Genomic DNA, 47,097 nt, shown 5'->3' on the forward strand with positions numbered 1-47,097 from the left:
GATCCGGATCGACTTGTACCCCAGCTCCAGATGCTCCCGCACCGAATCAAACAACGACGGCAAATCCGCGCCCGACGCGTGCCCGTACGCCCGCAACCCGTTCCGCGACGCCCCGCCCAGCAACTGGTACACCGGCATCCCGGCCACCTTGCCCTTAATGTCCCACAACGCCATATCCACCGCCGCGATCGCCGCCATCGTCACCGGACCCCGGCGCCAGTACGCGGACCGGTACAGGAACTGCCACGTATCCTCGATCCGGTGCGGATCCTTCCCGATCAGCAACTGCGCCACATGCTCCTTCAAATACGCGGCGACCGCAAGCTCACGCCCGTTCAACGTCGCATCCCCAATACCCGTCACACCATCCTCCGTGGTGACCCGCAGCGTCACGAAGTTACGGGAGGGACTGGTCACAAACACATCGGCAGCAATGATTTTCACAACAGATCCAGGCTTTCTTAATCGATGGAGCGGTACTTGGTGGATTGGCAGGGGCTTAGCCGGTGGTTGCCGGCTGTTTGGCGGCCGCGGCATCCGCGGCGCCAGGTTCCGCGGCGGGGCGGCGACAACGGCCCAGTCCCCGAATCTCTCCGGGAACCGGGCAGATGTGCGTGCTTGCACAACTACCGCGGGACAGTCCGCGGCTCAAACGTCCCGCAGAGGCCCTCAACCAGGTCCACTGCGCCGGTGTCCCCGGCGAGGGCAGGATCCACCAAGGACAGGAGGGCACGGATCCGCTCCCTGCCCCGGAGTGAGTTGGCTGCGGCAACCTCGCCCGCGAGCGGATCCTGGACCGCGCCGCCGGCCGTGTAGTCCATCCACGCAGCGATCATCAGCGCGGCGGCTGCGCCCGAGCGTCCCGCGGCACGCTCCGCCTGCAAAACGGGGACGGCACGCATGCGCAGCTTGGTGCTGCCGTCCATTGCGATCTGTGCCAGGTGGTGGGCAATCCGGGCATTGCGGAACCGCGCCAGCAGGGCCGCGCGGTAAGCCGGGATCTGCAGGTCGACCCCGTCACCCTCCTGTTCCGTGAGGTTGGTTTCCGCCTCGTCCCAAAAGCTCTCCACGGCCTGCAGGCAGCGCGGGTCCGCCAAGGCCTCCGCGACGGTGGTATGGCCACGGAGCTGGCCGGCGTAGGCGAGGAGGGAGTGCGCCCCGTTCAGGAGCCAGAGTTTGCGGTTCTCATAGGGTTCGATGTGGCCCACGAAGACCGCGCCGGCATCTTCCCAGTGCGGACGCCCGGCGGGAAAGTCCCCGCTGAGCACCCAGTTGGCGAAGGGCTCGGCCACCACCGGAGAGGTGTCGCGATACCCGCAGGCGGCCTGGACGGCCGCGATGTCGGCGTCAGTGGTGCGCGGTGTAATCCGGTCCACCGAGGTGCTGACGAAGCTGACGTTGGCATCGATCCATCCGGCCAGGTCGGCATCCCAGGCCTCGGCCATGCCCGTGACGGCATGGTGTGCAATGGTGCCGTTGTTGGCGAGATTGTCGCAGCAGACCACAGCGAGCGGTCCCGCAGAAGCAGCCCGGCGGGCGGCGAGGGCGAACACGAGGCGGCCCAGCGGCGTCGTCGGTTGGCCCTTGCCGGAGGAGAGCACGGCAAGGTCGGCAGCTACGCCAGGCGCGGTGAGGTCCAGCCGGCCGCCGGAACCGATGCCGTAGGCGGCTTCCGTGATCGTCAGGGTGATGACGGCGGTACCGGGGGCGGCCACCAGATCCGCCAGGCGCTGCACGTCGGCGCCGTCCACGGCCTCCACAATGCTGCCGACGACGGTGTAGGAGTCGCCGTCGTCAGCACGTTCCACCAGGGTGAACAGGCCGTCCTGCTCAGCGAGGGCCAGAGCAGCATCGGGACGGCGGCCGGTGAAGGCTGCGATGCCCCAGTCCGGGGCATCGGACGCCTGCTGCGTGTACCAGGCCTGGTGGGAGCGGTGGAAGGCGCCCAGGCCAAGGTGGACAATCCGCACTGGAGCCTTGGGTAGCTGGTGCAGGCGGCGGTTCAACTGCGGAAGGTCCCCGGCGGCGGACCCTGGTTGTGGTGGCAGTTCAATGCTCACAGCTTGAAGACCCTCCTCGGCGAACCGTCAACGATGTCCACGATCAGTTCGCGGGCGCGCTCTTCGCTGATGCGGTGCTCGGCTACCAGGCGTGCCAGGAAGGCCGACTCGATCCGGCGTGACGTGTCGTGGCGTGCCGGGATGGAGCAGAAAGCCCTTGTGTCGTCGATGAATCCCGAGGAGCGCGAGAAACCGGCAGTTTCCGTGACGGCGGACCGGAACCGCAGCATCGCATCCGGCGCATCCAGGAACCACCACGGGGCGCCGATGTAGACGGACGGGTAGAACCCCGCCAGCGGCGCCAGCTCCCGCGAGAACACGGTCTCGTCCAGGGTGAACAGCACCAGGTGGAAGTCCTTGGCCGTGCCGAAGTCCTGGAGCAGGGGCCGGATGGCCTCGGTGTAGTTGATCGCGAACGGAATATCGTGGCCCGTGTCCGCGCCAAATGATTCGAACGTGGGCCCGTGGTGGTTGCGGTACGAACCCGGGTGGATGGTCATGACCAGCCCGTCTTCCACCGACATCCGTGCCATCTCGTAGATCATGTGGGCTTCGAAAGCGTCGCGGTCCTCCGGACGCGCGTTCCCCGCACGCGCCCGTTCGAACAGCCGTTCCGCGTCGGAGCGGTCCAGCTTAAGGGTGGCCGGCGTACGGACGCCGTGGTCGGCGGATACCGCCCCGTTTTCGACGAAGTGGCGCCGCCGAGATTCCAGCGCGCTGATGTAGCCGGCGTACCCCGAACCGCCTCCACCGGCAGCGATGAGCCGCTCCACATTGTCCTGCCAGGCCGGATGGGCAATGTTGAGGTACTGGTCCGGCCTGAAGGTGGGCAGGACACGGCTGGCGAAGGCCGGGTCCTTGGCCAGGGCCGCGTGACTGTCCAGTGTGTCCAGCGGATCGTCGGTGGTGGCGAGCACCTCGATGTTGAATTCCTTGAACAGCTGCCGGGGCCTGAAGCCTGGTTCGGCAAGCTTGGCCGAGATCGCGTCGTAGATCCTGTCGGCGTTTTCGGCGGTGGGCTCCTCATGCAAACCGAACACATGCTCGAATTCCTGCCGGATCCAGTACCCCGAGGCCGTGCCCTCAAATTGCGGCCACGCGGCACAAAAGTTGCGCCAGACCTGCCGGGAGCCTGCAGCGGAGCCGCCAAGGCCCAGCTGGTCCATTGGGACGCCGCCGGCATGGATCAAGCGGGTCACATAGTGGTCCGGGGTGACCAGGAGCGCTGCGGGATCCGGAAAGGGCAGGTTCTGTTCGATGACGGCGGCATCAACGTGTCCGTGCGGGGAGATGATCGGGAGGCCGGCCACGAGGCTGTAGAGCGAACGGGCAATCTCCCGAACGCCGGGGTCTGCGGGCAGGAGCCGGTCGGGGTGGGCTGCCATTGAATGTGCCATGGCGTCAACGCGCCCCGGCCCCTGCGGTGAGCCCGGCGAGGGCCGCTGTACGCCGCAGGTAGTCGAGATTGCCGGCAGTACGTTCGGCAAGGGGCACCTCCGTGGAGAAGTCTTCCACCGTGACCCACCCGTCATAGCCATGGGCCGCGAGCGCCTTGAAGTATTCGAGGACGCTTCCCTGTCCGGACTGCAGCGGTGCCCATTCGTTGCTGAACACGGCGGCACCTGATTCGTCCGTTGCGTCCTGGCGGACCCAGACGGCGTTCTTGACATGGATGTGTGCCAGGTATTCGCCCAGCAGTTCGAAGGCCGGAAGGTAGTCTTCCTGGCCTTCGATCAGCAGGTTGCCGAGGTCGTGGATGACCCCCACGTGCCGGGGGTCGAGGCCCTCCAGCAGGCGCCGCGCCGAGGACGCGGATGCGGTAATGGTGCGGTGGTGCAGTTCCACCAGTGCCTTGACGCCATGGTGGGCTGCCCGTTCAGCCACCCATTCGAAGTCACGGCGGGCTGCCTCAAACAGGGCAGGATAAGGAATCCCGCTCGGTCCTTCGTTACCCCACGCCGCCGTTCCCAGCGGAAGCGTGGTGACGCGGACCTGACCCGCGCCCAAGGCGGCCGTAGCTGCCAGCATGCGCTCGACGTCCTCGTGGTTGTCACAGCGCGCATAGCCGCCGATTCCGGAGAACTCCAGCCCGGCGTCACGGGTAATGGTTGCCACCCGCCCAAGGTTGTCTTCGAGTCCGGTGAGCGGGATCGTCGCTTTGTTGCCGGCCCAGAAACCTGGCTCGGGCGCCTCCGCCTGGTCCGTGATCCGCCACTCGATGCCGTCCCAGCCCTGGCCCGAAAGGTGGCTCACGGCTTCCTCGGGGGTCCAGTCCGGCGTGGAGGCTGTAAATACTGAAAATTTCATCGCTTCAGGCGCTTTCTGTCGCAGTGGAGCCCGTGCGGACCTCCAGGTCGTTGTACTTGCCGGCCAGGACGTCGTCGAAGAGGACCGCCTGGTTGAGCGTGGCGGAGACATAGACGGCACGCACGGCGGCCAGGGCATTGACTGCATCGCTCACCGTGACCCCCGGCTGGCGGCCCTCGGTGATGGCCCCGAGGATGTCGCGGTACTGGCGGATGTGTCCGGCCGGGTACACCGTGGGGTCCTTGGCCTCGTAATCCTCTGCCGGGTACTTGGCGAGTTCTTCCCGGGCCTGGTTGCCGCCGCCCTGAAGCCCCATGTCCGCGGAAGGGCCGCCGGCGTCCTTGGCGTGGAAGTAGTGCAGCTGGTCGTTGTCCACCACTGCGGAGCCTTCGGAGCCCATCAGCTGTACCCGCACTGTCAGGCCCGGGTATGCGGCGGTGGTGGCATGCAGTACTGCCAGGCCGCCGTTTTCGAACGTCACGGTAGCTACGGCGGTGTCCTCCACCTCGATGCGTTCGTGTGCCAGGCGGGCCGTGTGCGCGTGGATCTCAACCGGGCGGCCCATGAACCACAGCAGCAGGTCAACCGTGTGGACGCCCTGGTTCATCAAGGCGCCACCGCCGTCCATTGACCAGGTGCCGCGCCAGTCACCGGAATCGTAATAGCCCTGCCCGCGCCACCAGGCAACAGAAGCGATGGCGGACGTCAGCCGGCCGAACCGGCCTTTTGCCACGGCATCGGCAACGGCAACGCTGGCCTGGTCAAAGCGGTGCTGGCTGATGACGGAAGCGACTACCCCGCGGCGTGCGGCTTCATTCGCTGCCGCCTCGATCTCCTGGGCGCGGCTCAGGTCCACGTCGAGGGGCTTTTCGATGACAACGTGCTTGCCGGCAGCCAGGACTTCGAGGCCCTGCTGGATGTGCAGGCCGCTGGGGGTGGCCAGCGCCACCAGGTCGATGTCTGCGGCGGCGAAGGCGTCAGCAAGGGACGCGTGCACGGAGGGCCTGGGGCGTCCGCTCTTTTCGATGAAGTCCGCAAGGGCAACAGCGGCGTCCGGGACAGCATCCACCAGCGCCACAATGCTGGCGCCGGGGAACTCCTGCAGGGCAACCGCGTGGGTCCTGCCAATGACGCCGCAACCCGTGATGGCAACCTTCAACGTCTCACTCATACTGTCTGCACTCCTGCTTCCGCTGTGACTTTTGCAAAGGCCCGGGCAGCAATACCGAAGGCCGTGGGGCCGGAGAATCCGCCAAGGCCGTGGGCCCCGGCAAGATGCGGCTCCAGGGAGGCGAAGCCGGTGAAACCGTCAGCCTTCAGCGCTTCAACGGTGCGCAGCAGGTCGCCGTCGCCTTCCCCTGCGGGGACCACATGTCCGTTGGAGAACAGGGCGTCCTTGACCTGGAGGTATTCCAGGTGCGGGCGCAGCTTCGCATAGGCCTCATCAAAGGGCTTCACGCCCACCTGCACGAAGTTGGCTGCGTCCCACGCCACTTTCAGCGCCGGTGAATTCACGCTTTCGATGATGTCCAGCACGCGGTCCGGAACGTCCCCGAAGATGTCTTTTTCATTCTCGTGCAGCAGGACCACGCCCTCTTCCTCGGCAACAGCGGCGAGCGCCCTCATCCGCTCGATGACCGCGTCACGGATGCTGTCCACCGGAACGGATTCGCCGTAGTAGAAGGAGAAGATCCGGATGTACTTGGCACCCAGGACTTTGGCAGCATTGGCTGCCCGCCGCAGCCGCTCCACTTCATGTTCAACGGGGAGGCTGACGTCCACCTTGCCGATCGGCGAGGCAATCGCGGAAACCTGCATGCCCTTTTCCTTGAGCAGCCCCGCGAGTGCCGCGAGCTGGTCATCGGACAGGTCTACGATGTTGGTGCCCCACGCGCTGCGCACTTCGATGTAACTGGCACCGAGTGCCTGCAGCACCGCGATCTGCACCGCGGGGTCGTCGTCGATTTCGTCGCCGAATCCGGACAGGGCCCACGAGACCTGGGTGGCTGGAACCATGGTTACTTAACTCCTCCGGCGGTAAGTCCGCCCACTAGATAACGCTGGAAAATCAGGTAAAGAATGACCACGGGAGCGGCACATACGAGGGCCGCAGCCATCATCTGGCCGTAGAACGGGATGGCGCCGCCTTCCTGGGACGCACCGAAGATCTGCAGTGCCACAGCCGCGGTCTGGCTTTCGGGCCGGGTCATGACGGAAGCGAACAGGACGTCGTTCCAGCCGAGCAGGAAGGCGAAGATGCCGGAAACCACGATGCCGGGCCAGCTCAGCGGCAGGATGATCCTGAACAGGACACCCACGTTGCTGGCGCCGTCGATCCTGGCTGCTTCCTCAAGTTCCCGGGGAAGTCCGCGCAGGTAGGTCACCATGACCCAGGTGGAGAACGGCATGGCGAACGTCAGGTAGGTGACAAAGAGTCCCCACTGGGTTCCGATGACCTGGATTCCCAAGTAGGTGGCGGCCGAAGAGAACAGGACGAACACGGGCAGCACCATCAGGGTTCCCGGCACAGACTGCAGTGCAAGGAGGCCGCGCAGGATGGTGAGGCGGCCCCGGAAGCTGTAGCGGACCAGGACGAACGCGGTTGAGACGGACAACGCTGCCGAAACAACGGCTGTTGCGCCTGCCACGAGGACGCTGTTGGCAAGTCCGGTAGCCAGTCCCACGCTGGTCCAGATCTTCGAGTAGTTCTCCAGGGTGAAGCTTGACGGCCAGAACTCTCCGTTGGCCACGCCGATGTCCGAGTTAACGGACGCAAGGAAGATGTAGAAAACGGGGATCAGGACGAGGGCACCGAGGAACACGAGAATGATGGTGAGCAAAGGCCCCGGGAGCAGCCGCAGGACTTCGTGCTGTTTCTTCGATCCCGGACGTGGAATGTCCGCGGTGGCCTGACTCCGCCGGGTGGCAGTGGAGATGCTCATTTCTTGGCTCCAGGTGACTCGGCGTCGTCGAGCTTGACGGCGCGCAGGTAGACAAACAGCGGAATGGCGATCAAAACCAGGGAAACGAAAGCCATGGCAGCGCTCAGCCCGAAACGGAAGCTTTGGAAGCTGGTGACGTACGTAAGGATCGGGAGCACTTCCACGTCGGCCGGGGCCGGAACTCCAAAGAGGACATAGGGAAGCGTGAAGTTGTTGATGTGGTGCAGCATGCCGATCAGGAAAGCGAGGGAGAGCGGCCCCTTGAGGTAGGGGAAAATGACGTAGCGCAGTTTGTTCCACCACAGTGCGCCGTCCAGGGCTGAGGCCTCATGGACCTCATGGTCCACGGACTGCAGCCCGGAGAGTGCGAGCAGGTAGATGAAGGGCCAGGAGGCCCAAATCTGGACCAGGACCAGCGTCCAGAAGGTCTGCGGCCCGTTCAGCCACAGGCCGGCCTCGATGCCGACAGTCCCCAAGGCCTTGTCCACGATGCCGTCCGGCTGGAACATGGTGCGCCAGACGGTCGCCACCACGAACGACGGAAGCACGTAGGGGATCAGGAAGATGGACCGGATCACGGCCCGCCCCTTGAACGCGTTCTGTGTGGCGACGGCGGCAGCTATGCCCAGCGGAAGGGTCACGACCATTGCCAGCAGCGAGTAGCTGACGCTCAACCAGGTGGCGTGGAGGAGGGGTGAAGACGTCAGTGCTTCGACGAAGTTTTCGACGCCGATGAAGGGCGAACTGATCCACTTGCGGAGTGTGTACTGGTCCAGGTTGAGGGTGGACATGAAGATGCCCAGCAACAGCGGCACGACGATGATGATGATCATCAGTACCCCGCCCGGGATCAGCATCCACAGTGGGCGGTTTCGTTCGCTGAGGCCTTTGCGGCGCGGGCTCTTCTGCCCGCCCGGCTCTGCGCCGGCGGTGTCAGCGGCCGAGCGGGCCGCCCGGCTTGCGGCGGACTCCGCCGCAAGCCGGACTTCGTTGGATGCGTCAGTTGACATCACAATTTATCCTTTGGAGGCCCGGTCCAGGGAGGCCTGGCCCTTGCTCTGGGAGTCCTTGATCCGTGCTTCAAGGGCAGAACTGTCCACCTTGCCGGCGGCAAGGTCAGGGACGGACTGGACCGTGACGTTCAGCAGGCCCAGCTGGATGTCGCCCCAGGCTCCGGTGAACGGCGTCGCCTTGGACTTCGCGGCTGCGTCGGTGATGGGCTTGAGCTTCGCATTTCCGCCCAGCTCCTCCAGGGCCTCGGCGTTGGCCGGCAGGTCGCCGAAGATCTTCTGGTAGTTCAGCTGTTCCTCTTTTGAGGTGATGAGTTTGATGTACGCGAAGGCCAGGTCCTTCTGCTTCGAGTAGTCCGCTACCACGAGGTTGTCGCCGGACAGGATGCTCGCTGCGTCCTCGTTCTTGGAGCTGGACTCGCCCGGAGGCGTTGTGGGCATCAGTGCGTACTCGTACTTGCCCGCAACGGCCGACTTCTCAAGGGTGGGAAGGGAGCTTGAGGTGGTCATCATCAGGTAACCGGCCTTGCCGCTGGCAAAGGCCGCGACTGCGTTGCTGTTGCTCCAACCCACGGAAGCCGGGTCAACGATCTTGTCCTCTGTCAGCCAGCCGAAGTAGGTTTCGTAGGCCTTCTTGACGGTGGGGTCGTCGAGCTTGAGCTTGTTGCCGTCCACGATCGGGTTGCCGGCCTGGACGGACATCGCCCAGATGAACTTCCAGGGGTCGTAATTGTCCTTGTAGCCGGTGGCCAGGCCGTAGGTGCCGTCCTTGGTCATCTTCTTCGCCTGCTCCGCAAGCTCATCCCACGAAGTGGCCGGCTTTTCAATTCCGGCGGCGGCCAGCAGTTCCTTGTTGTACGCCATCACGAAGGGGCGGCTGACGAACGGAATGCCGGCCTGGTGCTCCTCGTCCGGCCCGGAGATCCCCAGGGCAGCCTTGTTGAACCGTTCCTTGCCTCCCACCTTCTTCCAGTCGTCGTCGGACAGGGTGACAAATGCCTTGGTGGCGAAGGCAGTCGGCGTGAAGGTGGTGCCCAGTCCGTAGATGTCCGGGCCCTGCCCCGATACCACTGAGGTCTGGATGCGGGTCAGTTCGTCGTTGGCCGAGGCAAAGGTCTCGAACTTCACGTCGGCGCCGGTTTCAGCCTTGAATTTTGCCGCGATGTCGCTCTGCCACTGCTTCTGCTGTTCCGGGTATTGGCTCAAGACACCGACGAGGACGTTGAGGGTCTTGCCCGTTCCGTCCACCTTTCCGTCCGCGCTGGTGGACGAATCAGTAGTGCCGGAGCCGCCGCCGCAGCCGGTCAATGCCAATGCCGCAGCCGTAACGATAGCCGCGAGCCCGGAAGACGATTTAAACCTCATTGTTTTCTCCTCTTGGACACCCACATGGCCACAACGTCAAGTGGCGCACATCACTGCAGGCGATTCGAAACCCAGTCTAGGGAGCGGCAACACATGCGGCAAGCGGTTGCCAAAAGTTGCCAAAAGATGTTTCCATTGAGGTACGGCCACTCCACCGCGGATGAAGGACCGGGCGCCTTCTCGGCACGAAAGGATTGGGCCAATGACTGCAACAACGCCGGGAGCTCGCACGGAGGGGGCACCGGAGGGCCGCGCGGGCGCGGAAAAACTCCCAACAATCCGGGACGTCGCCCAACTCGCGGGGGTGGCCACATCAACGGTTTCGCGGGCCCTCTCCAAGCCGGACCGGGTCAACCGCCACACCAGGGAACGCATCGAAGCAGCGGCCGCTCAGCTGAACTACGTGCCCAGCTCACAGGCACAGGGACTCAGTTCAGGGCGCACCAACGCCGTCGCCGTCCTGGTGCCGGACATTACCAACCCGTTCTACTTCGACATCATCCGGGGCACCCAGCACCAGCTCAAGGCTGCGGGGTATACGCAGTTACTGGTAGATACCGAGGAGTCCAATGAAATGGAGCTTGAAGCGCTCCACAAAATGCGGCGGTCTGCTGACGGGTTCATCCTTGCAGCCTCCCGTTTGACTGATGCGCAACTGGCCGAGGTCTCCGAGACCCAGCCGCTGGTGACAATCAACCGGGCGTCCACCAGCGCTCCAACGGTTGTCATCGACACGCCCTCCGCGATCATCCAGGCCCTGGAGCACCTGGCGTCCCTGGGCCACCACCGCGTCTGCTACGTCAGCGGCCCGCCAACATCCTGGTCCAACCGGGCACGGTGGAAGGTCTTCGAGGAGGAATCATCCAAACGCGGCATGGAAACCCACCGCATTGGCCCCTACACGCCCAAAACAACCTCGGGCGCAGCCGCGGCAGACGCGGCCGTGCGCACCGGCGCCACGGCGTGCATCGTGTTCAATGACCTTCTTGCCATCGGAATGCTCCAACGGCTTCGCGAGCGCGGAATCCGCGTACCGGAGGACATCAGCATCGTCGGCTCGGATGACATCTTCGGCGCAGATTTTTGCAACCCCCCGCTGACCACCATTTCCAGTCCCATCGAGCAGGCCGGCCGGGTGGCTGTATCCATGCTGCTTTCCCAGCTGAATCCTGTTCCAGGCCGCTCGAGCCGGCAGCTTGCCGTGATGCCCACGCACCTTACGGTGCGGGCCTCCACGGGGCCTGCTCGGGCTTGATCCCGGCTGCCTGCTACAGCCGGTCCGTCTTGTCCTCGCCCTTGTGGCCCGCGCCGCGCAGGTTTTCCTGCACCTTGCCGAAAAGGTCCTTGATGGTGGACTCAGCGTTCGTGATGACGTCCACGGGCACATAAACGTCGTGGGTAAGCGGCAGGTCGTATTCATCCTTCAGGTGCGTGCCGTTTCCGACCCCCGTCAGGGACAGGTAGACCATCGCCTCCGTGCGGGCGATTCCCGCGAGCTTTCCAAAGACGATGGTGAACTCGTTGGGCTGGAAGCTGATCGTCTGGCCAATGTGGCTGCGGCCAAGTTCACCAGCGGGAACAACCTTTTCTGACTGGCTTCCGGTGTAGTCCATGAACTTCTCCTCAACATCGCCAACAGTTACGCAGGCAGTCTAACCCGGCCCTGAAGAGGCGGTACATGGCCGCCGCTCAGGGCTGCACCTCCCCTGCCGCCACAGGCGCGGGAAGGCCCCGGATACAATTTGTACGACTGACTTCAGGCCGGAAGGGGACCATCCGTGGATGCGCTTCGTACCCGCGTCCCCTTCCACTTCCTCCGGTCTTCAGCCATGGCGACCGCCATCCTGACCCTTGCCGCCGGAGCACACCTGGCGGGCGGCGGCGCGTTGCCGGCCCCCACCGTCATGCTGGCAGTGCTGGCATTGACTGCACTCGGCAGCACCACAGCCACCCGCCTGCGGTTGGGTTTCCCCGCCGTCATGGCGCTCCTGGGTGCCGGGCAGCTGGCGCTGCATGAGGTCTTTGGTGCCTTCAGCATCCCCGCAGCCGCCGCCGAATCCAGCGCCAAGGCAGCTCACGGCAGCCACCTGGCCGGAACCGCTGCGCTGCCGCTGGACCACATCTCGGGGGCCGGGGCAGCGTCCGGCCCGCTGATGCTTGCGGCCCACATCCTGGCGACGCTGGGGTCCGCGCTCCTTCTCGCCAAGGGCGAGGGCGCACTGTGGGCGCTTGCTGCCTGGCTTCGGCCCCTCGTGGCGCTCCCCCGGCCGGCAGCGTGCGACGGCGGCGCCGCGCCTTTGTTTCCTTTCGCACCTTTCGCCGTGCCGCTGCGTCCCTGGCGCAACCTTCGGCAGGACAGCCGGCGCGGCCCGCCTTCCGCCGTCGCGCTTTCCTCCTGACCCCGCCGGATCCTTCCGGCGCGGACCCCGAAAACCTACGCACCCCGGCCGTTCCGGCGTGCGCCAGAAAGGCAACCCATGAACACCCCATTCCTTCGCCGTGCCCTGAAAACTTCCGCCGCAACCGGAGGTGCTGCCATGCTCCTGCTGGCGGCCGCGGGCGGTGCCGCCGCACATGTCGGCGTAACGCCGGACAAGACCTCGGCCAACTCCTACGCCCTGCTCACCTTCGCGGTCCCCCACGGCTGCGACGGATCGGGTACCACCAAGGTGGCCATCACGCTCCCTGCGGAGCTGAACGATGCCCAGCCCACCGTCAACCCCAACTGGACGGCGGAGAAGGTGACCGAGCAGCTCGCCGAGCCCAGGAAGCTCGCCGACGGCTCCTCAATCACCAAGCGGACCAGCCAGGTGGTCTACACAGCCAAAACACCCCTGGAACACCAGCTTCGGGACACTCTGGTCCTTTCCGTGAAACTCCCCGATGCGGCGGGAACAACGCTGTATTTCCCCACCCTCCAGACCTGCGAGGCGGGGCAGACCGACTGGTCCGAGATCGCGAAGGACGGCCAGGACCCGCACTCCCTGAAGGCTCCCGCGCCGTCGGTCACCATCACCGGGGCGGCCGGCGCCGGCGGCCCCGGGACGGAGCACGCCGCAGCAGTCGCCGGCGGCGGCGCAGCGGCAGGTGCAGATGGCGGTGCCGACGCGCGCAGCTGGGCGGGCCTGGCGGCGGGGGTCGGCGGGCTGGTGCTGGGCGGCGCGGCGTTCGTCCGGAGCGCTGCACGGCGCAAGTAGTCCGCCTTGATGCCCGGATCATCACGATCCGGGCATCAAAATGCCGTGCGGCCTCGTGGCGTCGTTGACGCGGGCTCCTGCTGCGGCGAAGGTGGTGCCATGAGGTCTCAGCGAATTTTCCAGGGGTTGGTCATTTCCACGGCTGCCGCGTCGGCGGCATTGATGCTTAGTGCCTGCAGTCCGGGCCAGTCGCAGGCACAGACGACTCCGCCGGCAGGCACCAGCTCAGCCAGCCCGGACGCAACGTCCGCTGCTCCCACGACGTCGGCACCGCCGTCGTCGTCCGGCACGCCCACCGGCTCAGAGACCGCGGCGCCGGGTACACCTGCCCGCTGCAAGGCGGCAGGGCTTACGGCTGCTACCGATGCGTCGGGGGGCGGGGCCGCCGGCAGTGTCTACATGAAGCTCAACCTCACCAACACCGGCGCAGAACCGTGCATCCTCCAGGGCTTTGCCGGCGTCTCCCTGGCAGCGGATGGCGCCGGTGCCCCCATCGGCGCGCCCGCCACCCGCGATGAAACCACCGCACCGGCCGACGTCCTCCTGGCACCCGGCCAGACCGGCTCCGCCGTGCTGCGCTACACCCAGGCCGGAAACTACCCGGACTGCGCCATGGTGGACGCCGCCGGCTACCGGATCTACCCGCCCGAGGACACCGACTCCCTGTTCCTGGCCCAGCCCACGCGCGCCTGCAGCAATGCCGGAATCACGCTGCTGACCATCGGGCCGTTCCAGCCGGCCTGACCTTCCCCCCGGAAACAGTCCAAGGAAAGCTGCAGGCGGTCCGGCGAGTGCCGGGCCGCCTGCAGCTGTCTGTGCTGTGTTGCTGACGTGCGTGGTTACTGACGTGCGTGGTGCTTACCTGGTGGCAGTGGTGGGGCGTCCCGCGCGGGCGGTACCCCGTGACAGGGCGACTCCCAGGCCAACCATTGCCACGCCAAGGACGAAGTGCAGCCAGTCGTCCGCGGTGTTCACCGGGACAAAGTTCGCAGCGGTGTCCTTGCCGATCAGCAGGCCGTAGATCCAGAGGACCAGGTAGATGGCACCGCCGCCCACCAGGTAATTCCTGGACTGCACGGCGCTGCGGGCCATCGCGATGCCGGCCGCGCCGAAGAGCACGTGGACGATGTTGTGCAGCACCGACACCTGGAAAATCCCCAGCAGCAGCGCTTCCGAACCATGTCCGGCGAAACCCAGGGCCTGGTAGTTGGTGGTGACGCCTGGAATGAACCCCAGGAGGCCCACTAAGAAGAAGACTGCACCGACCGCAAGGGCTGTCTTTTGAATGTTGGTCCGGTCCACCGCGCGACCGTCGGAACTCATGCTGGTCATGATCTCTCCTGTTTGCCGTTATGTTCACACCGTGGCTGCCGGGCCGCCGCCTGACCATAGACTTAAACCCCGACATCATAAGTATACTTAGTAAACAGATTGGGATTCATAACAGACCCATCACAAATGGCCCACCAGGACCTGGAGCAAAAGGCAGGCTGAGCAGGCATGACGTCGATTTGGTTGGATCGGGCGGACACTTTCACAACGGACCCGTTCGAAGCCGGAAGCAGCTATGACACCGTGGTGGCAGGCGCCGGACTCACCGGCCTCGTCACGGCACTCCTCCTGGCCCGCTCGGGGCAGAAAGTGCTCGTCCTGGAGGCCAGGTACCCCGGCGCAGTCACCACAGGAAACACCACCGCCAAAGTGTCCCTGCTCCAGGGGACCTTCCTGTCACAGCTCGCCCGCCAGTACTCGCAGAAGCAGGTGCAGGCATATGTGGACGGCAACCGCGAAGGCCAGGCCTGGCTCCTGCGCTACCTCGACGAGAACGGAGTGCCGTACCAGCGGAGGGACGCCTACACCTACGCCGCGTCCCCCCAGGGCACGGAAAAGCTCCGCGAAGAGGTCAGTGCCGGCACCACCGCCGGGCTGGACATGGAATACGTGCGCGACGCCGGACTGCCGTTTGCCGTTCACGGCGCCGTGCGCCTGGCGGACCAGGCACAGATCAACCCGATGGAGGTGCTGGACGTCCTGGTGTCCGACCTCCGCAGCCGGGGCGGATCGGTCGTGGGCGGCGTGCGGCTCCGGGACGTCACGGGCGCCGGACCCGCCACGGTCCACACAGCCCAGGGCAACGTCACCGCCAACCAGGTGGTGCTGGCCACCGGCATCCCGGTGCTGGACCGCGGCCTGTACTTCGCCAAGCTCACACCCAGCCGCTCCTACGCGGCGGCGCTGCAGCTGCAGGAGGACCAGGCGCCTCCACCGGGAATGTACCTCTCAGTGGAACAACCCACCCATTCGCTGCGGGACTATGAGGCGGACGGCCGGCGGCTGCTGCTGGTGGGCGGGCACGGACACCATGTGGGCAGGGCCAGGTCCGAGAAACACCACCTGGGCAGCCTCCTCGACTGGGCCGTGCGGCATTACCCCGGCGCGGTTGCCACCCATACCTGGTCCGCGCAGGATTACCTGCCAACCAACCTCATGCCCTTCTTCGGCAAGTTCCCCCGCGGCAAAGGCCATATCTACTTCGGTACCGGCTACAACAAGTGGGGCATGACCAACGCGGTGGCCGCCGCCGTCGGAATTTCCGCTGACATCCTGGGCGGGAACGTGCCATGGGCGAACACCATCCACCACCGCGTTACCGCACCCTCCGGCGCCCTGTCCGCCGTCGCCCTAAATGCGGGAGTAGCAGCCAAGCTGGCCTCCGGCTGGGGACAGGTGGCTGCCCAGGGCCTGCGGAGGGACAAAAGCCAGCCTGCTGAGCCCGCGCCGGTGGTTCCGGCCGAAGGCGAGGGCAAGGTTTACCGCGAGGGACCCAAACCAGTGGCCGTGTCCACCGTTGCCGGCACCACGTGCAGGCTGTCCGCCGTCTGCACCCACCTCGGCGGGATCCTGCACTGGAATGACAGCGAGCTGACGTGGGACTGCCCACTGCACGGCTCCCGTTTCAGCAGCGACGGAAAGCTCCTGGAAGGGCCCGCCACCAAGGACCTTCCGGCCGCAGGAAAGGCTTGAGCCAGGCATCGGGGAGGCCTGCGGCAAGGCCGGAGCACGGCCGGCATCAGTGTCGGTGGCTTGGGGCATGATGGAGGCATGATCCAGGAACAGGGCCCCCAAACTGGAAACACCAATGGCGGGACTGCCGGCGGGAATGCCGGCGGCGCCGCCGCCATGGCACAGTTCAGCCGGCCCACCAGGGACTGGTTCCTCGGCGCCTTCCCAGGGCCGACGCCCGCACAGGAGGGCGCGTGGCGGGCGATTTCCTCAGGTTCGCACGCCCTGGTGGTGGCTCCTACCGGTTCGGGTAAGACCCTTGCCGCTTTCCTCTGGGCGCTGGACCGGCTGCTCATCGCCTCCACCGAAGAAACGGAGGCTGCCGAGCGCCATGCCGCCGCATCCGGCGCTGCCGCTGCCACGGGCGAAAAGGCCCCCGCCAAAGGCAAGCGGATACGGGCCCCCAAGCGCAAGACCCGAGTCCTCTACATCTCGCCGCTGAAAGCCCTTGGCGTGGACGTCGAACGGAACCTCCGCTCGCCGCTGATCGGCATCACCCAGACCGCCAAGCGGCTCGGCCTGCCGGCACCGCTGACCACCGTGGGCGTGCGCTCGGGGGATACTACTGCCGCGGACCGCCGGACGCTGCTGACCAGCCCGCCGGACATCCTCATCACCACCCCGGAATCGCTGTTCCTGATGCTGACCTCCAGGGCACGGGAAACGCTGGCCGAAGTGGACACCGTCATCATCGATGAAGTCCACGCGGTGGCCGGGACTAAACGCGGCGCCCACCTGGCCGTCTCACTCGAACGGCTGGATGCCTTGCTGCCCAAGCCGGCGCAGCGCATCGGCCTGTCCGCCACGGTGGAACCCAAGGAGCTCGTGGCGCAGTTCCTCGCAGGGTCGGCACCGGTGGAAATCGTGGCCCCGCCCGCCAAGAAGAACTGGGACCTCACAGTCTCCGTTCCCGTGGAGGACATGTCCGACCTCCAGGGCGCTGCCGGCGCCTTTGACTCGGGCCCGGCCTCCGGACTGCAGCCGCAGGCATCCATCTGGCCGCATGTGGAAGAAAAGATCGTGGACCTGGTACTCGCCAACCAGTCCACGATCGTCTTTGCCAACTCCCGCCGGCTGTCCGAGCGGCTCACGGCACGGCTCAACGAGATTTACGCTGAGCGGCAGCTGGTGGCCGTGGGCGGCGGCTGGGATGATCCGGGCTCCCAACCGGCGTCAGGGATTCCCGCCTCCACGGCCACGCCCGCGCACATGATGGCGCAGGCGGGAAGCTCGGCGGGCGCGGATCCGGTGCTGGCGCGCGCGCACCACGGCTCGGTTTCCAAGGACCAGCGTGCGCTCATTGAGGACGACCTGAAGTCCGGGCGGCTGCGGTGCGTGGTGGCCACCTCGTCCCTGGAACTGGGCATCGACATGGGTGCCGTGGACCTGGTGGTGCAGGTGGAATCGCCGCCGTCCGTTGCCAGCGGCCTGCAGCGGGTGGGCCGCGCCGGCCACCAGGTGGGCGAAGTCTCCCAGGGTGTCCTCTTCCCAAAGCACCGTGCCGACCTCGTCCACACAGCCATCACCGTGGAGCGGATGCTGGCAGGCAAGATCGAGCGCCTCAGCATCCCCGCCAATCCCCTGGACATCCTGGCCCAGCAGACCGTCGCTGCCGCCGCCCTCGGCAGCATCGACGTTGAGGAATGGTTCGCCACCGTGCGGCGCTCCGCCCCTTTCGCGTCCCTCCCCCGCTCCGCCTTCGAAGCCACCCTTGACCTGCTGGCCGGCCGCTACCCGTCGGACGAATTCGCCGAGCTTCGTCCCAGGATCATCTGGGACCGCAACGAAGGCACCATCGAGGGCAGGCCGGGGGCTCAGCGCCTGGCCGTGACCTCCGGCGGAACCATCCCGGACCGTGGCCTCTTCGGCGTGTACATCATCGGCACCGAAGTGGAAGGTGCCGCATCCCCTTCCGCTGACGGCAAGCCGGCGCCCGCGCCAAAGGGAGGACGGCGCGTCGGCGAGCTGGACGAGGAAATGGTGTACGAGTCCCGGGTGGGGGACGTCTTTGCCCTGGGCGCGACGAGCTGGAAAATCGAGGACATCACGCACGACCGAGTGCTTGTCTCCCCGGCCTTTGGCCAGCCGGGCAAGCTTCCCTTCTGGAAGGGCGATTCCCTGGGCCGGCCCGTGGACCTGGGGCGCGCCCTCGGCGCGTTCGTCCGCGAACTGTCAGCCTCCGACGTCGGCCCTGCCACCGAGCGCTGCGAGGCAAGCGGCCTGGATGCCTTCGCGGCAAACAACCTGATCCAATACCTCAAAGAGCAGAAACTGGCCACCGAGGTTGTACCGAACGACACCACGCTGGTGGTGGAGCGGTTCCACGACGAGCTGGGCGACTGGCGGGTGATCCTGCACAGCCCCTTCGGCATGCCCGTGCACGCGCCCTGGGCCCTCGCCGTCGGGCAGCGGCTCCACCAGCGCTATGGGATGGACGGCTCCGCCATGGCCGCCGACGACGGGATCGTGCTTCGGGTGCCCATGATGGAGGATGAGCCGCCGGGAGCGGAGCTGTTCCTGTTCGACCCCGAGGAGCTGGAACAGATCGTCACCGCCGAGGTGGGCGGCAGCGCGCTCTTCGCGTCGCGGTTCCGGGAGTGTGCTGCCCGTGCCCTGTTGCTGCCGCGGCAGACTCCCGGCAAGCGGCAGCCACTGTGGCAGCAGCGGCAGCGCTCCGCGCAGCTGCTCGATGTTGCACGGAAGTACCCGACTTTCCCCATCGTGCTGGAAACCGTCCGTGAATGCCTGCAGGACGTTTACGACCTTCCCGCTTTGAAGGACATCGCGGCGTCGGTGGAGCGGCGCGAGCTGAGGATTGTCCAAACCACCACCTCCCAGCCCTCGCCGTTCGCCAAGTCCCTCCTGTTCGGGTACGTGGCACAGTTCCTCTACGAGGGCGACTCCCCGCTGGCTGAGCGCCGGGCTGCCGCACTCGCCCTCGACTCCACGCTCCTCAACGAGCTGCTGGGGCGGGTGGAACTGCGCGAACTGCTGGATCCCAAGGTCATCGAGGCCACCGAGCGCGAGCTCCAGCGGCTGGCCCAGGACCGGCGGGTGCGGGGAATGGAGGGCGTCGCCGACCTGCTGCGGCTCCTTGGCCCCCTGGCACCGGAGGAAGTAGCCGCCCGGCTGGAACCGGCCGCGGCGGTGGAATCTGCACCGGTGGTTGAGCCTGCCGGCGTGGTTGATCCTGCCGAAACCGGGCGCACCCACACGGAGCCCATCCACGCAGAGCCCACCAACACAGAGCCCACCAACACCGCGCACGCCCAACCCGCAGAAGCCGCTGCCCACCTCACCGCCCTGCAGCGGGCCAACCGCGCCATCAAGGTAAACATCGGCGGCGTGGAACGCTTTGCCGCCGTTGAAGACGCCGCGCGGCTCCGCGACGCCATTGGCGTTCCGCTGCCCATGGGCGTCCCGCTCGCCTTCATCGAGCCCGTGGCGGACCCCCTCGGCGACCTTGTTTCGCGCTACGCCCGCACGCATGGACCCTTCACCGCCGCCGAGGCCGCAGCGCGGCTGGGCCTGGGTGTGGCAGTCGTCAGCACGGCCTTGAAGCGCCTGGCCGCGGACGGGCGCGTGGTGGAGGGCGAGTTCCGGCCGCATGCCGCACAGCCGGAAGCCCCCCGGGACGTCGGGGTCGGCGGCGAAGCCGCTCCCGCCGATGGTGTGGAACCTGGTGTGGTGGAACCGGGCCCCCAGCCGGCAGGAGACGGCCCCTCGCCGCACGTGCCCCTCCATGCTGCCGTCAGCGAATGGTGCGACGCCGAGGTCCTGCGGAAGCTCCGCCGTCGTTCGCTGGCGGCCCTCCGCGCGGAAGTGGAACCAGTGGACGCGGCAGCCTACGGGCGCTTCCTCCCCGCCTGGCAGCATGTCCGCACGCCAGGCGGCGGCCGCGGCCAGCCCTCGCTGCGGGGCCTGGACGGCATCATCACGGCCGTTGACCAGCTCTCCGGAATTCCTGTTCCGGCATCCGCGTGGGAGCCGCTCATCCTCGCCAGCAGGGTGTCCAACTACCAGCCGGCCATGCTGGACGAGCTCATGGCCGCCGGGGAAATCCTTTGGTCCGGCGCAGGCGCCCTGCCCGGGAATGACGGCTGGATCAGCCTTCACCTCGCCGACTCCGCGGAACTGACCCTGAACCCCGCAGTCGAGTACGAACCCGGTGATGCCCAGCAGCGGCTGCTGAACCACCTGCGGAACAACGGCGGCGGCTACTTCTTCCGGCAACTGACGGACGTCGCCGGCGGCATGGACTCCGTGCTCAGCGACCAGGAAGTGGTCGCGGCGCTCTGGGACCTGGCCTGGGCAGGCCGGATCACCGGGGACACCTTCGCCCCGGTCCGCGCCCTGATTGCCGGTGGACATACAGCGCATCGGCAGGTGGCGCGGGCACCGCGGGCCAGGGCTCCGCGGCTCAGCAGGCTGGGCCGTTCCCACGGAAGCGGGCTCGTGGGCTCGCCGGGACTGGCGGGCGGTCGTTATGGCGCCTTGGCCGGGGCGGCCGCAACTCCCCCGATGGCTGCCGGCCGCTGGTCCGCCCTTCCGCAGCCGGAACTGGACGCCACCATCCACGCCCGCGCCACTGCCGAACTCCTGCTGGACCGCTACGGGGTGGTCACCAGGGGATCCGTGATGGCGGAACAGATCCTGGGCGGCTTCGGCCTGATGTACAAAGTCCTGGCCAGGCTGGAGGAGGCAGGGCGCTGCCGCCGCGGCTACTTCATTGAGCACCTGGGCGCGGCCCAATTCGCCGTTCCGGCCACTGTTGACCGGCTGCGCTCGTACTCAGAGGACAGCCAGCTCGCCAAGCCCGAGCCGGTTGCCCTTGCCCTGGCCGCCACGGACCCGGCCAACCCGTACGGTGCAGCCCTCCCCTGGCCCGCCCTCCAGGACGACGCCGGCACCGGGCACCGTCCGGGGCGGAAAGCCGGCGCCCTGGTGGTGCTGGTGGATGGGGCGCTGGTCCTGTACGTGGAGAGGGGCGGGAAGACCCTGCTGGCTTTCAGCGGCGATGATGCCGTGCTGGCGGCGGCAGGCGCAGCCCTGGTGGGCGTGGTGAACCGCGGGGCCGTGGACAAACTCATCATGGAGAAGGTCAACGGCCACGGCATCCTGGACACCCCGGTGGCTGCAGCCCTCAGCTCCGCCGGCGCCTACTCCACCCCGAAGGGACTGAGGATCCGTGCCTGAGGGCGACTCCGTCTGGCGTGCAGCCAACCAGCTGCACCAGGCACTGGCAGGCCAGACACTGCTTGGCTCCGATTTCCGCGTTCCGCGCTTCGCCACGCTGAACCTTGCCGGCTGGACCGTGGCCGAGGTAGTCGCGCGCGGCAAGCACCTGCTGATGCGCGTGGTGGGACCGGACGACAAGAGGCTCACCATCCATTCCCACCTGAAGATGGAAGGGGCCTGGCAGGTCTACCCGCCCGGGGGGAAGTGGCGGAAACCAGGCTACACGGCCCGTTGCGTGCTGCGGACCGCGGCTGCGGACGCCGTCGGATTCTCGCTGGGCATCGTGGAAGTGGTGGCCACCGCAAGCGAGGATTCCATCGTGGGATTCCTGGGCCCGGACCTGCTGGGCCCGGACTGGGACCCGGACGAAGCAGAACGGCGGATCCGCTCCGCCCCGGACGTCCCCGTGGGCGTGGCCCTCCTGGACCAGCGGAACCTTGCCGGGATCGGCAACATCTACCGGTGCGAGGCGTGCTTCCTCTCCGGGGTGCACCCCGCCTCGCCGGTGTCCTCGGTGGCGGACCTGCGGACCCTCATGACCGACGCGAAGCAGCTCCTGGAAGTCAACCTGGGCCCCGGCCGCCGGGTCACCATCCTCAACGCCAGGGGCCTTCCGGTGGGCAGGATGGCGGGGCGGCCCGGCTACTGGGTGTACCGCAGGGAACACCAGGCCTGCCTCAAGTGCGGAACACCCATCCGGCGCGGGGTGCTGGGCAAGCTGAACGGCGACGAGGAACGGGACATCTACTTCTGCCCCACATGCCAGCCCCTGTTGGCCTAGGATTCCCCGCCCCCGCCTGCCGCCTCAGTTGGTGCTGGCAAGCGGCTCCGGGGCTGCGCTTCGGGAGTCGCCGCCGCTTCCAGCGTCGGCGTGTGCAGCGGGCACCATGAAGACCGGCAGCAGGAGCTGGACCAGGGGGCCGATGGCAAGGGCGTACACAACAGTCCCCACTCCCACGGAGCCACCAAGGAACCAGCCGACGGCGAGGACAACAACTTCGATCAGCGTGCGGGACACCCGGACAGACCAGCCAGTACGCCTCGCCAGCCCGGTCATCAGTCCGTCCCGTGCGCCGGGACCGAAACGGGCGCCGATGTAGCAGGCCGAAGCGATGCCGTTCAGCAGCACCGCGCCGGCAAGCAGGCCCACCTGTCCGCCCAGGTGGGAGAACGCGGGAATCAGGGCGAGACCGATGTCCGCGAACAAGCCAACCAGGACGGCGTTGCAGAGGGTTCCGAACCCCGGCCACTGCCGCAACGGAATCCACAGCAGCAGCACCAGGAAACTGACGATGATGACCACCACACCGATGCTGAGCCCGGTCCTGCCGGCGACACCCTGGTGAAAGACATCCCACGGGTCCAGGCCCAGCCCGGCGTGGATGAACATAGCGAGGGAGATGCCGTACATGGCAAGGCCGGTAAAGAGCTGAAGAAGTCTGCGGGTCAACATACACACCACCCTGTCAGAAAACTGGCCTTGATTTACATAGCCAGTCTGAAATACTGGCCTGATGTCATCCCTCACCGCCGCCGGCCTTGCCCGTCTCTTGGGCGAGTGGAACGTTGGTGCCGCGGCCGCTTACCGCGAGCTGGCCGACGTCGTACGCCTGCTGGTGCTCGACGGGCGGGTGGCCCTGGACACGGCCCTGCCCAGCGAGCGGGCGCTGTCCGACATCCTGGGCGTCAGCCGGACCACGGTGACTGCCGCCTACGGCCTGCTCCGTGACCAAGGTTTCCTTACCGGCGGCCAAGGCAGCAGGAGCCGGACACGGATCCCGCCGGTGACCCCGGCAGGCACCACGGTGTTCACAGGCCCGGCGCGCAAGGACCCGGCGCTCACCGCCCCCGGACTGGCTGCCCCGGAAGGACTGATCGACCTCGCCTATGCCTCGCTTCCCGCCAGCGGAGAGGTGGTGCACCGCGCGTTCGCGGCGGCCCTCACCGAGCTCCCGGCCCTGCTCCCCGGCTTCGGCTACGACGCCATCGGCCTGCTCCCCCTGCGGGAGGCAGTGGCGGCGCGCTACACCGCGGCCGGAGCGCCCACAACCGCGGACCAGATCTTGGTGACGTCGGGCGCGCAGCATGCCCTCAACATCGTCCTTCGCGCCCTTGCCGGCCGGCAGGAACGGGTGCTGGTGGAGCACCCCAGCTACCCGAACGCCCTCGATGCCATCCGGGCGGCCGGGTGCCGCCCCGTTCCGGTGGCATTCTCCGGGGGCCGGCCGGGGTGGGACATGGACAGCATCCAGGCGGCACTGCAGCAGCAGCGGCCCAAGCTGGCGTACGTGGTTCCGGACTTCCACAATCCAACGGGCCAACTGATGCCGGACCTCCAGCGCCGCCGGCTGGTCCGCGCGGCCGCGGCCGCCGGCACCGTCCTGGTGGTGGATGAGACCCTCCGGGAGCTGAACCTTGACGGCGCCGGGACCACTCCCGTCGCGGCTTTCAGCCCGGCAGTGGTAACCATCGGCTCGCTCAGCAAATCCCATTGGGGCGGCCTCCGCACAGGCTGGATCCGGGCTACTCCGGACCTGGTCCAGCGCTTTGCGGCAGCGCGGACCTCGCTGGATCTGGGCGGACCCCTGATGGAGCAACTGGCCGCCGCCCACCTGGTCAGGGCCTTGGACGAGCCCCTGCCGGCCCGTCTAGCCGCGCTCCGGGACAGCCGGGCCGCGCTCCTGGAACTCCTCGCCGGCCACTTGCCCGAATGGGAGGTGGCGTACCCTGCCGGCGGCCTCTCGGCGTGGTGCAGGCTGCCGGCCCCCATCAGCACTGCGCTGACAGTCATAGCCCCCGACTTTGGAATCCGACTGGCGGCAGGGCCGCGCTTCGGGGTTGGCGGCGCCTTCGAACGCTACCTCCGGGTGCCCTTTACCCTGCCGCCGGAGAAGCTGGAGACCGCAGTCCTGGCCCTGCGTTCAGCGCAGGACCGGCTGGATGCCGCCCCGCAGCTCCGGCGCACCCTCAGGAACGCCCCGGCCGTGGCCATTGCCTGACCCTCGGCTGTCGCCAGCGGTGCGCGTCCCGGCGGCAGCCCTACGCGTACACCTTCGCCAGGAAGTTGCCCCATGCCCTGGCGGTGGCTTCGGAATCCCCTGCACCGCTGAAATCATGGACGGTCATCCCGACGGGTGCGCCCCACGCGTTGCGGCCGAAGAAGCGGTACATGGCCTCGGATGTCCGCAGGCCAAGGAAGTGCTCATTGGAGAAGTCCACTTCCCCTGAAAGCCTCCCCACGCCGTCGAGCTCCACGTCCAGGCGGGAACCCTGCTCCGCGGACGCCACGCCCAGCGCGCCGCGCAGCCGGGCAAAGCCGTCTGGTGACTGGGACGCCGCCGGCGCCTGGATGTCCGTGAATACCACGGGCCGGCCGTCGAAGTACTGCAGGTACTGGCCCAAGGTGTGGAGGTAGAACTCGGTGTGGCGGGAGGCGCCGTCGTACTGTTCGTCCCAGTTGTCCGCAAAGATCCCGCTGTGGACGTAGTGGAGGCGGGCGCCACCGCCGTCAAGCGGTTCCAGGACGTGCTCCAGCTGGTTGAACCAGCCGTCGGGCCCCTCCATCCTGGACACGAGGTGCGTCGGGTATTCCTTGACGGTCTTGACGTCCGGCCACTGGTCCGTGGGGAACATCCACGCGGGCGTTCCAGTGGTCACAGCCTCCCACACGCGCTCCGGCGTGCCCGGAAGCTCGGTGTCGCAGACGATTTCGAAGTTGCGGTTGTCAGTCATTGTCCTGCTCCTTGCCTGAGGGGGTTTCCGTTGTTTCCTTGAGCGGCTTGAGGACGGGATGAAGGGCCACCACGAGGCGGTGCCGCCGCCCGCGGGGAGCGTCGCCGTCGTGGTATTTGTCCACCAGCCGGGTGACTGCCACGCCGAGCTCCTCGGCGAAAGCAGCGCGGTCGGCCGCGGTGCGGAAGGTGACTTCGCCGTCCACCGCGAACGTGGCCAGCTCCTGGCGGGCCGCGGCCGCGCCGGCAATCAGCTTGCCGAGCTCCTGCACCATCCGGCCTGCAAGCGCCAGCAGCCAGAACGCCGAGAAATGGCTGGAAAAGCGGCCCGGATCCGGTGAGATCGAGGCCAGCGCCTGGGGCGAGATCAGGTAGGACGAGGCCGTGGCCTGGACGACGCGCTCGGTCACGTTGCCCTTGCGCCGCTCCTCCACCAGCTCCACCAGCCCGTGCTTCTCCAGGGCCTTCAGATGGTAGTTGACCTTCTGCCTCGGCAGCGCCAGCCTGACCGCGAGCCGGGTGGCCGATGCCGGCTGGACCAGCTCCCGAAGGATCCGGGTACGGATCGGATCGAGTGACGCCTCGGCCGCCGCCGGGTCCTCAATAACCGCTATCTCCAACATGCTTCCAGTATCGTCACCGACAATTTTTATTGTCAAGAACTTTTTTGTCGTCGGTTTTAGTTCGCCGAACGGGCAGGATCGCGCGCCGGTAGAATGGACCGGTGATGCAATCCCCCCTCCCCGTGCGCGACGGCGTGAACGCCACCCGCCTGCGCCTGCCGGAAGAGGGCCCGTGGGACACCGCAATGGACTACATGATGCACCGCTGGGGGCATATCGATCCGCAGGGCATCGAGGACAGGTTCGACGCCGGCGAGATCGTTGGCGAGGGCGGGGTGCCGCTGGACCGGGCTACTCCCCTCCAGGATCACACCTTCATCTGGTACTACCGCAGCCTGCCGCCGGAGACGCGGATCCCGGTGGACATCCGCATCCTCCACCAGGACGAGCACCTGCTGGTGGTGGACAAGCCGCATTTCCTGCCCACCACCCCGGGCGGCACCTACATCCAGGAGTCGGCGCTGGTGCGCCTGCGCAACCAGCTGGAACTGCCGGACCTGATTCCCATGCACCGGCTTGACCGCATGACCGCCGGGGTACTGCTGTTCTCCACCAATCCGCAGACCCGCGGCAAGTACCAGGTGCTCTTCGAGAAGCGCCAGGTGCAGAAGGAGTACGAGTGCGTGGCCGCCGCCCACCCTGCCCCCGGCCATGCCGCCGTCGAATTTCCCGTGGTGGTCCGTAACCGGATGACCAAGTCCCGCAGCTACCTGCTCGCCGAAGTGGTGGACGGTGAACCCAACGCGGAAACCCGGATCGAGCGGCTGGAAACGTTCGACGCCGGCGCTTCCCCGGGTGCCTCCGGCGCCACGGCCGCGGCATCGGGCGGTCCCCGGCGCCTCGCGCGGTACCGGCTGGAGCCGCATACCGGAAAGACCCACCAGCTGCGGGTGCACATGGCTTCACTCGGCCTGGGCATCATTAACGACGCGTTCTATCCGGAGCTGCTGGACAAGGCACCGGACGACTACAGCCGGCCGCTCCAGCTGCTGGCCCGCGGCATCCGGTTTGTTGACCCCATCGCGGGAGTGCCCGTGGAGTACCGCAGCCGGCTTGAACTCAGCACTGCCGGCCCCGCCCGCAGCTGACCGGCCGCGCCTGGCCGCTGCGTCCTCTGGATGGCGGGTGCCGACGGGACTATCCTGAGGGATACCTGGGCCAAGGCAAGGAAGCACAATGGACGCGCTCATCGAAATACCCGGCGATCGGACAGCCGCCCGTTTTGCCTACGCAGCAGCCGGGCTGGGCGCGGTGGGAGTGGCCACCCTGGGCGCCATGTTTGCCGTGGAAGTCCCCCGCAACGGACCCTATGTCTTCGGCACCATCAATGACGCAACGGGCGCCGTGTTCAACCTGGCGGCCATCCCCGTAATCCTCCAGGTCCACCGCCGGCTGCCCCGGACGGGCGCCTCCGACGCCGGCAAGTGGGTGGTCATTGCTTCCTGCGCGGCCGGATCCGCAAGCTCGTTCCTGCTGGTTTCCAGGCAGCTCGATTTCAAGAGCTCCACCGCCATTTCGGTCGCGGCGATGACCGTCCAGGCGGGCTGGTTCCTGCTGGCACACCGGGAGCTCCTGGCCTCCGGCGGGTACCCGCGGAAGCTCGCCAGACTGGGGCATGCCATTGGAGGTTCGCTGCTGGTGGCGCTGCCCGTGGCCGCCCTCACCGCAGTGGAGCAGCTTCCCCGCTGGATCCGCTACGGGGTTGGCGGTGTCGGCGTCGCGGCGGGAGCAGCCGCCTGGATCGCCTGGCCGTACTGGTACTTCCTGGCCGGCCGGCAGTTGGGCCATGGACTTCGGCAGCGCTGAGAGCTGGGGGACGGCGATCTACTTTTGGATCATCCCCGTGGTTCTCGGTGATGCCATCTTCCCGCCCGTTCCCTCCGAAATGGTGGTGATAACCGCCGGCGCCCTGTCCGCGGACGGACGCGCCAACGTCTTCCTGGTGGTAATACTCTCGGCCGTGGCCTCCTGGATCGGCGACATGGTGGTTTTCCAGCTCTTCCGGCGGCGGCTGAGCCACGTGCTGGACCGGTGGAAGTGGGGCCGGCGGGTCCACCAGGGCATCCACGAAGCCATCGCCAAAGCCGGCCGTTCGTCCACCTACGGGACCATCATCGGTGCCAGGTTTATCCCGGGCGGCCGGCTGGCCACCTCGGCCGCTGCCGGCATAGCCAACGTCTCCGCGCCGGGATTCAGCCTGTGCGCGGGCATCGGGGCAGTGCTGTGGGCATGCTGGCTGGTGGGCCTGGGCTACTTCACGGGCTCGGCAACCAAGCTGCCGTTTTGGGCCAGCTCGCTGATTGGAGTGGCGCTCGGCCTGGTGGTGGGCGCCGCCGTCGGCGTGATCGTGACCCGGCGGCGCGGCAGCCGGTCACCAGTGGAGGAACCGGGCCCTCTGGGCTGAGCGCTGGACGACTCCGGGCCCAGTGGCAGCGGGTCCTACACGGGAGCCCAGCGGCCGCGGTTGCGGCGCAGCACCGTGAGCGAACCGGTGAGGGCAACGCGTTCGACGGCGTCCCGCATGATGGCTGCCGATTCCCGCGCCTGCTTGTTCTCACCGCTGTACTCGGTGGCCTCCACGAGGAACCGCAGGTTCAGCTGCGGCACCCCGCCGGCAATCTGCAGCTGGTTCGACTCCACATGGTGGCGGGTTCCCAGCGCTTCCACCGCAGCGTCCATCACGGCTTCAGGCGGGTTACCCGGCCGAAGTCCGGTGATCTTCAGGCGGGTCTGGAAGGAGGGCATGCCTTCAACCCTAATCAATAGCCTGCGAAAAGCCCGTCCGGCAGTGGATCCAAATCACCCATGGCGGTCTCCGGTACGGCGGGGCTACACTAGCCCCGCGGTCTCATCTTCAGTATCAACAACGAGAAAAGAAGACGGAACATGAGACGGAATATCCTTCGCGCCTTTGCCACCACATTTGCGGTCCTCCTGGCCTCGGTTTTGGGCATCAGTGCCGCTTCAGCAGGCTCGGGCCAGAGCGACCTGGCGGCGGTTCGCCAAGCCACGGTCCAGTACCGCAACGTTGACGCAGCCGTAATGGCCGGGTACGAGGCAGTGGGTGAATGTGTTCCAGGCATGGGCTTCCACTACGTCAACTTCAGCCAGTTCGGCCAGATGGACCCGCTGACCCCGGACGCACTGACGTACGCAGCCAACAGCGCGGGCCAACTCAGGCTGGTGGCCGCAGAATGGTTCAAGGTGGACGAGGACCAAGACCTGGGAACCGACAGCGACCGGCCCTCCATGTTTGGCAAGGACTTTGACGGCCCCATGCTGGGCCACGCCCCTGGCATGCCGATCCACTACGACCTCCACGCCTACCTCTGGCAGGGTAACCCGGACGGTGTGCTGGCAACCTACAACCCGAAGGTCCGCTGCCTGTAGGGGCAGCAGCGGCCACTTACGGATGCGCTATCACTTTTAGTTGCTTCCCGGCACGGGAGCAACCAAGAGTGATGGCGCAACGCCAGAACGCCTAGCCCGTGTTCCGGAGCCCGGCTGCCACGCCGTTGACGGTGATCAGCATGGCGCGCTGGAGGCGTTCGTCAATTTCGGCGCCGCTGATGCCATCAGCGGCTTCAGCCGCTTCAGCCCGGACGCGGCGCAGGAGCTCCACCTGCAGGTAGCTGATGGGATCCAGGTATTGGTCCCGGATTTCGAGTGAACGCTTGAGCGTGGGCTGGGCATCCAGGAGCAGGTTCTCGCCTGTCAGCTTCTGCACCTCGGATACTGTCAGCTCATACTCCTCCCGGATGGACCGGAAGATGTGATGCAGTTCCTCGGGGACGAGGGTGGAGACGTAGTAGCCGGCGATGTCCAGGTCCGTCTTGGCGAGGGTCATCTCCACGTTGGAGAGCACGGACCGGAAGAAATGCCAGTTCTCCCACATTTCCACGAGCTGCGCCGCGTTGCCGGCCTCGCGGGCCGCCTTGAGGCCGGAGCCCACGCCGAACCAGCCGGGGACGATCTGGCGGGACTGCGTCCAGCCGAACACCCAAGGGATGGCACGCAGCCCGCCGAGGCCCGCTCCGGAATCCGGCCGCTTGGACGGGCGGGAGCCGATGTTCAGCGAGCCCAGTTGCTCCACCGGGGTGGAGGCCATGAAGTAGGCCGGAAGGTCGGGGTTGTCGATCAGGTTCCGGTAGCGGTCGAAAGCGGCGTCGGAGATGGTCTCCATGACGTGCCCGTAGCGTTCCCGCTGGTCGGCGGAGGTGCGCGGGTCCTTGTGCAGGGCCGAGCCCTGCAGCACGGCGGCCAGGGACAGCTCAAGGTTTTCGCGGGCGAGCTCGGGCAGGGAGTATTTGTCCGAGATGACCTCGCCCTGTTCCGTGAACTTGATCTCGCCTTCGAGCACGCCGTTGGGCTGCGCCAGGATGGCATCGTACGTGGGTCCGCCGCCGCGGCCCACCGACCCGCCGCGGCCATGGAACAGGCGCACGCGCACGCCGTGCTTGGCGGCGACGTCCCGCAGCTTCCGCTGGGTCTTGTGGATTTCCCACTGGCTGGTCATCACGCCGGATTCCTTGTTGGAGTCCGAGTAGCCAAGCATGACTTCCTGGACGTCCCCGCGCAGGCGCACCAGTTCGCGGTAGGAGGGATCGGACAGCAGCTGGTCAACGATCTCCGCGGAGGCCCGCAGCTCCTCAACGGTCTCCAGCAGGGGCGCGAACCCGAGCCTGGCGTAGGGCTTCTCGCCAAAGAGGTTCACCAGGCCGGCCTCACGGGCCAGGACGGCCGCGGCCAGGACGTCGTCGGCGCCGCGGGTCATGGAGATGATGTAGGTCTCGATGACGTCCGGGCCGTACGTGCGCAGGGCGCGGCGGATCTCACGGAAGACGTCGTACGTGCCGTCAGCGGCGCCGTCGAGCTTGATCGGGTGCCCGGACAGCGGCCGGCGCGAGGCGAGCTCGGAACCGAGCACCTCAAAGCGTTCCTCGCGGCTGAGTTCCGCATAGCGCAGGCCGGGTCCGCCCAGGCGGTCCATCAGCTGGCCAACGGCGTCATGGTGGTGGTCGGCGTGCTCGCGGATGTCCAGGGTTGCCAGGTGGAGTCCGAACGAGGCGATGGCGCGGCGCACCCGGGCCAGTGCGCCGTCGGCAGCCAACGACGCCGAGTGGTTGCGGAGAGAGAGCTCCACCAGTTCCAGGTCCGCCAGGAGTTCGCCGGTGCCGCTGTAGTCGCGGCCGTGTTCGTGGTGCGAGCCCGCCGCCACCCGCTTGCCGGTGTTGATCAGCTTGGCCTTGATGCAGGTCAGCTTCAGCCGGTAGGGCTCCTGGGCGTTGAGCTCCAGCACCCGCTTATCCAGGCCGGGCAGTTTCTGCAGGTCGGCCTCGATGGATTCCAGCAACTCCGGGTCCGCCCCCGCGAGCGCGGTGGAGTTGGAAAGGATGGAGATCAGTTCGTCGATCATGCCGATGCTGATGCGGACCGCATGCTGGTTCTGGATCTGCAGGATCTCCCGGGTGACCGCGGCGGTGACGTTGGGGTTGCCGTCCCGGTCGCCGCCGATCCATGAGCCGAAGCGGATGGGGGCGTCCTGGGATGCAAGGGTTACTCCGTGCTCGCCCAGCAGGTCGGAGAATTCGCTCAGCATCTCCGGCATTGCGTCGGTGAGGATGCTGCCCAAGTAATAGATGGCGTTGCGGGCCTCGTCCACCGGCGTGGGCCGAACCTGGCGGAGCTCGTCCGTCTGCCACATCTGGTCGATGATTTCGGCCAGCTGGCGGTCCTGGCGCCGGCGTGCAGTGGTGCCCTCTGCGGTGGGCCGGGCCAGCACGTCGGAGAGCTTGCGGATCTTGTCCAGCACGGACCGGCGCGAGGCTTCGGTGGGGTGGGCGGTGAAGATGGGGCGGACGTCCAGCCCGTTGACCACTTCCTGCAGCACCGCCGGTCCGGCCTGGTCAGCGATGTCGGCAACCGTCTTGGCCAGCCAGCCGTCCTTTTCAGCGCGCGTGCGCAGCCCCCGCACCCGGTGGACCTGTTCGGCGGCGTTGGCGAGGTGGAAGTAGAAAGCGAAGGCGCGGACCAGGTCGGTGGCCTGCCCGATGGGCAGGGAGCCCAGGAGCTCGCGGACCTGGGCCACGACGTCATGCGCACTCCAGGGACCGGTGGCGTCCGCACCGCCGCGGGCCGCTTCCTTGGACTCCTTGGTGAGGAGGCGCACCTGCTCCACCAGGTCAAGGAGCTCAGGTCCGTGCTGGCGGACCAGCGATTCTCCCAGCAGGGTGGAGACGCGACGGACGTCTGCCCTCAGTTCGGAGGCAAGATCGGTTTCGGGATTCGTTGCAGTGTGAGCCATGGAAACTATCTTTCGAGGGTTCGGACTTGGCTCGTACACTGCGCTGGATACTGTGAGCCACGTAACTAGCTAAAGATGCTACCCGCACTTCGGCGGCATAGGGGAATCCGTCTCAGATAATGTCGTGCGCTTGGTAACCTACGTGCCGCTTGACGAGTTCGAGCTCCTTCCGGAGTTGCTCAACTTCAGACATATAGCCTGTGAATTCTGCCTTGAGCCGCTTGGCGGCCCTGGCGGTGACTACCATGGCCACCAGCGCCAGGGGCACCGACAGCGCGAGCGCCCAGCCCGCGGCAACAAAGAAATCCAGCGCCACCGGCAACGCGGACCGGAAGTCCACGAACTCGTTGATGCCGTCGGTAACGCCGCCCAGCATCCCTTCCAGCGGTTCCAGGAACTGCCCCACCATCGGTGCGTCAGTGAGCGGAGGCGGGCTCAGTTTTGACTGCTGGTCACCGCCCCAGCGGCCGTCGCCCAGGTGGTTCAGGACGTAGATCCCCGCACCGGCACTGGCTGCCATGAACACCACCAGGGCTGCCAGACCCGCCAGGTCGGGCCGCCGCGGCCGCCACAGGAGGATTGCCACGCCGACTGTTACTGCCGTGATCCAGGTCAGGGCCTTGAGCCATTCGGTGCTTACTCCAGCAAGTATGTCCACGCCACCTATTCAACAGGGCGGACCGTATCAAAGTGGAATGAACGCCGGCGCGGTGCGGTTGTAGGGTATGGCAATCCGACCGTGTGAAAGGAACCATGGGCACCCTCCCCGCAGCCAAGGTGGAGCGCTGGCAGCGCTTCCGCGACAACCGCAACAAAGCCCTAGCCGCCCGCCACGGCTGGCTGACCCTCACCTCGTTCCAGTGGCTTGAGAACTCCCCCGCCGCCGTCGAACTTGCTCCCGGGCTCTGGTCGACGGACGGTACGACCGCGGAACTCACCGCGGTGCCCGCCGACGGCCTGTCCCTGGTGGAGTCAGGGGAACCGGTGTCCGGGACGATTTCCGCGGCCCTCGCCGATGAGGAGTCGCTGATGTGGGTGCAGTTCGGCGGACCTGGCGGGGACCAGGTGGTGGTGGAACTGGCCATGCGGGCCGGGCGCTATGCCATCCGGACCCGGGACTCGGCCTCCCCCGTGCTCACCGGATTCGCTGGCGTGCCAACGTTCGACTACAACCCGGAGTGGGAGGTGGCGGGCAGGTTCGAACCCTATTCCCGGCCCGTGGACGTGCCGATCGCCACGGCCAACCCCCTGGTGGACGGCATCCACCGCACCGTGGGTGAAGTGGTGTTCCGCGTCGGCAGCGCCCACGAGTGCCGGCTGCAGGCGGAGGAGGAAAAACTCGGGGCGCTGTCCGTCACTTTCCATGACGAAACCAACGGCGCCGCCCCGCCGGGACAAACAGCTGACTGGCGCAAGCTGTCCCTGCCGCGGCCCCGAACGGATTCATCCGGAAATGCGACCGTGGTGCTGGATTTCAACCGCGCCATCAACTATCCCAGCGCCTTCACCCCGTACGGCACGTGCCCCATGCCGGTGCGGAACAATTCGCTGGACGTGCGCGTCGAGGCAGGCGAGAAGCTTCCGTACACCCGCGAGGATTAGGCGATGGCCGAAACCCCGGTGATGGCGCGGCCCGCAATCAGGGTGTTGACCTCGAAGGACCCTTCGTAGGTGTAAATGGCCTCGGCGTCGGAGAAGATCTTGGCCATGCGGTAATCGGTCACAATGCCGTTGCCGCCCAGGATGGACCTGCCCATTGCCACAGTTTCCCTCATCCGCGCGCTCAGGTATGACTTCGCGAGCGCCACCTGCGGCATGTCCGCGGCGCCGTCATCCTGCAGCCGCGCGAGGGCGGCCATCATGCCCATGCTCGCCACGGCGTTGCCGAGCATCGTCACGAGCTGCTGCTGGATCAGCTGGAACTGTGCCAGCGGGCGGCCGAACTGCCTGCGCTCCAGGGCGTACTGCCGGGCGACGTCGAAGGCGGCCAGCTGCTGGCCCACGGCCTGCCAGGCGACCATGATCCGCGAGCCCCGCAGCAGCTCCTTGGTGTCCTCGAAGCTGCTGACGGACGCGAACCGGTCCGCCTCGGCCACGCGGACGTCCGCCAGGAGGATGTCCGCGTTCTGCACCGTCCGCAGGGCAATCTTGTTCTCGATCCGGGTCCGCGTGACGCCCGGCAACGTGGCGTCCACGATGAACCCGCGGACCGACCCGTCCGCCTCATCCAGCGCCCACACGAGCATGTAGTCGCAGAACGTCCCGTTGCCGATCCACCGCTTGGCGCCGTTCAGCACCCAGGCATCACCGTCGTCGTCCGCCTCGCCTGTCACAGAGGAGATGCGCCTGGCCCGCGTCTCCATGCCGCCCGCCACGTCCGAGCCGTGGTTGGGCTCAGTCAGGGCGAAGGCACCCGTGATGCGCAATTCCGAGGCGTCCGCCAGCAGCCGCTGCTTCTGGTCCGCGGACCCGAAGTCGTACAGGGCCTGGACAAACAGATCGTGGTGGACCAGGAAGAAAGTGGCAATCGAGGTGTCCACGCGCGTCATCTCGGCGATGACCAGGCCGGCGAACAGGTTGCTGTAGCCGCGCTGGGCGGGCGTGCTGAGTTCAAGGGCAGCCAGTTTGGGCAGGATGTGCGCGGGGAACTCGGCCTTGTTCCACCAGTCCCCTGCGTACGGCGCAATCTCGGCGGCCAGGAAATCCCGCAGTTCGGCGAGCTTGTCCCGTTCCTTTTGGCCCAGGAGGGATTCAAAGGCGAAGAAGTCCGCTGAGGGCAGCTCGGGCTGTGTTTCCATGCTCACTTCGGGCCCATCCGGATGGCGCCGTCCAGGCGGATGGTTTCCCCGTTCAGCATGGCGTTGTCCACGATGTGCGCCACCAGGTTCGCGTACTCGCCGGGCCTGCCCAGCCGTGACGGATGCGGCACCTGCGCGCCCAGGGAGTCTTGCGCCTCCTGCGGCAGGCCGGCCATCATGGGCGTCTCAAAAATGCCTGGCGCGATGGTGACCACCCGGACCAGCGAGCGGGCCAGTTCCCGGGCGATTGGCAGCGTCATGGCCGCCACTGCGCCCTTGGAGGCCGCATACGCCGGCTGGCCGATCTGGCCTTCGAAGGCCGCGACCGAGGCGGTGTTGATGATCACGCCGCGCTCGGGCCCGCCCAGCACCGTAGTGGCCGGCTCGGTGGCTGCCATCGCTGCCGCTGCGAGGCGCAGCACGTTGAAGGTGCCGATGAGGTTCACCTGGATGACCCGGTTGAAGGCCTCGAGCGGAAGCACGCCGTCCCGGCCCAGGACCTTTCCGGGGGTGGCGATCCCGGCGCAGTTCACCACGATCCGCAGCGGGCCAAGGCTGCCCGCGGCGGCGACGGCGGCCTGGACCTCGGACTCGCTGGTCACGTCCGCGGGTGAAAAGACGGCGGACCTGCCTGGAGCGCCGGCCGCGTTCAGTTCTTCTGCGAGGGCAGCCCCTGCCGACGACGGGAGGTCAACCAGCACCACGGAAGCGCCGTCGTCGAACAGGCGCCGGGCTGTTGCCGCCCCCAGGCCGGAGGCACCCCCGGCCACCAGCGCCACAGTGCCGTTGACGTCCATACATCCTCCTTGATGCGCGTCCCCCACGGCAGGCCGGCCGCGGAGGTTAGTTAGTGAATGTTAACTGAAATACGCGAGGCCTGCATCACCGGGGCCCTTCCTGGCCGGCTGGAGGAAGCGGGCTAGGGTGGGATCCATGACGCGTCCGGAGCCCGCCCCTGACCGCCAGGATCCTTCCCACTGGCACGGCAGGGCAAATGAAGCTGCACGATCGGTGACCACGCTCTTCGGCAGGAGGCTCCTGTTCCTGCCGGGCACCCATCTCGGTGCCGTGCAGTGGCCCCCACCTTCCTGGCGCAGGGATCCGAAGGGCGCACTCCCGGGCCCCTGGCATTACTGGTGGCAGGCCCATTACGTTGACTGCCTGGTTGATGCAGGGCGGCGGGAACTCGGCTACGGCGCCACCCCGGCCGCGCGGTTCAACGGCCCGGAACACCCCAGCGCCGGGCGGCTCGCCTCCCGCCTGGTCACCGGCATCCGGCTGCGGAACGCCTTCACGTTCGTCAACAGCTATTACGACGACATGGCCTGGCTGGCGCTTGCCACCCACCGGCTCGACAAGCTGGCCGAGGAGACCCGCAGGCCGGGGCGCGGGCGCAACGCGCGCGTCCGGAAGTCCCTCACCCTCCAGTTCGAGGCCGCGTGTACCGCCGACCTGGGCGGCGGCGCTTTCTGGAGCAAGGCGCGGGATTTCAAGAACACCCCGGCCACGGCGCCGGTCGCCCTCTACTTCGCCCGGACGGGCAGCCCCGGGAAGGCACAGGCGCTGCTGGACTGGCTGGGGGCCACCCTCTTCGACCCGGACCAGGGCCTGTACCTTGACGGGGCGCGGCTGAATGCGGCGGGCGAAGTGGTGCTTGAACGGGCGGTCTACACCTACAATCAGGGCCCCGTCCTGGGCGCCCTCCTGGAACAGGGCGGGGAGGCGAACCTTGCCCGGGCAGCAGTCGTGGTGGAGGCGGTGGACCAGCTGCTGACGGTACCGGCCCCAACCGCCGGCGAGGGCCGCGTCCTGCGGTGCGAAGGAACGGGCGACGGCGGCCTGTTCACCGGGATCCTCTGCCGCTACCTGGCGCTGGCGGCCGCCGATGCCCGGCTGTCCCCGCAGACCCGCAGCACCGCAGCCACGCTGGTGGCCCACACTGCAGGCGCCTTCTGGGCCGGTCGGCGCCCCGCGGAAGCCGGCCCGGCCGCCGGAAGGAACGGCGCAAGCATCTTCTCCGTACATGCCGCCAAGCCGGCACGGGAAACCTGCCCCGCGGGCACCGCCGTCGAACTTTCCACCCAGCTGCAGGCATGGATGGCCCTCGAGGCCGCAGCAACCCTCCCGGACAGCGCGGGCAATTAGGGCACGCAACAGTTCCGTAATTGTTGTGATCCTGCTCACATAAGGTCATTGTGGTTTGGTGGCTTAGGTATGGCTAACCTACGCTTTTTCACGTAGGCCTCCCGAATCCCCCGGCCCATGAGGACTCCGGTCCCGTTGACTTTTTCCCAGAAAGCAGCCCCTCAATGAAGATCCGCAACAGCGCCTTGGCCGGCATCGCCCTCGCCGCCACCGCAGCCCTCGGACTGACCGCCTGCGGCGGCGGTTCCACCCCGGCAGCCACCGGCTCGTCCGCCGCCGGCGGGGACTCGGGCGGAATCACCGTCTACAACGCGCAGCACGAAAGCCTGACCAAGGAATGGATCGACGCTTTCACGGCGGAGACCGGCATCAAGGTCACCATGCGCCAGGGATCGGACACCGAACTGTCCAACCAGATCATCCAGGAAGGCGACGCCTCCCCGGCCGACGTTTTCCTGACGGAGAACTCCCCCGCCATGACCCAGGTTGAGAACGCCGGCCTGTTCGCGGACGTGGACGCGGCAACCGCTGCGCAGGTGCCGGCAGAGTTCCGTCCTTCCACCGGCAAGTGGACCGGCATTGCTGCCCGCTCCACCGTCCTGGTGTACGACAAGAACAAGCTCACGGAAGACAAGCTGCCCAAGTCCATGCTGGACCTGGCGAAGCCGGAGTGGAAGGGTAAATGGGCTGCTTCCCCGTCCGGCGCCGACTTCCAGGCCATCGTTTCCGCGCTGCTGGAACTCAAGGGAGAGGCCGCCACGGAGGAGTGGCTCAAGGGCATGAAGGAAAACTTCAAGGCCTACAAGGGCAACAGCACCGCCATGAAGGCCGTCAACGCCGGTGAAGTGGATGCCGCCCTGATCTACCACTACTACTACTACGGGGACCAGGCCAAGACGGGCGAGAACTCCAAGAACGTCAGCCCGTACTACTTCAAGAACCAGGATCCGGGCGCCTTCCTCTCCGTATCCGGCGGCGGTGTCCTGAAGAGCTCCAAGAAGGCTGCTGACGCCCAGGCGTTCCTGAAGTTCATCACCGGCAAGAAGGGCCAGGAAATCCTGAAGGACGGCACGTCGTTCGAGTACGCCATCGCCTCGGATGTTCCGGCCAACGAGAAGCTGGTTCCGATCGCGGAGCTCCAGGCCCCCATCGTCGATCCCGCCAAGCTCAACTCCGAAAAGGTCACCGACCTGATGACCTCGGCAGGACTCCTCTAAATCCGTGACTCCTGATCTCTCGGCTCCCCCTCGGGGGAGCTCGACGACGGCGGGCCGGGGCAGCAGCCCCCGCCCGCCTTTCGGCGTTTCTGCACTGTCCGCGCTGGCGGTGCTGATTGCCCTGTTTTCGCTCGTTCCGCTGGCCTACGTGGTGTACATGACCGCGGCAACCGGCTGGGACACCGCCGTCGAACTCATCTTCCGGCCGCGCGTGGCCGAGCTGCTGCTCAACACCCTCCTGCTGACGGCGATCACCGTCCCGCTGTGCCTGGTCCTCGGTGTCGCCGGGGCCTGGCTGGTGGAACGCACCGCCCTGCGCGGTGCGCGGATCTGGGCTGTGCTCCTGGCCGCCCCGCTGGCCATCCCCGCGTTCGTCAACAGCTACGCCTGGGTCTCGGCGATCCCGTCGCTCGGCGGCCTGGGCTCGGGAGTCCTGATCGCCACGCTCTCCTACTTCCCGCTGGTCTACATTCCCGCCGCTGCCGCGCTCAGCCGGCTGGACCCGGCCATCGAGCAGTCGGCCGCCGCGCTGGGCCTCGGCGCCTGGCGTTCCTTCTTCCGGGTAGTCCTCCCCCAGCTCCGCATTGCCATGACCGGCGGTGCGCTCCTGGTGGCCCTGCACCTGCTCGCCGAGTACGGGGCGTTCGCCATGATCCGCTTCGACACCTTCACCACGGCGATCATGGTGCAGTACCAGTCAACCTTCAACGGTGCTGCCGGAAACATGCTGGCCAGCGTGCTGGTGTTCTTCTGCCTCCTCCTGCTGCTGGCCGAAGTCAGGAGCCGCGGCACCGCCCGCTACGCCCGCATCGGCCCCGGCGCGCAGGCGAAGGCCCTGCGCCTGCCGCTGCACGCGTACCAGTTTCCCGCCCAGCTGTTCCTGGTGGGACTGACCACACTGGCCTTCGGCCTCCCCCTGTTCTTTGTGCTGCGCTGGGTGGCCTCCGGCGGGACCGCCGCCTGGGCCGCGGACGAGTTCCTGCCGGCCCTCCTCGCCACGCTCGGCTATGGCCTGACCGGCGCCGCGGCCACCATCGTGGTGGCATTTCCGATGGCATACCTGGCTGTCCGCCACCCCGGCTGGTTCAGTAAGTCCCTGGAACTCTCCAACTACATCACCAGCTCCCTGCCCGGCATCGTGGTGGGGCTGGCCTTCGTGACGGTGAGCATCCGGATCGTGCCGGGGATCTACCAGACCGCAGGGGTGCTGGTGGCTGCCTACGTCCTCCTGTTCCTGCCCCGCGCCCTGGTCAACCTCAGGGCAGGCCTGGCCCAGGCTCCGAAGGAACTGGACGAGGCCGCCCAGGCCTTGGGCAAGCCTCCGCTCGTGTCCTTCGTCCGGGTCACCCTGCGGCTCACTGCACCCGCCGCCGCGGGAGGCGCGGCTCTCGTCTTCCTGGCCATCGCCAACGAGCTCACCGCCACCCTCCTGCTGTCCCCCAATGGGACGCGCACCCTTGCCACAGAGTTTTGGAGCAAGAGCAGCGAGATCGACTACGCGGGCGCCGCGCCGTACGCCCTGCTGATGATCCTGCTCTCCGCGCCGATGACTTACCTCCTTTTCCAGCAGTCCAAGAAAGTAGCCGGACAGTGACAGAACAAGCCCCCTCGAGGCTGCCGGAGCCGCGGGTCGCACCGTCCGTGGCGCCCACCACCAACAGCCACCTGGAGATCACCGACGTCACCAAGAACTTTGGCAACCAGGCCGTCCTGAAGGGCGTCAACCTCTCCGTCGCCAAAGGCGGAACCACGGCCATTGTGGGCCCGTCCGGGTCAGGCAAGACCACCCTGCTGCGGCTGATCGCCGGGTTCGAGCACCCGGACACGGGCAGCATTGCGCTGAACGGCACCAAAGTGGCCGGCGACGGCGTCTGGGTGCCTGCGCACAAACGGCACATCGGGTACGTGGCCCAGGACGGCGCCCTGTTCCCGCACCTCAGCGTGGGGCAGAACGTCGCCTTCGGGCTCGATCCGGACCGCCTGCCGGGGGGCCGGCGTGCTGTGGCCGGAAGGATCAGCGAACTGCTGGAAATGGTGTCACTGGACCCGGCCATGGCCAAGCGCCGCCCGCACCAGCTCTCCGGCGGGCAGCAGCAGCGCGTAGCGCTGGCCCGGGCCCTGGCACGCGAGCCCGAACTGATGCTCCTTGATGAGCCCTTCTCAGCACTCGACGCGGGGCTCCGGGTAGCCACCCGCAGGGCAGTGGCGAAGGTCCTGAACGAAGCCGGCGTCACCACCATCCTGGTGACCCATGACCAGGCCGAGGCGTTGTCCTTCGCGGACCAGGTGGCTGTAATGCGCGGCGGCAAACTCGCCCAGATCGGCAACCCGTTCGTGGTGTACACCCGCCCCGCGGACCGGGCCACGGCCGAATTCCTGGGGGACGCGGTCATCCTGGACGCCTGGCTGGAGGGTTCGCTGGCAACCTGCTCCCTGGGGGCGATCCCCGTCCGCAGGCCGCCGGTCCAAGGCCGGGTGCAGCTGATGCTGAGGCCTGAGCAGATCAGGATTGCCGAGGACGGGCCCATCCGGGGAGTTGTGGTGGACACCGACTACTTCGGCCCGGAAACAACGGTGCGCCTGAAACTCTCCGTCCCGCCACAGCTGGCCTCCAGCCCGGACCACCGCTACCCCGGAGGCGGCGAGATCATCACCATCCGGCACTGGAACGCCTCCATCGCCCGGCCCGGCATGGAGCTGTGCCTGCGCGTGGTTGGCGAAGGCGTGGCCTTCCCCCTGGACGACTGACCCCAACTGGGTAGCGCTAAGTGTCGTTTTGGGGCCTCAAAACGACACTTGGCGCTACTTAGTTGGGGGCGGGCGGCGTGGTGGGGGCGGGACCCTTCTTCTGCGGGTACGGGGCCTCGCCCCGCGCCAGCATCTCCACGAACCCGGCAATCCGCCGTTCCCGGGTGGCGGCCTGCACAGCGGAGTTGACCCGGTAAATCAGCGCGAACCGGTTTGTCTTGGTCAGGACGTCGAACATCGCCTGGGCGGCGGGAACCGCGGCAATGGCGGCGGCCAGGTCCGCGGGAACTTCGGCCACGGCCTGCCCGCCGTATGCGTTTGCCCAGCGCCCGTCAGCCTTCGCTGCATTCACGGCCGCCCACCCGGCGTCGGTCATCTTCCCCGCTGCATCAAGCCGCGCCACGTGGCCGACGTTCCGTGCCGACCACGGGCTCCTCCGGGTCCGGGGCGTCATCCGCTGGAGCGACGTGTGCTCATCACGGCGGCGCGTCTGGCCATCGATCCAGCCAAAGCACAGTGCCTCGTCCAGTGCGGCGGCGTAGTCCAGTTCCGTCACGTTTCCGCCCTTTTTGTGCAGGACCAGCCACACCCCGGGGCTGGTGCTGTGGTTCGCCTCGAGCCAGTTGCGCCATGCCACCGCGTCCGGCAGCAGCAGTTCCTCAAGTTCAACGGCCATGCCCCCTATTGTGCTCCTGCAGCCCGCCGTGACAAGCGCCGAGACACCCGCCGGCCCACGTGGCAGTATGGGCCCTAAGCGTCCCGTTCCGACCCGAAGGACAAGCCATGCTCCGCGTCCGCCCCCTTCATTTCACCTCCCGGCCCGACTCCTGGGACACGCTCCTCACGGCGTTGGGCATGGTCATTACCGAGAACGACGCCGGGTGGCGGGTTTTTGACGCCGGCTCCGGCCGCCTCGCCCTCCACACCGTCCCCGCAGGCGCCGCGGAGGACGGCACCACAGCACTGGCGGTGGAGGTGGGCGACCTTGCGGAATTCGCCCGCCGGACCAATCTCGCGGCAGGGGAGGACGGCGCCGCCCCCGCGGAACTCGTCACCGCGGACCATGGCGAGGCCTGCAGGATCACGGCCCCCGACGGATTCACGTTCCTGGCGGACAAGGCGTCCCACTTTGCGCAATGCGCGGACGCCGACCCGGCGCTGGCCGTCGCCGGGGTCTGGTTCACCGAGGATCCCGCCGCCGCCGCCCGCACGCTGCAGCACATCGGGGCGCGCCCGCGCCCCGTTCCGGACCAGGACGACACTGCCGACTTTTCCACCAAGAACGGCGGTGTCCTGCTGGTGCGCCCGGCTTCAGGACCGGCACGTTCAGGCCTGGGCTTCGAGTACGACGGCGCGCTGGAACCCCTGCGGGAACGCCTCGCCTCGGCAGGTCAGCAGGTCAGCCTCACGGAGGAAGCGTTCGGACGCACCCTCCATGTAGCCAATCCCGACGCGGGCGGGCCCGGCGCCGGGCACGTACCGGCCACCCTCTGGATCGCCGGGCGCCACGGGTGACAGGCCGCGCCGGAACGACAGCCCGTGCCGACGCATTCCGCCGGCAGCTTAGCCTCGCCCTGCCAGCGGGGTCCCATGGGGTAGAACTTAACCATGAACGTGCGCACTCCTGACCCGAACCCCGGCTGGCTTTCCGAAGAAGACCTCTTTGAGGCGCGCGGGCGGCTGCCCATGGTGTACGTGGAGGCAGTGCCGGTGAGGCTGGACCCCCTGGGCTTCGTGAATGAAGTGGGAACCCTGCTCCAGGCGGACGAGGACGGAACCATGGTCCGGTCCCTCGTGTCGGGCCGCGTCATCTATCGCGAAACCATCCGCGCCGCCCTGCTGCGGCACATGGAAAAGGACCTGGGACCGCTGGCGTTCCCGCAGCTGCCCATCAGCCCCGTGCCGTTCACGGTGGCCGAATACTTCCCGGCGCCGTCCCAGACCGGCTTCACCGATGAGCGGCAACACGCCGTGTCGCTGGCCTATGTCATCCCCGTGACCGGTGAGTGCGAGCCCCGCCAGGACGCCCTGGAACTGACCTGGATGACCCCCGCGGAAGTCCTCAGCCCGGGCGTCCAGATGGAGTTTTCCGGCGGCCGCGGTGCCCTCATCCGCCAGGCCCTGGCCTTCGCCGGCGTGGGCTTCTGACACCCCGGCAGCAAGCTGGGGGTCCCCGATTTTAAGGGCCCGCCTTTGTAGACTGTAGGGCGGACCGCAAGAGAACTTAAGGACTCCCATGACCGAAACACCAGCCGCCCGTCACCATCTTGAACAGCAGGCTGGATCCCTGACCACCGGCAGCCACATTGTCCTGCCCGACGGCGGGCGGACAGCGGAGATACACCAGGTTGAGCTTGAACGGGACGATTTCGGGGCGCCCGCGATGGTCCTCGCCAGCCTGTCCGGTGGCGGTACCCTCCGCATCGCGGTGGGCACCACGGTCACGGTGCTGGCGGAGGGGTCCCCGGCAGCAGACGTGCCGCAGGAGCAAGCCAAGCAGCCCGGCGAAGAGCCTGCCTCCACTGCCGTCGTTCCCGCCGTCGTCGTACCTCCCCTCCCGCCGGTCCCGCCCGCGGTGACCGGTCCCAGCGAAGAGGACCTGGCACTGATTCCCGCACCTCAGGGCACTCCGGAATCAGTGGTGGAAGCCGCGGCCGAAACGCACCCCGACGCCCAGGGCGTGTTGCTGCTGGCGGACCGGCTGGCCAAGGGCGTCAACTTCAAGTCCGGCAGCTGCCTGAAGGACCTGAGCGACCTCGCCCACGAACTGTTCACCACCCTCAAGGATGCCGACGGTGCACTTGCCGTTGCCGACCTCCTCAATGTCCTGCCCTTCGACGGGAACCCGGGGCGGTGGGCGTCCGTGGAGGCATCCCTCGCTCTGTCCAGCTACATCTGCCGGCAGGACGGACAGGCGGAGCGGGCCGAGGTTTACGAAAAGCTGATCCGGACCCCGGAAAACCAGGAAACGGATCCGTTCAAGGCCAGGATGGCGGCGAAGGTCCGGCAGCGCTCGCTCAACGAGCCCAACCTGTACGACAAGGAGATCTTCCGCTCCATCGACAACTCCAACCACGACGCCGAGCGCGAATGGCGCCTCCTGCGGCTCGAATCCCTGCTGTTCCTGCGCGCCCACGGGGGCTCGGAAACCATCGGGATGGGCGAACTCGAGCGGCGGATCAGCAACGAGCTGGAAGCCGTCCGCTCCTGACGCTGCCCAACACCCCGGACAGGGTGCCCGGTTAGGTAATTTGCCCCTTCCCGGCATCCAGCCGGAGTTGTACATTCGGGGCTATGACCAACAATCTGAGCGTAGTGATCAACGCCGACGCGCCGCAGGTCTGGACCATGCTGCGGGAACCGTCCAAAGTAGCCCAATGGCATGGCTGGCAGGCTGAAGACCTGGACGCCGAGATCAAGGAGATCTACTTCTCCGGTGACGTTGAGGAGTCGCCGGACCACACCAGTCTCACCGTTCACGGCGGGGACACTTTTGAACTTCACCCCGAGCCCAATGGAACCCGGGTCAGCGTGACCCGGGGAGCGATTGACCACGATTCCGAGTGGGCCGCCTGGGACGAGGACATCACGCAGGGCTGGCTCACGTTCCTCCAGCAGCTCCGCTTCGCCCTGGAACGCCACCCCCACGGCAAGCGCCACACCCTGTTCCTGCACCTGACGGAAGGTCAGGGCTCAGCGATCGAGAAGCTCGGCCTGGCGGATTTGCCGGCACCGGGTGAAAGCTACCAGCTGACATTGGGGACCGGCGAGAAGATCAGCGGAAAGGTCTGGTACCGGACCAGCCACCAGGTGGGTGTCACGGTGCACGACTACGCGGAACACGGCGAGGGACTCCTGGTGGTGGCCGACCATCCCGCCATCAAGGACGTACGCGAAGAGGGCGAAGGGTCCCTGGTCATCGCCTCCACCTACGACCTTGGCGCCGCAAGGCTGGACGCCATCCGCTCATCCTGGGATGCCTGGCGGGCCGAGCACTACCCCGCATCGGAACCGGTCAGCTGACCGGCCCGGTTGCCGGGACGGGGCTGGTTGCTGGCAGACTTGTACGGTGCCAGCCAACCCTGCCCCAGCTCCACACCCTGCCGACGCCCCGTTTGAACCGGGCCCGCGCACTGCCGGCGATGAAGCACGGTCACGGCAGTCGGAGTTTTCCTTCCGGGTAGGCACGCGCCTGGCCGAGAGCTGCCCGCCGTCCGCCCCGCAGGAGGCATCCAACGGGGGCCGGTTCCTGGGACGTACCGGCACCATCTCCACGCCCCACGGCACGATCCAGACCCCGGCGTTCATTGCCGTGGGAACCAAGGCCACGGTCAAATCCGTGCTGCCCGAGGCCATGGCGGACCTGGGGGCGCAGGCGCTGCTGGCCAACGCCTACCACCTGTACCTGCAGCCCGGTGCGGACATCCTGGACGAGGCCGGCGGCCTGGGCGCGTTCATGAACTGGCCGGGGCCCACGTTCACGGACTCGGGCGGATTCCAGGTGATGAGCCTCGGCTCGGGGTTCAAGAAGGTCATCGACATGAAGACTGTTGCCGCCGCGGGCGCGCCCGGACCGGACGACGCGGTGGCCCCCGGCAAGGAGCGCCTGGCCCATATTGACGACGACGGCGTGTGGTTCAAGAGCCACCTCAACGGCGACCGGCACAGGTTCTCCCCCGAAATCTCCATGCAGGTCCAGCACCGGATCGGAGCGGACATCATGTTCGCCTTCGATGAGCTCACCACCCTGCAGAACTCGCGCGGCTACCAGGAGGAGTCCCTGGAGCGCACCCGGTTGTGGGCGCTGCGCTGCCTTGAGGAGCACTTCCGGCTGACCTCCTCCCGGGCAGGCAAACCGTACCAGGCCCTGTTCGGCGTGATCCAGGGCGCGCAGTACGAGGACCTGCGCCGGAAGGCGTGCCGGGACCTGGGCGCCATGCCGTTCGACGGTTTCGGGATCGGCGGGGCGCTGGAGAAGGAAAACCTGGGCACGATTGTCCGGTGGTGCAACGAGGAGCTGCCCGAGGACAAGCCCCGGCACCTGCTGGGCATCTCCGAACCGGACGACATCTTCACGGCCATCGAGAACGGCGCGGACACCTTCGACTGCGTCTCCCCCACCCGGGTGGCCCGCAACTCCGCGTTCTATACGCCGACCGGCCGGTACAACCTCTCCGGCGCCAAGTACAAGCGGGACTTCGGCCCGCTCCAGGACGGCTGCGACTGCTACGCGTGCACCAACTACTCCCGGGCCTACATCCATCACCTGTACAAGGCCAAGGAGATGGTGTCCGCCACGCTGATCTCCATCCACAACGAGCGGTTCGTGGTGAAGATGGTGGACGACGCCCGCCTGGCCATCGAGGACGGCACCTTCTTCGACTTCAAAGCCGACACCCTGGCGCGGTACTACGGGTAGCCAGCACGCCGCCGTCGGAATTGCGTCCGATATCCTGACCCCATGCTCATTGAAATCCCAGCCGCGGAAGGCACCGCGGAAGCCTTGCTGGCCCGTCCGTCCGGCGGCGGCGGGCCGTTCCCCGGCGTGATCCTGTACATGGACGCCTTCGGCCTGCGCCCGCGCATCGAGGACATGGCGCAGCGCGTTGCCGGCTGGGGGTACGTTGTCCTGGCCCCGAACGTCTTCTACCGGGACGGGACTGTTGCCGAGCTTGCCCCGAAGGGGGACATGACCACCCCGGAGGGCAGGCAGGCAGCCGGCCAGGCGGCGTTCCCGCGGATTGGCCGGCTCACCGCGGACAGGGCGCTGGCGGACATCGATGCCTGGGTTTCGGCGCTCAGGGCGCTCGACGGCGTTGCGCCGGGTCCCATCGGCACCTTCGGCTACTGCATGGGGGCCAGGCTGGCGGTGCGCACCGCAACGTCCCACCCGGAGTCGGTGGCGGCATGCGGCGGCTTCCACGGCGGCGGGCTGGCCACGGATGAACCGGACAGCCCGCATCTGCGGCTCGGAACGGCCAGAGCCGAGTTCGTGTTCGGCCACGCGGACCACGACCGGAGCATGGACGCCCAGGCCGTGGCCCGGCTGGGGAAAGCCCTGAAGGCTGCAGGACTTAAGGCATCCAACGAGGTCTACCGCGGAGCATCCCACGGCTACTCCATGGCGGACACCTCGGCCTTCCACGAAGGAGCCACGGAACGGCACTTCCGGGAGCTGCGCGCCCTGCTCGACCGGACGCTGAAGGGCTGACGCCACCTCACTGCGCTCACAGCGGCCTCCAACCGGGCCATCAAAACCCGGCGGTCTCACCCGACCAGGAAGCGGGGGGGGGGGGGGGGGGGGCCCCCCCCCGGGCGGACACCGCGCCGGCCGGGGCACCCCCGCGAC

General features: G+C 67.3%; 42 protein-coding genes and 2 pseudogenes. 23 read left to right on the forward strand and 21 right to left on the reverse strand.

Annotation, left to right across the window (positions count from 1 at the left end):
* The 9 genes and pseudogenes from ACQ3DC_RS10390 to ACQ3DC_RS10430 all read right to left on the reverse strand — a co-directional run.
* Positions 1-444: pseudogene (locus ACQ3DC_RS10390) on the reverse strand (bifunctional D-altronate/D-mannonate dehydratase); the annotation flags it as partial.
* Between the two features lie 182 nt (positions 445-626).
* A complete protein-coding gene (locus ACQ3DC_RS10395; RefSeq protein ID WP_430752179.1) occupies positions 627-2,060 on the reverse strand; it encodes a mannitol dehydrogenase family protein in 1,434 nt (477 codons plus the stop codon).
* Positions 2,057-3,457, reverse strand: coding sequence for a glucuronate isomerase (gene uxaC / locus ACQ3DC_RS10400; RefSeq protein ID WP_421093768.1), 1,401 nt, complete (start codon positions 3,455-3,457; stop codon positions 2,057-2,059). Before uxaC ends, ACQ3DC_RS10395 begins: the two co-directional genes overlap by 4 nt.
* A gap of 4 nt (positions 3,458-3,461) precedes the next feature.
* The gene (locus ACQ3DC_RS10405; RefSeq protein WP_430752180.1) at positions 3,462-4,367 is read right to left on the reverse strand and encodes a sugar phosphate isomerase/epimerase family protein; all 906 of its coding nucleotides are present in this window, start codon (positions 4,365-4,367) and stop codon (positions 3,462-3,464) included.
* Positions 4,368-4,371: 4 nt separating this feature from the next.
* Positions 4,372-5,538, reverse strand: a complete 1,167-nt coding sequence (locus ACQ3DC_RS10410) for a Gfo/Idh/MocA family protein (RefSeq protein ID WP_157239205.1) — start codon at positions 5,536-5,538, stop codon at positions 4,372-4,374.
* Positions 5,535-6,383 carry a sugar phosphate isomerase/epimerase family protein gene (locus ACQ3DC_RS10415; protein ID WP_157239207.1) on the reverse strand — a complete coding sequence of 283 codons (849 nt, stop codon included), beginning with the start codon at positions 6,381-6,383 and terminating at the stop codon, positions 5,535-5,537. Before ACQ3DC_RS10415 ends, ACQ3DC_RS10410 begins: the two co-directional genes overlap by 4 nt.
* Positions 6,384-6,385: 2 nt before the next feature.
* Positions 6,386-7,309, reverse strand: coding sequence for a carbohydrate ABC transporter permease (locus ACQ3DC_RS10420; RefSeq protein ID WP_157239209.1), 924 nt, complete (start codon positions 7,307-7,309; stop codon positions 6,386-6,388).
* The gene (locus ACQ3DC_RS10425; RefSeq protein ID WP_157239211.1) at positions 7,306-8,319 is read right to left on the reverse strand and encodes a carbohydrate ABC transporter permease; all 1,014 of its coding nucleotides are present in this window, start codon (positions 8,317-8,319) and stop codon (positions 7,306-7,308) included. The genes ACQ3DC_RS10420 and ACQ3DC_RS10425 overlap by 4 nt, the downstream gene beginning before the upstream one ends.
* A gap of 6 nt (positions 8,320-8,325) precedes the next feature.
* The gene (locus ACQ3DC_RS10430; RefSeq protein WP_197432423.1) at positions 8,326-9,684 is read right to left on the reverse strand and encodes an ABC transporter substrate-binding protein; all 1,359 of its coding nucleotides are present in this window, start codon (positions 9,682-9,684) and stop codon (positions 8,326-8,328) included.
* Positions 9,685-9,886: 202 nt separating this feature from the next.
* Here ACQ3DC_RS10430 and ACQ3DC_RS10435 point away from each other — a divergent pair, with 202 nt between their 5' ends.
* A complete protein-coding gene (locus ACQ3DC_RS10435) occupies positions 9,887-10,939 on the forward strand; it encodes a LacI family DNA-binding transcriptional regulator (RefSeq protein WP_157239213.1) in 1,053 nt (350 codons plus the stop codon).
* A 13-nt stretch (positions 10,940-10,952) separates the two neighbouring features.
* Here ACQ3DC_RS10435 and ACQ3DC_RS10440 read toward each other — a convergent pair whose 3' ends face one another.
* Positions 10,953-11,297, reverse strand: a complete 345-nt coding sequence (locus tag ACQ3DC_RS10440; protein ID WP_157239215.1) for a hypothetical protein — start codon at positions 11,295-11,297, stop codon at positions 10,953-10,955.
* 165 nt (positions 11,298-11,462) lie between these two features.
* Here ACQ3DC_RS10440 and ACQ3DC_RS10445 point away from each other — a divergent pair, with 165 nt between their 5' ends.
* Positions 11,463-12,083 (forward strand): hypothetical protein, encoded by a 621-nt coding sequence (locus ACQ3DC_RS10445; protein ID WP_430752181.1) that lies wholly within the window; start codon positions 11,463-11,465, stop codon positions 12,081-12,083.
* Positions 12,084-12,161: 78 nt separating this feature from the next.
* Positions 12,162-12,881: a YcnI family protein gene (locus ACQ3DC_RS10450; RefSeq protein WP_430752182.1), complete on the forward strand. Its 720-nt coding sequence runs from the start codon at positions 12,162-12,164 to the stop codon at positions 12,879-12,881.
* A 107-nt stretch (positions 12,882-12,988) separates the two neighbouring features.
* Here ACQ3DC_RS10450 and ACQ3DC_RS10455 read toward each other — a convergent pair whose 3' ends face one another.
* Complete coding sequence (locus ACQ3DC_RS10455) at positions 12,989-13,219, reverse strand: hypothetical protein (RefSeq protein ID WP_370460799.1); 231 nt, start codon at positions 13,217-13,219, stop codon at positions 12,989-12,991.
* Positions 13,220-13,274: 55 nt separating this feature from the next.
* On the opposite strand from ACQ3DC_RS10455, the pseudogene ACQ3DC_RS10460 reads away from it, so the two are divergent.
* Positions 13,275-13,625 (forward strand): annotated as a pseudogene (locus ACQ3DC_RS10460) (DUF4232 domain-containing protein); the annotation flags it as partial.
* Positions 13,626-13,739: 114 nt separating this feature from the next.
* Here the strand turns inward: ACQ3DC_RS10460 and ACQ3DC_RS10465 are convergent.
* A complete protein-coding gene (locus ACQ3DC_RS10465) occupies positions 13,740-14,213 on the reverse strand; it encodes a DUF4383 domain-containing protein (protein WP_197432425.1) in 474 nt (157 codons plus the stop codon).
* A gap of 168 nt (positions 14,214-14,381) precedes the next feature.
* Between ACQ3DC_RS10465 and ACQ3DC_RS10470 the strand changes: the two genes are divergently transcribed.
* The 3 genes from ACQ3DC_RS10470 (at position 14,382) to ACQ3DC_RS10480 (ending at position 21,963) form a co-directional block, all read left to right on the forward strand.
* Positions 14,382-15,905, forward strand: a complete 1,524-nt coding sequence (locus ACQ3DC_RS10470) for an FAD-dependent oxidoreductase (protein ID WP_430752183.1) — start codon at positions 14,382-14,384, stop codon at positions 15,903-15,905.
* 156 nt (positions 15,906-16,061) lie between these two features.
* Positions 16,062-21,140 (forward strand): DNA glycosylase AlkZ-like family protein, encoded by a 5,079-nt coding sequence (locus ACQ3DC_RS10475; protein ID WP_430752267.1) that lies wholly within the window; start codon positions 16,062-16,064, stop codon positions 21,138-21,140.
* Entirely contained in the window at positions 21,133-21,963 is an 831-nt protein-coding gene (locus ACQ3DC_RS10480; RefSeq protein WP_430752184.1) for an Fpg/Nei family DNA glycosylase, read from the forward strand. The genes ACQ3DC_RS10475 and ACQ3DC_RS10480 overlap by 8 nt, the downstream gene beginning before the upstream one ends.
* Positions 21,964-21,987: 24 nt before the next feature.
* On the opposite strand, the gene ACQ3DC_RS10485 is transcribed toward ACQ3DC_RS10480, so the two are convergent.
* Complete coding sequence (locus tag ACQ3DC_RS10485) at positions 21,988-22,635, reverse strand: YczE/YyaS/YitT family protein (protein ID WP_430752185.1); 648 nt, start codon at positions 22,633-22,635, stop codon at positions 21,988-21,990.
* A gap of 61 nt (positions 22,636-22,696) precedes the next feature.
* Between ACQ3DC_RS10485 and ACQ3DC_RS10490 the strand changes: the two genes are divergently transcribed.
* Positions 22,697-24,181, forward strand: coding sequence for a PLP-dependent aminotransferase family protein (locus ACQ3DC_RS10490; RefSeq protein ID WP_430752186.1), 1,485 nt, complete (start codon positions 22,697-22,699; stop codon positions 24,179-24,181).
* A gap of 40 nt (positions 24,182-24,221) precedes the next feature.
* Here ACQ3DC_RS10490 and ACQ3DC_RS10495 read toward each other — a convergent pair whose 3' ends face one another.
* Together ACQ3DC_RS10495 and ACQ3DC_RS10500 are read right to left on the reverse strand one after the other, a co-directional pair.
* Positions 24,222-24,914, reverse strand: coding sequence for an SRPBCC family protein (locus tag ACQ3DC_RS10495; RefSeq protein ID WP_157239227.1), 693 nt, complete (start codon positions 24,912-24,914; stop codon positions 24,222-24,224).
* Positions 24,907-25,536: a winged helix-turn-helix domain-containing protein gene (locus ACQ3DC_RS10500; protein WP_157239229.1), complete on the reverse strand. Its 630-nt coding sequence runs from the start codon at positions 25,534-25,536 to the stop codon at positions 24,907-24,909. Before ACQ3DC_RS10500 ends, ACQ3DC_RS10495 begins: the two co-directional genes overlap by 8 nt.
* A gap of 104 nt (positions 25,537-25,640) precedes the next feature.
* On the opposite strand from ACQ3DC_RS10500, the gene ACQ3DC_RS10505 reads away from it, so the two are divergent.
* From ACQ3DC_RS10505 to ACQ3DC_RS10515, 3 genes are all read left to right on the forward strand, one after another.
* Entirely contained in the window at positions 25,641-26,624 is a 984-nt protein-coding gene (locus ACQ3DC_RS10505) for an RluA family pseudouridine synthase (protein ID WP_430752268.1), read from the forward strand.
* Between the two features lie 88 nt (positions 26,625-26,712).
* Positions 26,713-27,342 (forward strand): hypothetical protein, encoded by a 630-nt coding sequence (locus ACQ3DC_RS10510; protein WP_430752187.1) that lies wholly within the window; start codon positions 26,713-26,715, stop codon positions 27,340-27,342.
* Entirely contained in the window at positions 27,323-27,940 is a 618-nt protein-coding gene (locus tag ACQ3DC_RS10515; RefSeq protein WP_157239233.1) for a DedA family protein, read from the forward strand. Before ACQ3DC_RS10510 ends, ACQ3DC_RS10515 begins: the two co-directional genes overlap by 20 nt.
* 35 nt (positions 27,941-27,975) lie before the next feature.
* Here ACQ3DC_RS10515 and ACQ3DC_RS10520 read toward each other — a convergent pair whose 3' ends face one another.
* Complete coding sequence (locus ACQ3DC_RS10520) at positions 27,976-28,281, reverse strand: hypothetical protein (protein WP_430752188.1); 306 nt, start codon at positions 28,279-28,281, stop codon at positions 27,976-27,978.
* 141 nt (positions 28,282-28,422) lie between these two features.
* Between ACQ3DC_RS10520 and ACQ3DC_RS10525 the strand changes: the two genes are divergently transcribed.
* Positions 28,423-28,926 (forward strand): hypothetical protein, encoded by a 504-nt coding sequence (locus ACQ3DC_RS10525; protein ID WP_157239237.1) that lies wholly within the window; start codon positions 28,423-28,425, stop codon positions 28,924-28,926.
* A gap of 91 nt (positions 28,927-29,017) precedes the next feature.
* Here ACQ3DC_RS10525 and ppc read toward each other — a convergent pair whose 3' ends face one another.
* Positions 29,018-31,840, reverse strand: coding sequence for a phosphoenolpyruvate carboxylase (gene ppc / locus ACQ3DC_RS10530; protein WP_321215299.1), 2,823 nt, complete (start codon positions 31,838-31,840; stop codon positions 29,018-29,020).
* Between the two features lie 112 nt (positions 31,841-31,952).
* Positions 31,953-32,498 carry a hypothetical protein gene (locus tag ACQ3DC_RS10535; protein WP_430752189.1) on the reverse strand — a complete coding sequence of 182 codons (546 nt, stop codon included), beginning with the start codon at positions 32,496-32,498 and terminating at the stop codon, positions 31,953-31,955.
* Positions 32,499-32,593: 95 nt separating this feature from the next.
* Here ACQ3DC_RS10535 and ACQ3DC_RS10540 point away from each other — a divergent pair, with 95 nt between their 5' ends.
* Positions 32,594-33,442: a DUF1684 domain-containing protein gene (locus tag ACQ3DC_RS10540; protein ID WP_421093761.1), complete on the forward strand. Its 849-nt coding sequence runs from the start codon at positions 32,594-32,596 to the stop codon at positions 33,440-33,442.
* On the opposite strand, the gene ACQ3DC_RS10545 is transcribed toward ACQ3DC_RS10540, so the two are convergent.
* Together ACQ3DC_RS10545 and ACQ3DC_RS10550 are read right to left on the reverse strand one after the other, a co-directional pair.
* Complete coding sequence (locus ACQ3DC_RS10545; protein ID WP_321215296.1) at positions 33,439-34,638, reverse strand: acyl-CoA dehydrogenase family protein; 1,200 nt, start codon at positions 34,636-34,638, stop codon at positions 33,439-33,441. The two genes, ACQ3DC_RS10540 and ACQ3DC_RS10545, sit on opposite strands and share 4 nt — an antisense overlap.
* Positions 34,639-34,640: 2 nt before the next feature.
* Positions 34,641-35,435, reverse strand: a complete 795-nt coding sequence (locus ACQ3DC_RS10550) for an SDR family NAD(P)-dependent oxidoreductase (RefSeq protein ID WP_323057687.1) — start codon at positions 35,433-35,435, stop codon at positions 34,641-34,643.
* A 136-nt stretch (positions 35,436-35,571) separates the two neighbouring features.
* On the opposite strand from ACQ3DC_RS10550, the gene ACQ3DC_RS10555 reads away from it, so the two are divergent.
* From ACQ3DC_RS10555 to ACQ3DC_RS10570, 4 genes are all read left to right on the forward strand, one after another.
* A complete protein-coding gene (locus ACQ3DC_RS10555; RefSeq protein ID WP_430752190.1) occupies positions 35,572-36,783 on the forward strand; it encodes a glycoside hydrolase family 76 protein in 1,212 nt (403 codons plus the stop codon).
* Between the two features lie 164 nt (positions 36,784-36,947).
* Complete coding sequence (locus ACQ3DC_RS10560) at positions 36,948-38,000, forward strand: iron ABC transporter substrate-binding protein (protein ID WP_421093759.1); 1,053 nt, start codon at positions 36,948-36,950, stop codon at positions 37,998-38,000.
* Between the two features lie 4 nt (positions 38,001-38,004).
* Complete coding sequence (locus tag ACQ3DC_RS10565) at positions 38,005-39,594, forward strand: ABC transporter permease (protein WP_321215292.1); 1,590 nt, start codon at positions 38,005-38,007, stop codon at positions 39,592-39,594.
* Positions 39,591-40,748, forward strand: a complete 1,158-nt coding sequence (locus tag ACQ3DC_RS10570; RefSeq protein ID WP_321215291.1) for an ABC transporter ATP-binding protein — start codon at positions 39,591-39,593, stop codon at positions 40,746-40,748. The genes ACQ3DC_RS10565 and ACQ3DC_RS10570 overlap by 4 nt, the downstream gene beginning before the upstream one ends.
* Before the next feature lie 58 nt (positions 40,749-40,806).
* Here the strand turns inward: ACQ3DC_RS10570 and ACQ3DC_RS10575 are convergent, their stop codons facing one another.
* The gene (locus ACQ3DC_RS10575; RefSeq protein ID WP_157239251.1) at positions 40,807-41,424 is read right to left on the reverse strand and encodes a YdeI/OmpD-associated family protein; all 618 of its coding nucleotides are present in this window, start codon (positions 41,422-41,424) and stop codon (positions 40,807-40,809) included.
* 107 nt (positions 41,425-41,531) lie between these two features.
* Between ACQ3DC_RS10575 and ACQ3DC_RS10580 the strand changes: the two genes are divergently transcribed.
* From ACQ3DC_RS10580 to ACQ3DC_RS10605, 6 genes are all read left to right on the forward strand, one after another.
* Positions 41,532-42,263, forward strand: coding sequence for a VOC family protein (locus ACQ3DC_RS10580; protein ID WP_157239253.1), 732 nt, complete (start codon positions 41,532-41,534; stop codon positions 42,261-42,263).
* A gap of 93 nt (positions 42,264-42,356) precedes the next feature.
* Positions 42,357-42,896, forward strand: a complete 540-nt coding sequence (locus ACQ3DC_RS10585) for an NUDIX hydrolase family protein (RefSeq protein ID WP_157239255.1) — start codon at positions 42,357-42,359, stop codon at positions 42,894-42,896.
* 88 nt (positions 42,897-42,984) lie between these two features.
* Positions 42,985-43,959: a DUF6707 family protein gene (locus ACQ3DC_RS10590; protein WP_430752191.1), complete on the forward strand. Its 975-nt coding sequence runs from the start codon at positions 42,985-42,987 to the stop codon at positions 43,957-43,959.
* Positions 43,960-44,042: 83 nt separating this feature from the next.
* The gene (locus tag ACQ3DC_RS10595; protein ID WP_323057693.1) at positions 44,043-44,771 is read left to right on the forward strand and encodes an SRPBCC family protein; all 729 of its coding nucleotides are present in this window, start codon (positions 44,043-44,045) and stop codon (positions 44,769-44,771) included.
* A gap of 46 nt (positions 44,772-44,817) precedes the next feature.
* Entirely contained in the window at positions 44,818-46,167 is a 1,350-nt protein-coding gene (tgt, locus tag ACQ3DC_RS10600) for a tRNA guanosine(34) transglycosylase Tgt (protein ID WP_370460446.1), read from the forward strand.
* A 42-nt stretch (positions 46,168-46,209) separates the two neighbouring features.
* The gene (locus tag ACQ3DC_RS10605) at positions 46,210-46,959 is read left to right on the forward strand and encodes a dienelactone hydrolase family protein (RefSeq protein ID WP_430752192.1); all 750 of its coding nucleotides are present in this window, start codon (positions 46,210-46,212) and stop codon (positions 46,957-46,959) included.
* Positions 46,960-47,097: the final 138 nt, after the last annotated feature.

Origin of the sequence: Paenarthrobacter sp. NEAU-H11 (assembly GCF_050573415.1) — a bacterium.
Taxonomy (GTDB): Bacteria; Actinomycetota; Actinomycetes; order Actinomycetales; family Micrococcaceae; genus Arthrobacter.

Bases quoted from the DNA above. Each gene is read 5' to 3' on its own strand.
- uxaC (WP_421093768.1), bottom strand. From the start codon at position 3,457: ATGGCACATTCAATGGCAGCCCACCCCGACCGGCTCCTGCCCGCAGAC.
- ACQ3DC_RS10405 (WP_430752180.1), bottom strand. From the start codon at position 4,367: ATGAAATTTTCAGTATTTACAGCCTCCACGCCGGACTGGACCCCCGAG.
- ACQ3DC_RS10410 (WP_157239205.1), bottom strand. From the start codon at position 5,538: ATGAGTGAGACGTTGAAGGTTGCCATCACGGGTTGCGGCGTCATTGGC.
- ACQ3DC_RS10415 (WP_157239207.1), bottom strand. From the start codon at position 6,383: ATGGTTCCAGCCACCCAGGTCTCGTGGGCCCTGTCCGGATTCGGCGAC.
- ACQ3DC_RS10420 (WP_157239209.1), bottom strand. From the start codon at position 7,309: ATGAGCATCTCCACTGCCACCCGGCGGAGTCAGGCCACCGCGGACATT.
- ACQ3DC_RS10425 (WP_157239211.1), bottom strand. From the start codon at position 8,319: ATGTCAACTGACGCATCCAACGAAGTCCGGCTTGCGGCGGAGTCCGCC.
- ACQ3DC_RS10430 (WP_197432423.1), bottom strand. From the start codon at position 9,684: ATGAGGTTTAAATCGTCTTCCGGGCTCGCGGCTATCGTTACGGCTGCG.
- ACQ3DC_RS10435 (WP_157239213.1), top strand. From the start codon at position 9,887: ATGACTGCAACAACGCCGGGAGCTCGCACGGAGGGGGCACCGGAGGGC.
- ACQ3DC_RS10440 (WP_157239215.1), bottom strand. From the start codon at position 11,297: ATGGACTACACCGGAAGCCAGTCAGAAAAGGTTGTTCCCGCTGGTGAA.
- ACQ3DC_RS10450 (WP_430752182.1), top strand. From the start codon at position 12,162: ATGAACACCCCATTCCTTCGCCGTGCCCTGAAAACTTCCGCCGCAACC.
- ACQ3DC_RS10465 (WP_197432425.1), bottom strand. From the start codon at position 14,213: ATGACCAGCATGAGTTCCGACGGTCGCGCGGTGGACCGGACCAACATT.
- ACQ3DC_RS10470 (WP_430752183.1), top strand. From the start codon at position 14,382: ATGACGTCGATTTGGTTGGATCGGGCGGACACTTTCACAACGGACCCG.
- ACQ3DC_RS10475 (WP_430752267.1), top strand. From the start codon at position 16,062: ATGGCACAGTTCAGCCGGCCCACCAGGGACTGGTTCCTCGGCGCCTTC.
- ACQ3DC_RS10485 (WP_430752185.1), bottom strand. From the start codon at position 22,635: ATGTTGACCCGCAGACTTCTTCAGCTCTTTACCGGCCTTGCCATGTAC.
- ACQ3DC_RS10490 (WP_430752186.1), top strand. From the start codon at position 22,697: ATGTCATCCCTCACCGCCGCCGGCCTTGCCCGTCTCTTGGGCGAGTGG.
- ACQ3DC_RS10495 (WP_157239227.1), bottom strand. From the start codon at position 24,914: ATGACTGACAACCGCAACTTCGAAATCGTCTGCGACACCGAGCTTCCG.
- ACQ3DC_RS10500 (WP_157239229.1), bottom strand. From the start codon at position 25,536: ATGTTGGAGATAGCGGTTATTGAGGACCCGGCGGCGGCCGAGGCGTCA.
- ACQ3DC_RS10505 (WP_430752268.1), top strand. From the start codon at position 25,641: ATGCAATCCCCCCTCCCCGTGCGCGACGGCGTGAACGCCACCCGCCTG.
- ACQ3DC_RS10510 (WP_430752187.1), top strand. From the start codon at position 26,713: ATGGACGCGCTCATCGAAATACCCGGCGATCGGACAGCCGCCCGTTTT.
- ACQ3DC_RS10515 (WP_157239233.1), top strand. From the start codon at position 27,323: ATGGACTTCGGCAGCGCTGAGAGCTGGGGGACGGCGATCTACTTTTGG.
- ACQ3DC_RS10520 (WP_430752188.1), bottom strand. From the start codon at position 28,281: ATGCCCTCCTTCCAGACCCGCCTGAAGATCACCGGACTTCGGCCGGGT.
- ACQ3DC_RS10525 (WP_157239237.1), top strand. From the start codon at position 28,423: ATGAGACGGAATATCCTTCGCGCCTTTGCCACCACATTTGCGGTCCTC.
- ppc (WP_321215299.1), bottom strand. From the start codon at position 31,840: ATGGCTCACACTGCAACGAATCCCGAAACCGATCTTGCCTCCGAACTG.
- ACQ3DC_RS10540 (WP_421093761.1), top strand. From the start codon at position 32,594: ATGGGCACCCTCCCCGCAGCCAAGGTGGAGCGCTGGCAGCGCTTCCGC.
- ACQ3DC_RS10545 (WP_321215296.1), bottom strand. From the start codon at position 34,638: ATGGAAACACAGCCCGAGCTGCCCTCAGCGGACTTCTTCGCCTTTGAA.
- ACQ3DC_RS10550 (WP_323057687.1), bottom strand. From the start codon at position 35,435: ATGGACGTCAACGGCACTGTGGCGCTGGTGGCCGGGGGTGCCTCCGGC.
- ACQ3DC_RS10555 (WP_430752190.1), top strand. From the start codon at position 35,572: ATGACGCGTCCGGAGCCCGCCCCTGACCGCCAGGATCCTTCCCACTGG.
- ACQ3DC_RS10560 (WP_421093759.1), top strand. From the start codon at position 36,948: ATGAAGATCCGCAACAGCGCCTTGGCCGGCATCGCCCTCGCCGCCACC.
- ACQ3DC_RS10575 (WP_157239251.1), bottom strand. From the start codon at position 41,424: ATGGCCGTTGAACTTGAGGAACTGCTGCTGCCGGACGCGGTGGCATGG.
- ACQ3DC_RS10580 (WP_157239253.1), top strand. From the start codon at position 41,532: ATGCTCCGCGTCCGCCCCCTTCATTTCACCTCCCGGCCCGACTCCTGG.
- ACQ3DC_RS10585 (WP_157239255.1), top strand. From the start codon at position 42,357: ATGAACGTGCGCACTCCTGACCCGAACCCCGGCTGGCTTTCCGAAGAA.
- ACQ3DC_RS10590 (WP_430752191.1), top strand. From the start codon at position 42,985: ATGACCGAAACACCAGCCGCCCGTCACCATCTTGAACAGCAGGCTGGA.
- ACQ3DC_RS10595 (WP_323057693.1), top strand. From the start codon at position 44,043: ATGACCAACAATCTGAGCGTAGTGATCAACGCCGACGCGCCGCAGGTC.
- ACQ3DC_RS10605 (WP_430752192.1), top strand. From the start codon at position 46,210: ATGCTCATTGAAATCCCAGCCGCGGAAGGCACCGCGGAAGCCTTGCTG.